At 59.8% G+C, this 57671-nt stretch carries 52 protein-coding genes (1 of these 52 running past the window's edge); 28 read left to right on the top strand and 24 right to left on the bottom strand.

Going from position 1 to position 57671, the window contains the following annotated elements; translation table 11 throughout:
* From BW686_RS22285 to ppx, 3 genes are all read left to right on the top strand, one after another.
* Positions 1–168, top strand: the final stretch of a protein-coding gene (locus tag BW686_RS22285) for an amino acid ABC transporter permease (protein WP_179149356.1). Its footprint begins 483 nt before the window's first position; the window shows 168 of its 651 coding nt (coding positions 484–651); the start codon falls outside the window, past its left edge; it ends in the stop codon at positions 166–168.
* Positions 155–889: an amino acid ABC transporter ATP-binding protein gene (locus tag BW686_RS22280; protein WP_084919621.1), complete on the top strand. Its 735-nt coding sequence runs from the start codon at positions 155–157 to the stop codon at positions 887–889. The genes BW686_RS22285 and BW686_RS22280 overlap by 14 nt, the downstream gene beginning before the upstream one ends.
* 410 nt (positions 890–1299) lie before the next feature.
* Complete coding sequence (gene ppx, locus BW686_RS22275; protein WP_084919620.1) at positions 1300–2802, top strand: exopolyphosphatase; 1503 nt, start codon at positions 1300–1302, stop codon at positions 2800–2802.
* Here ppx and ppk1 read toward each other — a convergent pair.
* Both ppk1 and hemB read right to left on the bottom strand, forming a co-directional pair.
* Positions 2789–4999 (bottom strand): polyphosphate kinase 1, encoded by a 2211-nt coding sequence (gene ppk1 / locus BW686_RS22270; RefSeq protein WP_084919619.1) that lies wholly within the window; start codon positions 4997–4999, stop codon positions 2789–2791. The genes ppx and ppk1 overlap by 14 nt on opposite strands.
* A gap of 16 nt (positions 5000–5015) precedes the next feature.
* Positions 5016–6026: a porphobilinogen synthase gene (gene hemB / locus BW686_RS22265; protein ID WP_084919618.1), complete on the bottom strand. Its 1011-nt coding sequence runs from the start codon at positions 6024–6026 to the stop codon at positions 5016–5018.
* A 231-nt stretch (positions 6027–6257) separates the two neighbouring features.
* On the opposite strand from hemB, the gene BW686_RS22260 reads away from it, so the two are divergent.
* The 5 genes from BW686_RS22260 to BW686_RS22240 all read left to right on the top strand — a co-directional run bounded on the left by BW686_RS22260 (position 6258) and on the right by BW686_RS22240 (position 11550).
* Positions 6258–6920, top strand: a complete 663-nt coding sequence (locus BW686_RS22260) for a DedA family protein (RefSeq protein ID WP_084919617.1) — start codon at positions 6258–6260, stop codon at positions 6918–6920.
* A 206-nt stretch (positions 6921–7126) separates the two neighbouring features.
* Complete coding sequence (gene elbB / locus BW686_RS22255; protein ID WP_084919616.1) at positions 7127–7795, top strand: isoprenoid biosynthesis glyoxalase ElbB; 669 nt, start codon at positions 7127–7129, stop codon at positions 7793–7795.
* Positions 7796–7908: 113 nt separating this feature from the next.
* Complete coding sequence (locus BW686_RS22250; protein ID WP_084919615.1) at positions 7909–8967, top strand: PA0069 family radical SAM protein; 1059 nt, start codon at positions 7909–7911, stop codon at positions 8965–8967.
* Positions 8968–9172: 205 nt separating this feature from the next.
* Positions 9173–9913, top strand: coding sequence for a carbonic anhydrase (locus BW686_RS22245; RefSeq protein WP_084919614.1), 741 nt, complete (start codon positions 9173–9175; stop codon positions 9911–9913).
* A gap of 104 nt (positions 9914–10017) precedes the next feature.
* Positions 10018–11550, top strand: a complete 1533-nt coding sequence (locus BW686_RS22240) for a SulP family inorganic anion transporter (RefSeq protein WP_084919613.1) — start codon at positions 10018–10020, stop codon at positions 11548–11550.
* Between the two features lie 106 nt (positions 11551–11656).
* Here the strand turns inward: BW686_RS22240 and BW686_RS22235 are convergent, their stop codons facing one another.
* Entirely contained in the window at positions 11657–12307 is a 651-nt protein-coding gene (locus BW686_RS22235) for a hypothetical protein (protein ID WP_084919612.1), read from the bottom strand.
* A gap of 297 nt (positions 12308–12604) precedes the next feature.
* Here BW686_RS22235 and BW686_RS22230 point away from each other — a divergent pair, with 297 nt between their 5' ends.
* Complete coding sequence (locus tag BW686_RS22230) at positions 12605–13117, top strand: cytochrome c oxidase assembly protein (protein ID WP_084919611.1); 513 nt, start codon at positions 12605–12607, stop codon at positions 13115–13117.
* 54 nt (positions 13118–13171) lie between these two features.
* Positions 13172–13804 carry an SCO family protein gene (locus BW686_RS22225; protein ID WP_084919610.1) on the top strand — a complete coding sequence of 211 codons (633 nt, stop codon included), beginning with the start codon at positions 13172–13174 and terminating at the stop codon, positions 13802–13804.
* A 24-nt stretch (positions 13805–13828) separates the two neighbouring features.
* Here the strand turns inward: BW686_RS22225 and BW686_RS22220 are convergent, their stop codons facing one another.
* From BW686_RS22220 to BW686_RS22205, 4 genes are all read right to left on the bottom strand, one after another.
* The gene (locus BW686_RS22220) at positions 13829–14626 is read right to left on the bottom strand and encodes a DMT family transporter (RefSeq protein ID WP_084919609.1); all 798 of its coding nucleotides are present in this window, start codon (positions 14624–14626) and stop codon (positions 13829–13831) included.
* 213 nt (positions 14627–14839) lie between these two features.
* On the bottom strand, positions 14840–15613 hold the full coding sequence (locus BW686_RS22215; protein ID WP_084919608.1) for a MetQ/NlpA family ABC transporter substrate-binding protein: 774 nt from the start codon (positions 15611–15613) through the stop codon (positions 14840–14842).
* Positions 15614–15665: 52 nt separating this feature from the next.
* Positions 15666–16340, bottom strand: coding sequence for a methionine ABC transporter permease (locus BW686_RS22210; RefSeq protein ID WP_084919607.1), 675 nt, complete (start codon positions 16338–16340; stop codon positions 15666–15668).
* Positions 16340–17347 (bottom strand): methionine ABC transporter ATP-binding protein, encoded by a 1008-nt coding sequence (locus BW686_RS22205; protein WP_084919606.1) that lies wholly within the window; start codon positions 17345–17347, stop codon positions 16340–16342. Before BW686_RS22205 ends, BW686_RS22210 begins: the two co-directional genes overlap by 1 nt.
* Before the next feature lie 316 nt (positions 17348–17663).
* On the opposite strand from BW686_RS22205, the gene katE reads away from it, so the two are divergent.
* Entirely contained in the window at positions 17664–19814 is a 2151-nt protein-coding gene (katE, locus tag BW686_RS22200) for a catalase HPII (RefSeq protein ID WP_084919605.1), read from the top strand.
* 240 nt (positions 19815–20054) lie between these two features.
* Here katE and BW686_RS22195 read toward each other — a convergent pair whose 3' ends face one another.
* The 4 genes from BW686_RS22195 to BW686_RS22180 are packed head-to-tail and all read right to left on the bottom strand — an operon-like array spanning position 20055 to position 22861.
* The gene (locus BW686_RS22195; protein WP_084919604.1) at positions 20055–20771 is read right to left on the bottom strand and encodes a PA5502 family lipoprotein; all 717 of its coding nucleotides are present in this window, start codon (positions 20769–20771) and stop codon (positions 20055–20057) included.
* 38 nt (positions 20772–20809) lie between these two features.
* Positions 20810–21598, bottom strand: coding sequence for a zinc ABC transporter permease subunit ZnuB (znuB, locus tag BW686_RS22190; RefSeq protein WP_084919603.1), 789 nt, complete (start codon positions 21596–21598; stop codon positions 20810–20812).
* Positions 21591–22379 (bottom strand): zinc ABC transporter ATP-binding protein ZnuC, encoded by a 789-nt coding sequence (gene znuC / locus BW686_RS22185; RefSeq protein ID WP_084919602.1) that lies wholly within the window; start codon positions 22377–22379, stop codon positions 21591–21593. Before znuC ends, znuB begins: the two co-directional genes overlap by 8 nt.
* On the bottom strand, positions 22379–22861 hold the full coding sequence (locus BW686_RS22180) for a Fur family transcriptional regulator (protein WP_005887988.1): 483 nt from the start codon (positions 22859–22861) through the stop codon (positions 22379–22381). The genes znuC and BW686_RS22180 overlap by 1 nt, the downstream gene beginning before the upstream one ends.
* 67 nt (positions 22862–22928) lie before the next feature.
* Here BW686_RS22180 and znuA point away from each other — a divergent pair, with 67 nt between their 5' ends.
* Positions 22929–23864 carry a zinc ABC transporter substrate-binding protein ZnuA gene (gene znuA, locus BW686_RS22175; protein WP_084919601.1) on the top strand — a complete coding sequence of 312 codons (936 nt, stop codon included), beginning with the start codon at positions 22929–22931 and terminating at the stop codon, positions 23862–23864.
* 89 nt (positions 23865–23953) lie between these two features.
* On the opposite strand, the gene BW686_RS22170 is transcribed toward znuA, so the two are convergent.
* Positions 23954–24904: a homoserine kinase gene (locus BW686_RS22170; protein WP_084919600.1), complete on the bottom strand. Its 951-nt coding sequence runs from the start codon at positions 24902–24904 to the stop codon at positions 23954–23956.
* Positions 24905–24953: 49 nt separating this feature from the next.
* Positions 24954–25241, bottom strand: a complete 288-nt coding sequence (locus tag BW686_RS22165) for a DUF2782 domain-containing protein (protein WP_024645121.1) — start codon at positions 25239–25241, stop codon at positions 24954–24956.
* Between the two features lie 74 nt (positions 25242–25315).
* On the opposite strand from BW686_RS22165, the gene polA reads away from it, so the two are divergent.
* The gene (gene polA, locus BW686_RS22160; protein ID WP_084919599.1) at positions 25316–28081 is read left to right on the top strand and encodes a DNA polymerase I; all 2766 of its coding nucleotides are present in this window, start codon (positions 25316–25318) and stop codon (positions 28079–28081) included.
* A gap of 242 nt (positions 28082–28323) precedes the next feature.
* Here polA and yihA read toward each other — a convergent pair whose 3' ends face one another.
* Positions 28324–28959, bottom strand: coding sequence for a ribosome biogenesis GTP-binding protein YihA/YsxC (gene yihA, locus BW686_RS22155; protein WP_005731658.1), 636 nt, complete (start codon positions 28957–28959; stop codon positions 28324–28326).
* 294 nt (positions 28960–29253) lie between these two features.
* Between yihA and BW686_RS22150 the strand changes: the two genes are divergently transcribed.
* The 4 genes from BW686_RS22150 to BW686_RS22135 all read left to right on the top strand — a co-directional run bounded on the left by BW686_RS22150 (position 29254) and on the right by BW686_RS22135 (position 33735).
* Positions 29254–29898, top strand: coding sequence for a thiol:disulfide interchange protein DsbA/DsbL (locus tag BW686_RS22150; protein ID WP_084919598.1), 645 nt, complete (start codon positions 29254–29256; stop codon positions 29896–29898).
* A 9-nt stretch (positions 29899–29907) separates the two neighbouring features.
* Positions 29908–30783: an endonuclease/exonuclease/phosphatase family protein gene (locus tag BW686_RS22145; protein WP_084919597.1), complete on the top strand. Its 876-nt coding sequence runs from the start codon at positions 29908–29910 to the stop codon at positions 30781–30783.
* Positions 30780–32861 carry a GGDEF domain-containing protein gene (locus tag BW686_RS22140; RefSeq protein ID WP_084919596.1) on the top strand — a complete coding sequence of 694 codons (2082 nt, stop codon included), beginning with the start codon at positions 30780–30782 and terminating at the stop codon, positions 32859–32861. Before BW686_RS22145 ends, BW686_RS22140 begins: the two co-directional genes overlap by 4 nt.
* Positions 32862–32955: 94 nt before the next feature.
* Positions 32956–33735, top strand: a complete 780-nt coding sequence (locus BW686_RS22135) for an N-acetylmuramoyl-L-alanine amidase (RefSeq protein ID WP_084919595.1) — start codon at positions 32956–32958, stop codon at positions 33733–33735.
* Positions 33736–33759: 24 nt separating this feature from the next.
* Here the strand turns inward: BW686_RS22135 and BW686_RS22130 are convergent, their stop codons facing one another.
* Together BW686_RS22130 and algB are read right to left on the bottom strand one after the other, a co-directional pair.
* A complete protein-coding gene (locus tag BW686_RS22130) occupies positions 33760–35547 on the bottom strand; it encodes a KinB sensor domain-containing domain (protein ID WP_084919594.1) in 1788 nt (595 codons plus the stop codon).
* 10 nt (positions 35548–35557) lie between these two features.
* Positions 35558–36904 carry a sigma-54-dependent response regulator transcription factor AlgB gene (gene algB, locus BW686_RS22125; protein WP_084919593.1) on the bottom strand — a complete coding sequence of 449 codons (1347 nt, stop codon included), beginning with the start codon at positions 36902–36904 and terminating at the stop codon, positions 35558–35560.
* Positions 36905–37101: 197 nt separating this feature from the next.
* Here algB and BW686_RS22120 point away from each other — a divergent pair, with 197 nt between their 5' ends.
* The 4 genes from BW686_RS22120 to BW686_RS22105 all read left to right on the top strand — a co-directional run bounded on the left by BW686_RS22120 (position 37102) and on the right by BW686_RS22105 (position 39153).
* Complete coding sequence (locus BW686_RS22120; protein WP_084919592.1) at positions 37102–37941, top strand: BON domain-containing protein; 840 nt, start codon at positions 37102–37104, stop codon at positions 37939–37941.
* Between the two features lie 228 nt (positions 37942–38169).
* Entirely contained in the window at positions 38170–38457 is a 288-nt protein-coding gene (locus BW686_RS22115) for a hypothetical protein (protein ID WP_084919591.1), read from the top strand.
* Positions 38458–38518: 61 nt separating this feature from the next.
* Complete coding sequence (locus tag BW686_RS22110; RefSeq protein ID WP_003380232.1) at positions 38519–38683, top strand: DUF1328 domain-containing protein; 165 nt, start codon at positions 38519–38521, stop codon at positions 38681–38683.
* Positions 38684–38685: 2 nt separating this feature from the next.
* The gene (locus tag BW686_RS22105; protein WP_084919590.1) at positions 38686–39153 is read left to right on the top strand and encodes an inhibitor of vertebrate lysozyme family protein; all 468 of its coding nucleotides are present in this window, start codon (positions 38686–38688) and stop codon (positions 39151–39153) included.
* 250 nt (positions 39154–39403) lie between these two features.
* Here the strand turns inward: BW686_RS22105 and BW686_RS22100 are convergent, their stop codons facing one another.
* Both BW686_RS22100 and ompR read right to left on the bottom strand, forming a co-directional pair.
* On the bottom strand, positions 39404–40714 hold the full coding sequence (locus tag BW686_RS22100; protein ID WP_003380228.1) for an ATP-binding protein: 1311 nt from the start codon (positions 40712–40714) through the stop codon (positions 39404–39406).
* A 164-nt stretch (positions 40715–40878) separates the two neighbouring features.
* The gene (ompR, locus tag BW686_RS22095) at positions 40879–41619 is read right to left on the bottom strand and encodes an osmolarity response regulator transcription factor OmpR (protein WP_005887962.1); all 741 of its coding nucleotides are present in this window, start codon (positions 41617–41619) and stop codon (positions 40879–40881) included.
* A 296-nt stretch (positions 41620–41915) separates the two neighbouring features.
* On the opposite strand from ompR, the gene BW686_RS22090 reads away from it, so the two are divergent.
* The 3 genes from BW686_RS22090 (at position 41916) to gshA (ending at position 46456) form a co-directional block, all read left to right on the top strand.
* Complete coding sequence (locus tag BW686_RS22090) at positions 41916–44237, top strand: Tex family protein (RefSeq protein ID WP_084919589.1); 2322 nt, start codon at positions 41916–41918, stop codon at positions 44235–44237.
* Complete coding sequence (locus BW686_RS22085) at positions 44237–44620, top strand: PaaI family thioesterase (protein ID WP_084919588.1); 384 nt, start codon at positions 44237–44239, stop codon at positions 44618–44620. The genes BW686_RS22090 and BW686_RS22085 overlap by 1 nt, the downstream gene beginning before the upstream one ends.
* Before the next feature lie 243 nt (positions 44621–44863).
* A complete protein-coding gene (gene gshA, locus BW686_RS22080; protein WP_084919587.1) occupies positions 44864–46456 on the top strand; it encodes a glutamate--cysteine ligase in 1593 nt (530 codons plus the stop codon).
* 142 nt (positions 46457–46598) lie between these two features.
* On the opposite strand, the gene argA is transcribed toward gshA, so the two are convergent.
* Together argA and argE are read right to left on the bottom strand one after the other, a co-directional pair.
* Complete coding sequence (gene argA, locus BW686_RS22075) at positions 46599–47897, bottom strand: amino-acid N-acetyltransferase (protein WP_084919586.1); 1299 nt, start codon at positions 47895–47897, stop codon at positions 46599–46601.
* A gap of 126 nt (positions 47898–48023) precedes the next feature.
* The gene (gene argE / locus BW686_RS22070) at positions 48024–49172 is read right to left on the bottom strand and encodes an acetylornithine deacetylase (protein ID WP_084919585.1); all 1149 of its coding nucleotides are present in this window, start codon (positions 49170–49172) and stop codon (positions 48024–48026) included.
* A gap of 162 nt (positions 49173–49334) precedes the next feature.
* Here argE and BW686_RS22065 point away from each other — a divergent pair, with 162 nt between their 5' ends.
* Positions 49335–50702 carry a CYTH domain-containing protein gene (locus BW686_RS22065; RefSeq protein ID WP_179149355.1) on the top strand — a complete coding sequence of 456 codons (1368 nt, stop codon included), beginning with the start codon at positions 49335–49337 and terminating at the stop codon, positions 50700–50702.
* Between the two features lie 222 nt (positions 50703–50924).
* On the opposite strand, the gene BW686_RS22060 is transcribed toward BW686_RS22065, so the two are convergent.
* Positions 50925–51395 (bottom strand): Lrp/AsnC family transcriptional regulator, encoded by a 471-nt coding sequence (locus BW686_RS22060; protein ID WP_084919583.1) that lies wholly within the window; start codon positions 51393–51395, stop codon positions 50925–50927.
* 125 nt (positions 51396–51520) lie between these two features.
* Between BW686_RS22060 and BW686_RS22055 the strand changes: the two genes are divergently transcribed.
* The 3 genes from BW686_RS22055 to BW686_RS22045 all read left to right on the top strand — a co-directional run bounded on the left by BW686_RS22055 (position 51521) and on the right by BW686_RS22045 (position 54235).
* On the top strand, positions 51521–51868 hold the full coding sequence (locus BW686_RS22055) for a hypothetical protein (protein WP_084919582.1): 348 nt from the start codon (positions 51521–51523) through the stop codon (positions 51866–51868).
* A gap of 110 nt (positions 51869–51978) precedes the next feature.
* The gene (locus tag BW686_RS22050; RefSeq protein WP_084919581.1) at positions 51979–53763 is read left to right on the top strand and encodes a GspE/PulE family protein; all 1785 of its coding nucleotides are present in this window, start codon (positions 51979–51981) and stop codon (positions 53761–53763) included.
* Between the two features lie 151 nt (positions 53764–53914).
* Positions 53915–54235 (top strand): DUF2388 domain-containing protein, encoded by a 321-nt coding sequence (locus BW686_RS22045; protein ID WP_084919580.1) that lies wholly within the window; start codon positions 53915–53917, stop codon positions 54233–54235.
* Between the two features lie 52 nt (positions 54236–54287).
* Here BW686_RS22045 and gcvH read toward each other — a convergent pair whose 3' ends face one another.
* The 3 genes from gcvH to BW686_RS22030 form a co-directional block, all read right to left on the bottom strand.
* Positions 54288–54674, bottom strand: coding sequence for a glycine cleavage system protein GcvH (gcvH, locus tag BW686_RS22040; RefSeq protein ID WP_084919579.1), 387 nt, complete (start codon positions 54672–54674; stop codon positions 54288–54290).
* 44 nt (positions 54675–54718) lie between these two features.
* The gene (gene gcvT, locus BW686_RS22035) at positions 54719–55801 is read right to left on the bottom strand and encodes a glycine cleavage system aminomethyltransferase GcvT (protein ID WP_084919578.1); all 1083 of its coding nucleotides are present in this window, start codon (positions 55799–55801) and stop codon (positions 54719–54721) included.
* A gap of 153 nt (positions 55802–55954) precedes the next feature.
* A complete protein-coding gene (locus BW686_RS22030) occupies positions 55955–57571 on the bottom strand; it encodes an ABC transporter permease (RefSeq protein ID WP_084919577.1) in 1617 nt (538 codons plus the stop codon).
* Positions 57572–57671 lie beyond the last annotated feature (100 nt).

Raw genomic sequence — 57671 nt, 5'->3', positions numbered from 1 at the left:
TCGATCATCGGTTTCACCGAACTGACCAAGACCGGCAGCATGCTGGCCAACGCCACGTTCGAACCATTCATGGTCTACGGCTTCGTTGCCCTGGGCTACTTCATCCTGTGCTACCCCTTGTCGCTGTGCGCGCGCCATCTGGAAAGGAGACTGCATGCCTCTGCTTAGAATTTCCGCCCTGCATAAATACTACGGCGATCATCACGTACTGAAGGGCATCGATCTGTCGGTCGAGGAAGGCCAGGTGGTGGCGATCATCGGCCGCAGCGGCTCGGGCAAAAGTACGTTGTTGCGCACGCTCAACGGGCTGGAATCGATCAACGACGGGGTGATCGAAGTCGATGGCGAATACCTGGATGCGGCACGCGCCGATCTGCGCACCCTGCGCCAGAAGGTCGGCATGGTGTTTCAACAGTTCAATCTGTTCCCGCACCTGAGCGTCGGCGAGAACGTGATGCTCGCGCCGCAGGTCGTGCAGAAGGTGCCAAAGGCAGAAGCCGCCAAACTGGCGAGAAAGATGCTGGAACGTGTTGGCCTGGGCGAGAAGTTCGATGCTTTCCCGGATCGCCTGTCCGGCGGCCAGCAGCAACGCGTGGCGATTGCCCGAGCGCTGGCGATGTCGCCCAAGGTGCTGTTGTGTGACGAAATCACCTCGGCGCTGGACCCGGAACTGGTCAGCGAAGTGCTCAGCGTGGTCCGCCAGTTGGCCGCCGACGGCATGACCCTGATCATGGTCACCCACGAAATGCGCTTCGCCCGTGAAGTGGGCGACAAGCTGGTGTTCATGCATCAGGGCAAGGTCCATGAAGTGGGCGACCCGAAAGACCTGTTCGCCCACCCGAAAACCCCGGAACTGGCGAACTTCATCGGCACCACAGAACACGCCTGACAAGACCGGACGCAGAGCGTCGCACGATAGGTGGGGTGGGGTCATCGTTCCTCCAGTGTGGGAACGCAGTGGTGGACGCCCCTGTGGGAGCGAACTTGTTCGCGAAAGGGCCGGTACATCCGCCGAAGATGCGTCGCCTGAAACACCGTCTTCGCGAACACGTTCGCTCCCACGGCCTTCGGCCAGAAGCCTGTAAGCTCAACTGTCCGGACTGTGTATAACGCCGAGCACTCCAACACGGGAACGCAAAGCATCGGCACGACAATGACATAACTATCACATTGATTAGATAGCCATCCGCCACGTCCCAAGCGTAATACCGGGTATTTCCGGTGCCTGGACAGCTTCGCGTTGGCGGCAGGCATGGATCGTGGCACGATGGTGCGGTTATCGAACTGGACTTTCTGACCATGCCGCATTCAACACCCAAGAATTTTTCACTGATCGCTGCCATCGACCTGGGCTCCAACAGTTTTCATATGGTTGTGGCAAAAGCCAATCAGGGCGAAATCCGCATTCTTGAGCGCCTGGGCGAAAAGGTGCAGTTGGCGGCCGGCATCGATGAAGAACGCCAGCTGACTGAAGAGTCCATGCAGCGCGGTCTCGACTGCCTGAAACGCTTTGCCCAGTTGATCAACGGCCTGCCGCTCGGCGCTGTGCGCATCGTGGGCACCAACGCCCTGCGCGAAGCCCGCAACCGCAACGACTTCATTCACCGCGCCGAAGAAATTCTCGGCCATCCGGTGGAAGTGATTTCCGGGCGCGAAGAAGCCCGACTCATTTATCTGGGCGTCTCGCATACGCTGGCAGACACCCCCGGCAAACGCCTGGTCGCCGACATCGGCGGTGGCAGTACCGAATTCATCATCGGCCAGCGCTTCGAGCCGCTGCTGCGCGAAAGCCTGCAGATGGGCTGCGTGAGTTTCACTCAACGCTACTTCCGCGACGGCAAGGTGACACCGGCCCGCTACGCTCAGGCCTACACCGCTGCGCGACTCGAAATCATGAGCATCGAACACGCGCTGCATCGCCTGAAATGGGACGAGGCCATCGGTTCGTCGGGCACCATTCGCGCCATTGGCGTGGCGCTCAAGGCCAACGGTTACGGCGCCGGTGAGGTCAATGCCGAAGGGCTGGCCTGGCTCAAGCGCAAGCTGTTCAAACTGGGCGACGTCGAGAAGATCGACTTCGACGGCATCAAACCCGACCGCCGCGCGATTTTCCCCGCAGGCCTGGCGATTCTCGAAGCCATCTTCGACGCGCTTGAGCTCAAGCGCATGGATCACTGCGAAGGTGCCCTGCGTGAAGGCGTGCTGTACGACCTGATGGGCCGTCACCATCACGAAGACGTGCGTGAGCGCACCCTCAGTTCATTGATGGAGCGTTACCACGTCGATCTGGAGCAGGCCGCCCGCGTCGAAGCCAAAGCGCTGCATGCGTTGGAGCAGGTTGCCGAAAGCTGGGAGTTGCAACACGAGAGCTACGCCGAGCTGCTGAGCTGGGCCGCCAAGGTGCATGAGATCGGGCTGGACATCGCCCACTATCATTATCACAAGCACGGCGCCTACCTCATCGAGCACTCCGACCTCGCCGGGTTCTCACGCGAAGACCAGCAAATGCTCGCCCTGCTGGTGCGCGGTCATCGCCGCAATATTCCCAAGGACAAGTTCGCCGAGTTCGGCGCTGAAGGCATCAAGCTGATCCGCCTGTGCGTGCTGCTGCGCTTTGCGATTCTGTTCCACCACATCCGCGGCACTCAAGAAATGCCGCGCGTGGTGTTACGTGCAGACGGGCCAAACCTGGATGCGGAATTCCCGGAAGGCTGGCTGGAAAACAACCAGCTGACTCAGGCCGACTTCGCGCTGGAAGCGGAGTGGCTGACCCGAGTCGGCATCGTCTTCAGCGTACGCTGAGAACCGGGTTGCTCAGGCGCTCCAGCAGGGTCGCCTGGGCGCTTCGAGGGTTCTGGTTGCCGGTTGGCGTACTGCGCACATAACGCCCGTCTGACTGCAACAGCCAACTGTGGGTGTTGTCGGTCAGGTAGCTTTCCAGCTCCTTCTTCACGCGCAGAATCAACTTCTTGCCTTCCACCGGGAAGCAGGTCTCAACGCGCTTGTCGAGGTTGCGCTCCATCCAGTCGGCGCTCGACAGGAACATCTGCTCGTCGCCGCCATTCAGGAAGTAGAACACCCGCGTGTGCTCCAGGAAGCGGCCGATGATCGAGCGCACATGAATGTTGTGCGAGACCCCGGCAATCCCCGGACGCAGGCAGCACATGCCGCGCACCACCAGATCGATACGCACCCCGGACTGACTGGCCTTGTACAGCGCGCGGATGATCTTCGGATCGGTCAGCGAGTTGAACTTGGCGATGATGTGCGCAGGCTTGCCGTCGAGCGCAAACTGCGTCTCGCGGGCGATCATGTCGAGCATGCCTTTCTTGAGCGTGAACGGCGCATGCAGCAGTTTTTTCATGCGCAGCGTCTTGCCCATGCCGATCAACTGGCTGAACAGTTTGCCGACGTCTTCGCACAGCGCATCGTCGGAAGTCAGCAAGCTGTAGTCGGTGTAAAGACGCGCGTTGCCGGCGTGATAGTTACCGGTGCCGAGGTGCGCGTAACGCACGATCTCGCCCGCTTCTCGCCGCAGAATGAGCATCATCTTGGCGTGGGTCTTGAAGCCGACCACGCCATAGATCACCACCGCACCGGCAGCCTGAAGACGGCTGGCCAGTTGCAGGTTGGACTCTTCGTCAAAACGCGCACGCAATTCGATCACTGCCGTGACTTCCTTGCCGTTACGCGCCGCATCGACCAGCGCATCGACAATTTCCGAATTGGCGCCGCTGCGGTAAAGCGTCTGGCGCACGGCCAGAACGTGCGGGTCTTTTGCCGCCTGACGCAGCAGATCGACCACCGGCGTGAACGATTCGAAAGGGTGCAGCAACAGGATGTCCTGCTTGCTGATCACGCTGAAAATGTTTTCGCTGTTTTGCAGCAGCTTGGGAATGGCCGGAGTGAACGGCGGGTATTGCAGTTCAGGGTGGCTGTCCAGACCGGTAATGCTGAACAGACGCGTCAGGTTGACCGGCCCGTTGACCTGATACAGCTCGGACTCGTTCAGGTTGAACTGCTTGAGCAGGTAATCCGACAAATGTTTCGGGCAGGTATCCGCCACTTCCAGACGCACCGCATCGCCGTAACGACGCGAGAACAGCTCGCCACGCAGGGCGCGCGCCAGGTCTTCCACGTCTTCCGAGTCCAGCGCCAGATCGGCGTTCCGGGTCAGGCGGAACTGGTAGCAACCCTTGACCTTCATGCCCTGGAACAGGTCATCGGCATGGGCGTGGATCATGGACGACAGAAACACGAAGTTATCGCCTGGGCCGCAGACCTCTTCCGGCACTTTGATCACGCGCGGCAACAAACGCGGTGCCGGGATGATTGCAAGGCCCGAGTCGCGACCGAAGGCATCGATCCCCTCAAGCTCTACGATGAAGTTCAGGCTCTTGTTGACCAGCAACGGAAAAGGGTGCGTCGGGTCCAGACCGATCGGGGTGATGATCGGCGCGATCTCGTCACGGAAGTAACGACGTACCCAGGCCTTGAGCTTGGCCGTCCAGTGGCGACGGCGAATAAAGCGGACCTGATGCTTTTCAAGCTCCGGCAACAGGATGTCATTGAGGATCGCGTATTGGCGATCGACATGGCCGTGGACCAGCTCGCTGAGCCTGGCCAGCGCCTGATGCGGCTGCAGACCGTCGGCGCCTGCCTGCTCGCGGGCGAACGTGATCTGTTTTTTCAAACCGGCCACACGAATTTCGAAGAACTCATCGAGGTTGCTGGAGAAGATCAGCAGAAACTTCAGCCGCTCCAGCAATGGGTAGGACTCATCGAGCGCCTGTTCCAGTACCCGGATATTGAACTGCAGTTGCGACAGTTCGCGGTGAATATACAGGCTGCTGTCGTCCAGGTTCGGAGCGACGATGGCAGGCACCAGAGCGGCGGGCGCTTCGATGGCCGGGATTACTTCGATATCAGGCTCAACCACGGGTGCTGCCTCCTGAACATCGACTTCAACAGCGGCTTCGATGAGTGCTTCGGTATTCATGAATGTTCCTGTGAGGCTATTGCCCCTTCAACAGTTGAGCGGCACGAACGGCAAAATAAGTAAGAATGCCGTCGGCACCTGCGCGTTTGAAGGCAGTGAGGGATTCGAGAATCACCCCTTCACTCAGCCAACCATTCTGGATTGCTGCCATGTGCATCGCGTATTCACCACTGACCTGATAGACAAAGGTCGGCACCTTGAACTCATCCTTGACCCTGTGAAGGATGTCCAGATAAGGCATGCCTGGCTTGACCATCACCATGTCGGCGCCTTCGGCAAGGTCGGCAGCCACTTCGTGCAGCGCCTCGTTGCTGTTGGCCGGGTCCATCTGATAGGACGCCTTGTTGGCCTTGCCCAGGTTCAATGAAGAACCCACCGCATCGCGAAACGGGCCGTAATAGGCACTGGCGTATTTGGCCGAGTAAGCCATGATGCGTACGTTGACGTGCCCCGCCAGCTCCAGAGACTCGCGAATGGCCTGAATCCGGCCGTCCATCATGTCCGAGGGTGCAATCACCTGAGCGCCTGCATCGGCGTGGGACAACGCCTGTTTAACCAGTGCATCGACGGTGATGTCGTTCTGCACGTAGCCTTCTTCGTCAAGAATGCCGTCCTGGCCGTGGGTGGTGAACGGGTCCAGCGCCACATCAGTGATGACGCCCAACTCAGGGAAGCGGTCACGCAGGGCGCGGGTGGCACGCTGGGCGATCCCGTCCGGGTTCCACGCTTCAGCACCCTCCAGGGATTTCTTTTCCGGCGGTGTTACGGGAAACAGCGCCAGCGCCGGGATGCCCAGTGCGACCCAGTGCTCGGCTTCCTTGAGCAGCAGATCGACGCTCAGGCGCTCGACGCCAGGCATAGAGGCAATGGATTCGCGACGGTTTTCACCGTCGAGCACAAATACGGGAAGGATCAGATCATCGACGGTTACAACGTTTTCACGCACCAGCCGACGAGAAAAGTCGTCGCGGCGATTACGGCGCAGACGAGTGAGAGGAAAAAGGCGGTTAGCGGGGGTCAGGCTCACGGCGAGACACCTGAGCCCGCGTACGCGGGCAAGCCAGAGAGTTATAAGCCGCCATTATGACCAATGTGTGACAGTCATGGTTCGACCTGCGACTGCACGTCGCGGTCACAGACTTAAAGGGGATGCAACCATTGTGGTTGTAAGAATCTTTAACGTCGAGACACATATCGACACTTTCATGATTCCCTTCGGCGCGTTAGGCTGCGCGTTCATTTCGCCAGCATCCAGACAATGCTCCAGAATTTCTTGAACGAATTCGGCTACTTTGCCCTGTTCCTCGGCACCTTTTTTGAAGGCGAGACCATTCTGGTTCTTGCCGGCTTTCTTGCGTTTCGCGGTTACATGGACCTCAACATTGTCATTCTCGTCGCCTTTTTCGGCAGCTACGCGGGTGATCAGTTGTGGTATTTCATGGGGCGCAGGCACGGTCGCAAGCTGCTGGCGCGCAAGCCTCGCTGGCAACTCATGGGCGACAAGGCCCTCAGGCTGGTGCGCAAGCACCCGGACATCTGGGTGCTGGGTTTCCGCTTCGTCTATGGTTTGAGAACCGTCATGCCGGTGGCCATCGGCCTGTCTGGCTACCCACCGGGCAGGTACCTGCTGCTCAACGGCATCGGCGCTGCGGTCTGGGCGGCAGCGCTGGGTTCGGCGGCTTACCACTTCGGCGCGATCCTTGAAGGCCTGCTGGGCAATATCAAGAAATACGAGCTTTGGGTGCTGGGCGCGCTCCTGCTGCTGGGGCTGGGCCTGTGGATCCGCCGTCGCATCAAGAACGCCCGCATTGCCCGCGAAGCGCGTGAAGAAAAAGGACGCTTCTGCGCCTCGGCAGCGGCTTCCGATCTGGATGAGCCTGTGCCCGTGCCGGTCGACCTGAAGAAAAGCACCGACGAATAACCGTCATTTCGCACCACTCCCGAGTGCGGCCCGACGGGCTCGCTCGGCGACCGGCACAGCCGCCTTCAAACGCTACTGACACGCCCCTCCTCTGCCCGCGCCACCACAGCCGGCATCGAATGACTGAACACCCGGTCCGAAAAGCGATCAATGGTAAGGCGAATTAAAAGAAGCCCCAGATTGCTTGCGCTCAAGGAGCCGAATCGATGCAGAAAAAAGTGGCTGTAATCTTGTCCGGTTGCGGTGTCTACGATGGCGCCGAAATTCATGAAAGCGTGCTGACCCTGCTTCGTCTGGACCAGCGGGGCGCGCAGGTTCAATGCTTCGCGCCAAACATCACGCAGCATCATGTGATCAATCACCTGACCGGCGAAGAAATGCCTGAATCGCGCAATGTGCTGATTGAATCGGCGCGCATTGCCCGTGGCGCGGTGAAGGACATACGCGAGGCAAATGCTGAAGACTTTGACGCCCTGATTATCCCCGGCGGCTTCGGCGCTGCGAAAAACCTGTCTGACCTCGCCCTTCAGGGCCATTCGTGTCAGGTGGAGGCCGGCCTGCTGGAACTGGCCGAGGCGTTCGCCGAAGCTGGCAAGCCGGTGGGGCTGATCTGCATCACACCGGCACTGGCGGCCAAGATCTACGGCCCGGGTGTCACTTGCACCATCGGCAACGACCCCGAAACGGCTGCGACGATTACCAGAATGGGCGGCAGCCACACAGAATGTGCTGTCGATGACATCGTCGAGGACGAGGCACGCAAGCTGGTCAGCACGCCGGCTTACATGGTTGCCAACAGCATCGGCGAGGCGGCATCGGGCATCAACAAGCTGGTTGACCGGGTGCTGGAGCTGACTCACGAGGGCGATATCTGATCGGTTCGTTCACACACCGCTCGTCAGGCGAGCGGTGTTTGACTGGCCTGCAATAGCGATGCACCGAGGCTTATGCTTTACTGTATGTATAAACAGTATTCGAGTAGCCTCAGATGCCCAGTCTTTTCCCGGTTCGTGGCCGCGGCACCGCCAGCAATCCTCACAATCGCTTTGCGCCCAGCCAGTCCGTGGCCGAGGATGACGGCTGGTATCAGGAAGTCCCGCTGACCCAAGGCACACAAGTCACCTGCGAAACCGCCAAAAGCATCATCACCCGCAACAGTTCGCCGGATATCCCTTTTGATCGCTCGATCAACCCGTACCGGGGCTGCGAGCACGGCTGCATCTATTGTTTCGCCAGACCCAGCCATGCGTATTGGGACATGTCGCCGGGGCTTGATTTCGAGACCAGACTGATCGCCAAGACCAACGCCGCGGCGCTGCTGGAGCAGCAGCTCTCCAAACCGGGCTACCGTTGCGCACCCATCACGCTGGGCGCCAACACCGATCCTTATCAGCCTATAGAACGCGAATACCGGATCACCCGCGCCACGCTTGAGGTACTGCTGCGCTATCGTCATCCCGTGAGCATCATTACCAAAGGCTCGCTGATCCTGCGGGATCTGGACCTTCTCGCAGAAATGGCGAAGTTGCGGCTGGTGTCGGTATTTATCAGCCTGACGACGCTGGACGATGAACTCAAATGCATCCTCGAACCCAGGGCCGCAGCGCCCAAGGCCCGATTGCGGGCCATTAGGGTGCTGCGTCAGGCGGGGGTGCCGGTCGGTGTGCTGTGCGCGCCAATGATCCCGATGATCAATGACAGCGAACTGGAGGCCCTGCTGAGCGAGGCGAAAGCCGCTGGTGCCTTAAGCGCCAGTTACGTGATGCTGCGCCTGCCGCTGGAGGTCGCCCCGTTGTTTGACGAGTGGCTGAAGACACACTACCCGCAACGCGCTGATCATGTGATGAGCCTCATACGTCAAAGCCGTGGCGGGGCACTTTATGACAGCGAGTTCGGCTCCCGGATGCGCGGTGAAGGGCCGTTTGCCGACTTGCTGGCGCAGCGTTATGCAATAGCTGTAAAACGCCTGGGCCTGAACCGGCGCGAAAGTTTTACACTGGATTGCGATGCGTTTTGCCCGCCCGGCGGGCAAATGTCACTGCTGTAACAACTTGGTACTATCGTGCAAACCCGCGATCCAGAGCCATCGCGTTCAGTTTCGCTTAAGCTTGGGCGATTAGTCTGTAACCCTGAGTGTCATCAGCGATAACGCTCAAGGGATTTTTTTCGTGATTCTTGTAACAGGAATCACATCCGGCTCTGGTCAAACAGGCATGAGAAATCCACATCAATCCGTCAGAGAGGATGAAGAGATGAGAGACACGGATAACCAGCATTCGGCTACGTCGTCCAGCACCGACAGTTCGTTGAGTAGCGCCGACGTAGCGCTGAAACAGATCGTCGATGGTTTTGTACATTTTCGTAACGAAGTCTTCCCCCAGCAGGAAGAACTGTTCAAAAAGCTGGCAACCGCACAGTCGCCACGGGCCATGTTCATCACTTGCGCCGACTCGCGCATCGTGCCCGAACTGATTACTCAAAGCTCCCCTGGCGACCTGTTCGTGACACGTAACGTGGGTAACGTCGTGCCGCCTTATGGCCAGATGAACGGTGGTGTTTCCACCGCGCTGGAATATGCAGTGGTTGCCCTGGGTGTGCAGCACATCATCGTCTGCGGACACTCCGACTGCGGCGCTATGCGGGCCGTTCTCAACCCGGACAGCCTGGACAAGATGCCAACGGTAAAAGCCTGGCTGCGTCATGCCGAAGTGGCCCGCACCGTGGTCGAGCAAAACTGCAACTGCAGCGGCGAGCTGGAAACCATGCAGGTCCTGACTCAGGAAAACGTGATTTCCCAGTTGCAACACTTGCGCACCCACCCTTCGGTTGCGGCGAAGATGGCCAGCGGTCAGCTGTTCATACACGGTTGGGTCTACAGCATCGAAACCAGCGAAATCCTGGCCTACGATGCCGAGCGTGACAGTTTCGTGCCCCTTGATGGTAAAGGTCCGGCACCCATGGCTTCCCCCAAAGCACGCTTTTCAGTCGACTGATTAACAGTCACGGCTGACGGCAAGCACCTCTTTTTTGCGGGTGGCGGCTGCGCATGATGCGCGCCGCCAGCCTTGCCTCGTCTGAAGAATCACGGAGCAGCGTCATGGGAATTACAGAATTGAAATCCGTCTTACCACGGGAGCTTTTAGCTTCCGTGGTCGTGTTTCTGGTCGCTCTGCCGCTGTGCATGGGGATCGCGATTGCCTCCGGCATGCCGCCAGCCAAAGGGCTGATCACCGGCATTATTGGCGGGCTGGTCGTTGGCTGGATAGCTGGCTCGCCGCTACAGGTCAGTGGCCCCGCGGCAGGTCTGGCGGTGCTGGTCTTTGAAGTCGTGCGTGAGCATGGCATGGCCATGCTCGGGCCGATCCTGCTGCTGGCCGGGCTGCTTCAGTTGCTGGCCGGACGTTTCAAACTTGGCTGCTGGTTCCGGGTAACTGCACCCGCAGTGGTCTACGGCATGCTGGCCGGTATCGGCGTGCTGATTGTGCTGTCACAGGCGCATGTGATGTTTGACAGCGGTCCCAAACCTTCCGGGCTGGACAACCTGATCGCGTTCCCCGCCACACTGGTCCAGGCCATTGGGCCAGGCACCGGCATGCAGGCCGGTATGCTCGGTCTGGGCACCATGCTGGTCATGTGGGGCTGGGAAAAATTGCGTCCTCAGTCGCTACGGTTCGTGCCCGGCGCCCTGCTAGGTGTCGGCCTTGCCACTGGCATCAGCCTGTTCCTGGCCTTGCAGGTCAAGCGCGTTGAAGTGCCTGACAACCTGGCCGACGCCATTGACTGGCTGCGCCCTGCGGACCTGATGAACCTGGCCGATCCGGCGATCCTGATTGCGGCAGTCGTGGTGGCGTTCATTGCCAGCGCTGAAACGCTGCTCTCCGCGTCGGCGGTCGACCGCATGCACAGCGGCGAGCGCTCCGACTTCGACAAGGAGCTCAGCGCTCAAGGCGTGGGCAACATGCTGTGCGGTCTGCTCGGCGCACTGCCGATGACAGGCGTCATCGTGCGCAGCTCGGCGAATGTTCAGGCCGGTGCCAAAACCCGTTTCTCGACGATCTTTCACGGCCTCTGGCTGCTTGCCTTCGTGCTGCTGCTGTCGAGCGTGCTGCAAAGCATCCCGGTCGCGAGCCTCGCTGGCGTGCTGGTCTACACCGGCCTGAAACTGGTCGACCTCAAAGCGTTTCGTGGTCTGGGCCGCTATGGCCGGATGCCGATGTTCACCTACGCGGCCACCGCAATGGCGATCATCTTCACGGACCTGTTGACCGGTGTGCTGGTCGGCTTCGGCATGACGCTGGTCAAGCTGGCGTTCAAGGCTTCGCGCCTGAAGATCAATGTGGTCGAGCTGGTAGAGAAGAAGGAGTACGAGCTGCGTCTGGTCGGTGCTGCGACCTTCCTCAAGGTGCCGGCGCTGACTCAGGCGCTGGGCACAATCCCGCAGGGCAGCACCGTGCATGTGCCGCTGGGCAATCTGTCGTATATCGACCACTCCTGCCTCGAACTGCTGGAAGAGTGGGGCCGTTCCAACGCTGCCCACGGAACCCGGTTGATCATCGAACCGCGTGGCCTGAAGCGTCGTCTGGAAGGGCGAATCTACACGACAACAGGTATCGGCTCAGCCGCAACCTGATCGTCGTTGCCGGAAAATGACAGGGGGCGGATGGGTCTTCGCGTAGCAGCGGAGCGATATTCGGCCCCTTCCATTGCTGGCGAAGACATTCTGGCGGGTGTCCGGATCAGATAACGGAGCGCTCCAGCTCCAGACCGATGCCCAATTGCCGTGACAGGCTTGGCCAGCGCTTCCACGCCGCGCCCGTGTCAGGACTGATCAGCCTCTCGCGATACGCTTCGACAGAGTCCAGCGCGAAGCTTTCATCATCCAGCAGTTGATCCACGGCGTGATGGACCGCTTCGTCCAGTTGGTTGGCAAATTGCTCGCCTATCAATTGATGCGCGATCACGCTGGCGACCGTTGTATTGGACGGTATCAGCGGCTGACCGAAATGCTTGATGTACAGGTCGTTCACTTCCTCGACCAGCCGATGTGCCAGATAAGCCTCATCCAGCAGTCCCTCCAGGCCTTCGTGCCCGGCCATGATGGCTGGTGGCGCAGCGAAGAATTGTTCGGCAATCTTCAGCACCGGCTTGATCTGCCCTTCAATTCCGGCTTCCACCGCAACCTCGTGAGCAGCGTCCAGCAGGTCGGGCACCAGATCGATGTAGGCCGTGACGAAACGCGTCAGCACGTCCTTTGCGTCAACATCGGGCAAGTGGATGGCAGGGTGAAGATGGGGCAGCTTTTGCTCCAGCTGTTGCAGTAAATGGCCTGTGTTGGCCTCATGTTGATGGGCTTGTTGTATCTGCTCGCGCAATGCGGCGGTGTTCATGGCGTTAGGCACTCCTGCGGGTCTTGAACCCCGTGGTTCGTTTATGGAAAGTCATACGTTAGCTTGATTAACTAAATGCCTAAGACGTTTTTGTCATAACCGATCTGCATTTATAGGCATCGGCTATATCAGCTGCTTTTTTGCTCATTTTTTGACCGTTTGGCCATAAACGGCATACGGTAACTGACCGTTATGCCGGCTGCAGCGGCTCCAGGCCCCATCTTTTGCACAAGCCGACTACTCTGATGTCGAGAACCCTCTTCTCGGCACGCCCGACTGACGTAAAAGTGAGCCGTCATGACTCAGCCTGTTTCGCGCGGACGCCTGTTTGTCCTTCAACTGCTGCTGGCGATCATGTTCGCGGGCGGATTTGCGCTGTCGCCGCTCTATGACGCACTGACCGGAACCCTGAACGGGCATGACAAGGCCGGCAATGCGGATCAGCAGCCGATTGATGACTCGCGCCAGGTCGAAGTGCAGTTCACCTCGACCAACGCGGCAGGCATGGTCTGGGCGTTCTATCCGCGTGCCAGACAGATGCATGTCCAACCGGGCGCAATCAATGAAATGATCTTTGTGGCGCAGAACTCGACGGACAAACCAATGAAGGCCCAGGCAGTACCGGGTATTTCACCCGGAAAAGCGGCGGTCTGGTTTCACAAGACCGAATGTTTCTGCTTCACCCAGCAGACATTGCAACCGGGTGAGCGCATCGAAATGCCGGTGCGCTTCATCGTTGATCGCGATTTACCGGCCGACGTGAAGCACCTGACCCTCGCGTATACGCTGTTCGATGTCTCTGCGCGCTAGGCTGTGCTCAGGATATAAGCCATTATTGCCGACCCACCTCATCACGCTGAAGCCATGACCCGAATTCAGAAAACCGCTTTCATCGTTGCCGCCATTGTGGCGCTTACTTTGGGGCTGATCGTCAGTCGCTTGCTGCCGGGTAACGGGACGCCAGACCAGGCGGCGCTCAATGATGCCGGCGTGATCCTCTTGCCAAAAAGCCGTGCGTTGCCCGCACTGAGCATGATTGATCAGAACGGCGCTGACGTCGCCGTTGATGGCTTTAAAGGTAAATGGACGCTGATGTTCTTCGGTTACACCTTCTGTCCAGACATCTGCCCTGTCACGCTGGCGCAGATAAAGCAGATTCGCAGCGAACTGCCCAAAGCAGCGGTAGAGCGGATGCGCGTGGTGCTGGTCAGCGTCGACCCCCATCGCGACACACCCCAACAGCTCAAACAATACCTCAGCTATTTCGACCCGCAGTACATCGGCCTGACCGCCCCGGTGGAAGACATACAGAAGCTGGCCAGCGCGGTCAGCATCCCGTTCATCCCCGCCGACACCAGCACGCCGAACTACTTCGTCGACCACAGCGGCAACCTGGCCCTGATCGGCCCGGACGGCAAACAACGAGGCTTCATCCGCGCCCCGTTGAACAGCCAGAAGCTGATCAGGCAATTACCGGGTTTGCTGGAGCGGGACTAAGCGCTCAGCGAAGCTGATCAGGGCCTACTCGCTCAACCGGGCGGGTGCCTTGCTGCCCAGGCGAATCAGCTCGTTAGAGAAACATAGCCCGACGATAATCAGCACCGCGCCGGCATACAGGCTTTCACGCGGCACTTCATTGAGCACGACAAACGCCAGTAAGGCGGCCAGCGCCAGCAACGCGGCAATGGCTTGTGGTGACAGTTCGCCGATCACAAAACCGTCTACCGCTGCCGGCATCAACAGGTAGAGGCTGCCGAAAAACAGAAGTTGCCGAGTAAAGTGCAGCCCTCCTGACACGCCCATGTATTTCATGGCGACAGAGAACGCTCCGTAACCGCAACCGGCTATTGAGGCGAGCGCCGCACCCTGCAGGGTAAAACCCTGCTGAAGATCGGCGCCGAAGATCACCGCAATCCCGGCAATGGCCAGGCCCGCCCCCACCACCGCATTCGCCGTAATGGCGTCTTTGAGAAAGATGCGCCCCAGAATAATCGCGGATATCGAAGCGCTGGCCATCAGTATCACCACCACCCCTGCCGCTGCGTAACTTCGGTAGGCGGAAGTTTCAAAGTGGAACAGGACAAAAATGCCGAGGAAGGCACAGATCGCCGCGTGTATCCATTTCGCCGTTGACGCCGGGCGCTTTAGAAAAAACAGCAAGGCCGAAAGGAGTATGCAGCCCAGAACAGTCTTGATGACAGCCACACTGCTGGCAGTGAAGCCATTACTCATGAGTATTTTGCTGAGTACGCCAATCGTTGCGTTCAGTGCCGCAGCGGAGAGTGCAAAGACGACGCCTTTGCTGAAAGTGGAATGCATTGATGACAATACCTGTCGTTGGCTGTTCGTTTGACGAAAAGCCGGTCCATGTTGACGGGGCAATGTTCGAGAATACGAATACCTGTCCGGCCCCGGTGTTATTGCAGCCTCATCCGGATCGCTCGACAGCGATCCGGTGAGTTTTTTCAGGTCTCGATACTGAGCAGCGTGCCGACGCCAGCATCGGCATGCGACTCAGGCAACGCGATCAAATCAGAACGCCGGAACCACAGCACCTTTGTATTTCTCGGCCAGAAAGTCTTTTACTGCCTGGCTGTGCAGGGCTGCGACCAGCTTTTTCATTGCGTCCGAATCCTTGTTGTCCGGGCGCGCAACCAGAATGTTCGCATAGGGCGAATCGCCACCTTCGATGGCCAGCGCGTCCTTGGCAGGATCAAGCTTGGCGCTCAGGGCGTAGTTGGTGTTGATCAGCGCCAGATCGACCTGCGTCAGCACGCGTGGCAGTGTGGCGGCTTCCAGCTCGCGGAATTTCAGGTCTTTCGGGTTGTTCACCACGTCCGAAGGCTTGGACAGGATGTTGGTCGGGTCTTTCAGCGTGATCAGCCCCTTCTTGGCCAGCAGCAGCAAGGCGCGGCCTTCGTTGGTGGCGTCGTTAGGGAGCGCGACATTGGCACCGTTTGGCAGCTCGTCCAGGCTTTTGAATTTGTCCGAGTAGGCGCCGAATGGCTCGATGTGAACCTTGGCCACGGCCACCAGATCGGTGCCTTTGCCTTTGTTGTACTCATCCAGATAGGGCTGATGCTGGAAGAAGTTCGCGTCCATACGATTCTGGGACACCTGCACGTTCGGCTGGATGTAATCGTTGAAGACCTTGATCTCCAGATCAACGCCCTCTTTGGCGAGGGTCGGTTTCACGAACTCCAGGATTTCTGCGTGCGGCACAGCCGAAGCTGCCACTGTCAGGGTTTCGTTGGCCTGCGCGGACAAGGCGGTAACAGCGGCAAATATGGCCAATAGTTTCTTCATGCAACAACTCCTTTGAGGCCCGCATGAGGCGGGCCGACGCCAACTGATTCGATCAACGGTGGGTGAAGTGCGCGACCAGTCTGTCGCCAACGGTCTGCAGAATCTGCACCAGCACCAGCAACAGTACGACCGTGACAAACATCACATCGTTCTGAAAACGCTGATAACCATAACGAATCGCCAGGTCACCCAGCCCGCCCGCGCCCACCGCACCCGCCATCGCGGTGAAGGACACCAGCGCAATGGCCGTCACGGTGATCGCTGCCAGGATGCCGGGCCGCGCTTCAGGCAGCAGCGCCTTGAGAATGATCTGCCGGGTGGTGGCGCCCATCGCTTGTGTGGCCTCGATGATGCCGCGATCCACTTCACGCAACGCGGTTTCCACCAGACGGGCGAAAAACGGCGTGGCGCCTGCAATCAGCGGTGGCAATGTGCCGAGAATCCCCAGCGATGTTCCGGTGATGATTTCAGTGAGCGGCATCATCACGATCAGCAGAATGATGAACGGCAGCGCGCGCAGCATGTTCACGATCAGGCCGACAGTGGCATACAGCTGCTTGTGTTCCAGCAACTGACGCGGCGATGTCAGAAACATCAGCACACCCAGCGGCAGCCCCAGAAGCACAGTGAAACCCAGCGAAACGCTGAGCATGATCATGGTATCGCCGGTGGCAACCCAGATTTCGTACCAGTCAACGTTGGAAAACAGGTTCAGAAAAGCGTCCATCAGCGCAGCACCTCCATATGGACATCAGCGGCAGTGAACCGCGCGAAGGCGGCCTCCATATCGCCACCGGTGATCGCCAGCGTCAGTTGCCCGTAAGGGGTGTCCTTGATGCGGTCGATACGACCGGCCAGGATGCTGTAGTCGACGCCGGTTTCCCGGGCCACGGTGCCGAGCAAAGGCGCGTAGGTCGCCTCGCCCTGAAACGTCAGACGCACGATACGGCCCTGAACGTGGGCAAAGTCGTCACGCTGTTCGTTTTCATCGATCTGGTCGTCTTCCTGCACAAAGCGCTTGGTGGTCGGGTGCTGCGGATGCAGAAACACGTCAGCCACCTTGCCCTGCTCGACGATCACACCCGCGTCCATGACCGCCACCTGATCGCAGACGCGTCGGATCACGTCCATTTCATGGGTGATGAGCACAATGGTCAGTTGCAACTCGCGATTGATTTCGGCCAGCAGTTGCAGGACCGACGCCGTGGTTTGCGGGTCGAGCGCGCTGGTGGCCTCGTCGCACAGCAGAATCTTGGGTTTGGTCGCCAGCGCGCGGGCAATCCCGACGCGCTGCTTCTGACCACCCGACAGTTGCGCAGGGTACTTTTTGGCGTGATCGGACAGCCCGACCCGCGCCAGCAACTCGGCCACGCGCTGGTCAATCTGCTGGCGCGGCATGTCGCCCGCCAGGGTCAGCGGCATCGCGACGTTGTCGGCGACGGTCTTGGACGCCAGCAGATTGAAGTGCTGGAAAATCATCCCGACCTGCTGGCGGAAGCGACGCAGGCCATTGGCGTCGAGCGCAGTGACATCTTCGTCATCCACCACGATCTGCCCGCCGCTGGGGGTTTCGAGCCGGTTGATCAGGCGCAGCAGCGTGCTTTTGCCGGCACCCGAGTGGCCGATGATGCCAAACACCTGACCGTCTTCGACGCGCAGGCTGGTGGTGTGCAGGGCCGGGATTTCCTTGCCTGCTACCCGATAGGTTTTGTGGACGTTATGAAACTCGATCACGGAGCGAACCTTGTGGGGGCGCGTTAAAAAATCAGCGCAGTGGGCCAGGGTCTGTTCCCACTTGCTTCGTTACCTCGGCCAGATTAGCCGGGCGCGCATTTTAGCCTGTCCGGCCCGCAGTGCTTAGCATTTATTTGCAGGCTGTCCTGCGTAACGGGCATAACACGACCGTTGGTGCGAAAGGCCTTCAATCGGAGTGAACGGCTGTTTTCCACGCCGGTCACTTTCTGGATACCGTGATTTCCCGCTTGCATCAGGGAAGTCGTATTCATCGAACCCAACTCAACGATTGGGTCGAAATAAGGAGTTGTTTCTGATGGCTAGCGAGAAAAACCCACCTGTAACCCCCACACCCAAAAGCGAAATGGCAGGCACCGACACACTGGATCGGGGCAACACCAATGCCAAGCTCGACAGCCTCGAGCAGTTTCGTTCGGATGCGACCAGCCAGGCGCTGCGCACCAACCACGGCGTCAAGATCGCCGATAACCAGAACACCCTGAAGGTCGGCAGCCGCGGCCCGTCGCTGCTGGAAGACTTCATCATGCGTGAAAAAATCACACACTTTGACCATGAGCGGATCCCGGAGCGCATTGTTCACGCCCGTGGCACCGCGGCACACGGTTATTTCCAGACTTACGAAGACCAGGGCGCGCTGAGTAAAGCAGGCTTCCTGCGTGATCCGGGCAAGAAAACCCCGGTGTTCGTGCGCTTTTCGACCGTTCAAGGCCCGCGCGGCTCGGGCGACACCGTGCGTGACGTGCGTGGTTTTGCGGTCAAGTTCTACACCGACGAAGGCAACTTCGACCTGGTCGGCAACAACATGCCGATCTTCTTCATTCAGGATGCGATCAAGTTTCCTGACTTCGTGCATGCGGTAAAACCCGAGCCACACAACGAGATCCCTACTGGTGGCTCGGCTCACGACACCTTCTGGGACTTCGTATCGCTGGTGCCGGAATCTGCGCACATGGTGCTGTGGACCATGTCTGACCGTGCGATTCCGAAAAGCCTGCGCACCATGCAGGGTTTTGGTATCCACACCTTCCGCATGATCAATACCGAAGGCAAATCCACGTTCGTCAAATTCCACTGGAAGCCCAAGTTCGGTGTGTGCTCGCTGGTCTGGGACGAAGCACAGAAGCTGGCTGGTAAGGACACCGATTTCCACCGCCGCGACCTGTGGGAATCCATCGAGATGGGTGACTACCCGGAATGGGAACTGGGCGTGCAGATCGTCGCCGAGGAAGATGAGCACAAATTCGACTTCGACCTGCTGGATCCGACCAAGATCATCCCGGAAGAACTGGTACCCGTAACGCCGCTGGGCAAAATGGTACTGAACCGCAACCCGGACAATTACTTCGCCGAAACCGAGCAGGTCGCTTTCTGCCCAGGCCATATCGTGCCGGGTATCGACTTCTCCAACGATCCGCTGCTGCAAGGTCGCCTGTTCTCCTACACCGACACGCAGATCAGCCGCCTCGGCGGCCCGAACTTCCACGAAATCCCGATCAACCGCCCTATCGCCCCGAACCATAACGGCCAGCGCGACGCACAGCATCGCACCACCATCGACAAGGGTCGTGCGTCGTACGAGCCGAACTCGATTGATGGCGGCTGGCCGAAAGAAACCCCTGCGGCTGCCGTGGATGGCGGCTTCGAGACGTACCCTGAGCGCGTTGAAGCGCACAAGGTTCGTGAGCGCAGCGAATCGTTCGGCGATCACTTCTCGCAGGCCACCCTGTTCTTCCAGAGCATGAGCCATCACGAGAAAGAGCACATCATCGCGGCGTACAGCTTCGAGTTGGGCAAGGTCGAGCGCGAGTACATTCGTGCCCGTCAGGTCAATGAGATTCTGGCCAACATCGACCTGGAACTGGCCAGCCGGGTAGCGGCCAATCTGGGCCTGCCCGCACCGACTGCCGGAACTGTCCCTGCGCGCTCGACATCGGTAAAAGAGTCGCCGGCGCTGAGTCAGGTCAACCTGCTGTCTGGCGACATCGTTTCGCGCAAAGTCGCCATTCTTGTGGCCAATGGCGTTGACGGCAAAGCTGTCGACGCCATGAAAGCCGCGCTGACGGCCAAGGGCGCACACGCCAAGGTACTCGGCCCGACATCCGCACCGGTCAAGACGGCCGATGGCAAAAGCCTGCCGGTGGATGCCTCAGCTGAAGGCCTGCCTTCGGTGGCGTTCGATGCGGTATTCGTGCCGGGCGGCGCAGACTCGGTGAAAGCGTTGAGCACCGACGGCGTGGCGCTGCACTTCATCCTGGAAGCCTACAAGCACCTCAAGGCCATCTCCGTTGCCGGGGAAGCCAAAGACCTGCTGAGTTTGCTGCGCCTGGAAGAAGACGCGGGGCTGTTGGTGGTGTCCGATAGCAAATCGTTCGAAACGTTCTTCGATGCAATGGCACAACACCGCGTCTGGGACCGTGAAGTGAAAGCCAAGGCTGTTCCGGCTTGATCTAGACGCCAGTCTCGTTCCTACGCTCCCGCGCTCATCGTGATGCATAATCTCGATGAGCGTGCGAAATGGGGGCTTCTGCCCGGAGGGCGTGGGAGCGGACTTGTCCGCGAAAGCTCTATTCCAGGCGCTACATCATCAGCGGATGTAATGGCCCTTTCGAGAACAAGTTCGCTCCCACGGCCTTCTGCCAGAGTCAAGCAGTTCTGGACGCTCTGCGTCCGCTTATGAAACAACAGTTCAGGACTTCGCGGGCGTCAAAACGATGTGCGCTTTTTCATTGCGCTCGATTTCTCGACGCAGCTGCAATTCGAAATCCGGATTGGCCTTGACCACCCGCTTGGTCAGCAATGTGGCCAGCCACGGGTAATCTTCGGTGCGTGGCACCACCAGCAGCACATCACAATTGAACGCGACGGTGTCCGCTGCGATGTCGTCCAGTTGATGGCGCAGTGCGCGCATATCGCCGATTTTCAGATCGATCGTGGTGCTTTCTGCGGACGGATCGACCAGTTTGGCCACCCTTCTGGCTTCAGCCTCTTTCAAGTCCGCTTCGGCTTTTTCCAGCTCTGCCTTGCGTGCATGGGCGATGGCGCCGTTGACGCCACTGGTCAACGCGGGTGCTTTGGGCATCAACGCCCGGGCACGGCTCAACGCACTGGCGGCTGCGTTCATGTCGCCTTTTTGCAGACTGATCTGGCTACGGCTTAAATAGGCCTCAGCCAGACGGCGCTGAGAAGGCTCCAGACGGATGTCAGCAGAATTGGCCGCCTGCAACGCCGCGAGTTGATCCTCGGCCGTTGCCAGCTCGTTGCTGGCGATGTTCTGTTCAAGCTGCGCAAAGGCGTCAGGCGGAACGTCGGAAGCAGGCGTCCCGGCATCAGGCGCACTCTGGCAGGCACCCAACAGGATGGAAAATGCGACCAGCAGCAGATAGCGTGGGGCGAGCGGCTTCATTCCTGCGATTCTCTAGTTTGCGCAAAAAACGAGCAAGTCTACACCGCTCGCCTGGGTAGAACAAAGCTGAGCAAGAACAACGCCGCAGCGGATACCACTATAGACGGTCCTGCCGGGGTGTCCTTGAACCATGATAATGATAGCCCGGCACAGACCGCAATCACGCCCAGCAGGCTTGCGCCCACAGCCATCTGTTCCGGCGAGCGGGCGTGACGTTGTGCCGCAGCTGCCGGAATGATCAGCAACGAGGTAATCAGCAAAACACCGACAATTTTCATCGCCACCGCAATCACGACCGCGATCAGCAGCATCAGCGCCATGCGCAGCGCAGCGACAGGCAGGCCCTCGACTCGCGCCAGCTCCTCGTGAACGGTCATGGCCAGCAATGGCCGCCACAGCGCAACGATCAGCACCAGCACCAGCGTGCTGCCACCCAGAATCCAGGCCAGATCAGCCGGGCTGATCGCCAGCAGATCACCGAACAGGTAAGCCATCAGGTCGATCCGCACTTCGTGCATGAAACTGAGCACCACCAACCCGAGCGACAGCGTGCTCGGCGCGAGAATCCCCAGCAGCGTGTCCGACGCCAGTGGCTGGCGCTGTTGCAGCGTGACCAGCAGCACCGCCAGCAACAGGCAGCCAACGGTCACCGCAATGGTCGGGCTGATGTCCAGCAAAAAGCCGAGCGCCACGCCGAGCAATGCGGCATGGGACAGTGTGTCGCCGAAATAGGCCATGCGCCGCCAGACTACAAAGGACCCGAGCGGACCGGCAACCAGAGCGAGTGCAACGCCTGCGAGCAAGGCATACAGTAGAAAATCAGCCATGCTTGCAGCTGTCTCCATGAACGTGAGTGTGGGGCGCCGCCGGGGCATCGGTCACGACGGCACCATGCAGATCATGGGCGTGGTCGTGATGGTGGTGGTAGATCGCCAGGCTCTGCGCATTCTTGCCGAACAGCTCGACGAACGCCGGATCATGGCTGACCTGCTCGGGATGACCGGAACAGCAGACGTGGCGATTCAGGCACACCACCTGATCGGTGGTGCTCATCACCAGGTGCAGATCGTGGGACACCATCAATACACCGCACCGATGACGGTCACGCAATCGGGTGATCAGGCTGTACAGCTCGGCCTGCCCGGCGACGTCGACGCCCTGCACGGGCTCGTCGAGCACCAGCAGCTCAGGCTCGCGCAACAAGGCACGGGCCAACAGAACACGCTGCATTTCACCGCCGGAAATGCCCTGCAAAGGGCTGTCGATGACTTTTTCGGCACCGACCTCTTCCAGCGCCGACTGTGCAGCCGCACGACTCACGCCGGGCACCAGTTGCAGAAAGCGCAGCACCGACAACGGCAGGGTCTGATCCACATGCAGCTTTTGCGGCATGTAACCGACGCGCAGCCTGGGCTTGCGCCAGACCGTGCCGGAGTCGGGCTTGAGCAAACCCAGCACGGCACGCACCAGCGTAGTCTTGCCTGCGCCATTGGGGCCGATCAGCGTGACGATCTCGCCGGGGCGAACGCTGAGCTGGATATTGTCCAGCACGCTTTGCCCGGACAGAGTGACCGCGACTTGCTCCAGACGTATCAATGCATCCGTCATCAGGCGGCCTTGCAGCCGGAACACACACCGACGATCTCGACCGTCTGGCCTTCGACCGCAAAACCGACGCCGGCAGCAGCATCGACTACCGCATTACTGATTGCAGGGTGCTGCAACTCGATGGCGGCGTGGCACACGCGACAGATCAGAAACTGCCCCTGATGCGCGTGGGTCGGGTGGTTACAGCCGGTGAAGGCGTTGAGCGAGGCGATACGATGGACCAAGCCGTTTTCCAGCAGGAAATCCAGCGCGCGGTACACCGTGGGCGGCGCGGCGCGGCGACCGTCTTCCTCGCTGAGGACTGCCAGGATGTCGTAGGCACCCAGCGGTTTGTGGCTTTGCCACACCAGCTCCAGCACGCGACGGCGCAATGTCGTCAGGCGCAGCCCCTGTTTTATGCACAAAGCGTCCGCTTCGGCGAGGGCCGAATGCACGCAGTGGGAATGATCATGGGGGCGACTGGCCAGGGGAGTATTGGGCATGAGCAGCGACGATATTGGCTAGAGACGTTATTATGTTACCCGTTCCTGGCTTATATGAGTGATTCGAGTGCGCCGTCTTTTCAATCTTGTTGCTGTTTTGTGGGTCAGTCTGCTGATCGTTGCCCCTGCTCACGCCGAGGTCAGAGTGCTGACCAGTATCAAGCCATTGCAGCTGATTGCGGCGGCTGTACAGGACGGCGTCGGCAAGCCGGAAGTGCTTCTGCCACCCGGCGCATCACCTCACAATTACGCGCTGCGCCCATCCGACGTACGGCGCGTGAAGGAGGTCGACCTGCTCTACTGGATCGGCCCGGACATGGAAACCTTCCTGCCGCGCGTCATTCAGGGCCGCACATTGCCTTCGGTGGCCGTGCAATCGCTGCCGGGCATGCACCTGCGCCACTTTGGCGAAGACAATGCCTCCCATGACGACCACGCTCATGACCACGACACCGACGAGCATGATCACGATCATCGGCCCGGCAGCCTGGACTCGCACCTCTGGCTGTCGACGGTCAACGCCCGGGTGATTGCAGCCAAAATGGCTGCAGACCTGAGCGCCGCCGACCCGGCCAATGCCGCACGCTACGCCAGTAATGCAGGGGCGTTCAGCAAGCGTCTGGATGCGCTGGACGCGCGCATCAAAGACCGTGTCAGTGCCGTCACGGGCAAGCCTTATTTCGTGTTCCACGAGGCGTTCGATTATTTCGAAGAGGCTTACGGGCTCAAACATGCCGGCGTCTTCGCCATCGCCGCCGAGATCCAGCCCGGCGCGCAGCATGTAGCTGCCATGCGCGAGCGTCTGAAAGCCGCGGGCAAGACCTGCGTATTCAGCGAACCACCGCTGCGCCCTCGTCTGGCCGAAACGCTAAGCGCCGGGCTGCCGGTCAAACTGGCAGAACTCGACGGGCTGGGCGGCTACACCCAGGCCACTGCGCAGGGTTACGAGCAGGTGCTGCAGAAACTGGCGGATGATCTGGCGGGCTGCCTGAGCAGTCTTTGAGTGCTCAGGCACTTCAGGCACTGCTCGCTCACGCTTGACTGTCGTGCCGACGCGGAGCATTGGCACGACAGTCAAAAGCGGAGCATCCGTCAGAGTGCAAACGGCAACGCGACAGTGGGCGCCTGGCGCTCGGCCAGACGCTGCTCGAACTCCACGGGGTCGTGAATCAGCACGTCCTGGCCAGCAAAGGTCTCGGCGGCGATCAGGCGTGACAGCCAGAAACGCACGCAGGCTATGCGCAGCATGGTGTTCCAGAGCTTTGACTCCGCAGCCGTAAACGGTCGCAGGCCTGCGTAAGCGCCCAACAAGGCGCGGGCGCGGACGGCGTCGAGCTGGCCGTCCTCGCGTGAGCACCAGTCGTTGAGTGCGATTGCCAGGTCGTAGAGCATCGGACCGGAACAGGCGTTGTAAAAATCGATCAGCCCGGTCAGGTGTGTCCCTTCGAACAACACGTTGTCGCGAAACAGGTCGGCATGCAGGTTGGCGCGGGGCAGCGCCATGATCTGCGGTGTGAGGTCTTCGATCTCCTGAAGGCTGGCCTCAAGCAACGTCCGCTGAGCCTCACCCAGGTGCGACAGAAAATTCCGACCTTCACTGAGCATCCAGTCCAGACCCCGATCGGTCTTGCGCTCAAGGATCTGTTCGCGGGTCGCCAGATGCAGATTGGCCAACAGCTCGCCGATCTGCACGCAATGCTGGGTGTTCGGCTCGCTGATGTGCTTGCCGGGCAGGCGCGGCTGCAAAAGCGCAGGCTTGCTCGCCAGTTCCCGCAGGGCTTGGCCGTCGGTGGTGCGCAAGGCGTAAGGCACCGGCAAATCGGCTTCGTGTAGCACGTCGAGCAGTTCGATGAAGAACGGCATCTCCTGAACCGGGCCGCGCTCGACCAGGGTCAGGACAAACTCGCCCTGCTCCAGGCTGATGAAGTAATTGGTGTTTTCACTACCGGCAGCAATGCCCTGATAGTCAAGCAGACGGCCGAGCCCGTAAGGGGCAAGAAATGTTTCCAGCTCGGGCCGAGCCAGTGGGGTAAAAACAGACATATCGGGACTGCCAACAGTTAAGTGAATGTAGGGTGCTGCCGGATAACAGCTACCAGCTGAATATTTCCCACTGCGGGATCAGCATATCCGGTTGGTCCGAACGAATGAAGTTTGGGCTTGTACCATCGGCGCGCACCAGGAAATAGGGTTTGCCGTGCTTCGGGGTGATCTTCACCGCGTACAGGAAGCCGTTCTGGCGGTATTCCTGAATGGTTCTGTCGCCATCAGTGCGAATGGTAACGTCCGGCGCTGCCGAAGGTGAGTCCTCCGCCGCCACGGCAAGCAAAGGGCAAAGTGCCAACAGGCCGGTCAATAACAGTCGATTTACCTTGCGCATGATAACCTTGTCCCTTTGTCGTCAATGGTTCGCGCATTCTAGCGCCGACCCCGCCGAAAAGGTTGATTCTGCTCATGACCCAAGCGCCGCTTGTCCTGGTGGACGGTTCGTCTTACCTCTACCGCGCCTTCCACGCACTGCCTCCCCTGACCACGTCCAAAGGGTTGCCGACCGGCGCCGTCAAAGGCGTGCTGAACATGCTCAAAAGCCTGCGCCGCCAGTACCCGGACAGCCCGCTGGCCGTGGTCTTCGACGCCAAGGGCGGGACGTTTCGGGACGCGCTGTACACCGATTACAAGGCCAACCGGCCCAGCATGCCGGACGACCTGCGCGTGCAGGTCGATCTGTTGCACGCCTGCGTAAAGGGCATGGGCTACCCGTTTTTGTGCGTTGAAGGCGTCGAAGCGGACGACGTGATCGGCACCTTGGCGCGCAGCAGCGCGGCGGCGGATCGCCCGGTGGTCATCTCCACCGGCGACAAGGACATGGCGCAACTGGTCGACGGCCACATCACCCTGGTCAACACCATGACCGGCAGCGTGCTGGACGTCGCAGGCGTGAAAGAAAAATTCGGCGTCGGCCCTGAGCACATCATCGATTACCTCGCGCTGATGGGCGACAAGGTCGATAACATTCCCGGCGTGCCCGGCGTCGGTGAAAAAACCGCCGTCGGCCTGCTGGTCGGCGTTGGTGGCGGGATCAAGGAGCTTTACGACAACCTTGAAAAGGTCGCAACCCTGCCGATCCGGGGGGCCAAGACCCTCGCCGCCAAACTCGAAGAACACCGTGAGATGGCCTTTCTGTCCTACGAGCTGGCGACCATCAAGATCGACGTGCCGCTGGACATCGAGCTGGACCAGCTGCATTGCGGCGAGCCTGATCGCGACACGCTGATGGAGCTGTACGCCGAGCTGGAATTCAAGAGCTGGATCGAAGACTTGCAGCGCGACGCCAAACGCGCCGGGCAGGAACTGCCGGTCGAAGAGCCGACCGTGGCGGCCAAAGAAGCCGCGTACGAAGTGATTCTTGAACAGGACCGGTTCGACGCCTGGCTGAAAAAACTTCAAGCCGCGCCGCTGTTTGCTTTCGTCACTCAGAGCAACGGCAACGACGCTCAGCGTGCGCAACTGGTCGGTCTGTCTTTTGCCATCCAGACCCACGAAGCGGCTTATATCCCGTTGACCCATTCGTACATGGGCGTTCCGCAGCAACTGGATCGTGACACCGTCCTCAAGACCCTCAAACCACTGCTGGAAGACCCGAGCAAGACCAAGGTCGGTCAGCATGCCAAGTTCGCCATCAATCTGCTCGCCAACTGCGCAATCGACGGCGATCAGGCTCAAGGCATCGATTTGCAGGGCGTCCGGTTCGACACCATTCTGGAATCCTACGTGCTGGACTCCACCGCGACCCGCCATGACCGCGACAGCCTGGTGGCCAAGTACCTGACGCACACGCCGATCAACTTCCAGGACATCGCCGGCAAAGGTGCCAAGCAACTGACCTTCGACCAGATTGCCATCGAGCAGGCAGGCAACTACGCCGCTGAAGAAGCCGACCTGACCCTGCGCCTGCATGAGGTCTTCGAGGCGCGTCTGGCGGCAATACCGACGTTGCAGCCCGTCCTCAACGAGATCGAAATGCCGCTTGTCCCCGTATTGGCGGGCATTGAACGCCAGGGCGCGCTGGTCGATGCCAACCTGCTGGGCATCCAGAGCGTCGAGCTGGGCGACAAGATGACCGCGCTGGAGCGCGAAGCCTTCGCGATTGCCGGTGAAGAATTCAACCTGGGCTCGCCCAAGCAGCTCGGCGTGATTCTTTACGAAAAACTCGGCATGCCGATTCTGAGCAAGACGGCAACGGGCCAGCCCTCCACTGCCGAGGCAGTGCTCGCCGAACTGGCGGAACAGGACTTCCCGCTGCCCAAGGTGCTGATGCAATACCGCTCGATGAGCAAGCTCAAAAGCACTTACACCGACCGCCTGCCCGAGCAGATCAACCCGCGCACCGGCCGTATTCACACGTCTTATCATCAGGCCGTGGCCGTGACCGGGCGCTTGTCCTCCAGTGATCCGAACCTGCAGAACATTCCCATCCGCACCGCCGAAGGGCGCCGGATTCGTCAGGCGTTCGTGGCGCCAAAGGGTTACAAACTGCTGGCCGCTGACTATTCACAGATCGAACTGCGGATCATGGCGCACCTTGCCAGGGACGAAGGCTTGCTGCATGCGTTCCGCAACGACCTGGACGTTCACCGGGCAACGGCGGCGGAAGTCTTCGGCGTGGAGCTGGACGGCGTGACCAACGACATGCGCCGTAGCGCCAAGGCGATCAACTTCGGCCTGATCTACGGCATGAGCGCGTTTGGCCTGGCCAAGCAGATCGGCGTGGACCGCAAACAGTCACAGGCCTACGTAGACCGCTATTTCGCCCGCTACCCCGGCGTGCTGGACTACATGGAGCGCACCCGCGCCCAGGCCGCCGAGCAGGGCTTTGTCGAAACCATCTTCGGTCGTCGCCTGTACTTGCCGGACATCAACGCCAAGAACCCGTCCCTGCGCAAAGGCGCCGAGCGCATGGCGATCAACGCACCGATGCAGGGCACGGCGGCAGACATCATCAAGAAAGCAATGGTGGCGGTGAATGGCTGGCTGGAAGAATCCGGCCTGGACGCGCGGGTCATCCTGCAGGTCCACGACGAACTGGTGCTGGAAGTGCGCGAAGACCTGGTCGATCAGATCAGCGAACAGATCCGTCCGCACATGAGCGGCGCGGCAGAACTGGCAGTGCCACTGCTCGTGGAAGTGGGCGTCGGCAACAACTGGGACGAGGCACATTGAGCCAAAAAGGGCGAACTCGTAGGGGAGTTCGTCAAACCTTGTAGGAAATGTGAACTTTTCTTCATTGCTGGAACTTAACCATTTGGACAGGAGTCAGAGGTTTCGATTGATTGAAAAATCCATCGTGCTCCTAGTTGTGTTAAGTGTTGGCATATATCCAGATCCCACCCTAAGGTCTGGACCTTGAGCCCCGGAACTTCCCCCTCCCCATGCGAAGTCCGGGGTCTTTTTTTGCCTGCGATTTACTCCGCAGGCGCCTTGTCTTCCAGCTCCATCCAGTCGGCCAGCACGGTGTAGGCCTCTTCCAGCCCCATGCGCTTGGGGGCCGAGAACAACTGAATGCTCACGGCATCGCCCCAACCCTTGCGAATCTCGGCCTGAACCTTGAGCAGCGTATTCTTGGCTGCGCCATAGGTCAGCTTGTCGGCCTTGGTCAGCAGAATGTGCATGGGCATGTTGCTGGCGATGGCCCAGTCCAGCATCAGCAGGTCGAAGTCGGTCATTGGATGACGGATGTCCATCATCAGGATCAGACCTTTCAGGCTTTCGCGGCTGCCCAGATAAGCTTCCAGGTGGCGCTGCCAGTGCAGCTTGAGCGGGATGGGCACTTTGGCGTAGCCGTAACCCGGCAGGTCGACCAGACGCCGGTCTTCGTCCAGACCAAAGAAGTTCAGCAGCTGCGTACGTCCCGGGGTCTTGGAGGTACGCGCCAGGCTGGCGTGGGTCAGGGTGTTCAGCGCGCTCGACTTGCCCGCGTTGGAGCGACCGGCAAAGGCGACTTCAAAACCCTCGTCATCGGGGCATTGATCGACCTTGGCGGCGCTGAGCATGAACGTGGCCTGTTGGCACAGACCGAGAATGGGGTTTTTGAGCTGCATGTGATTTCCGGTGAAGGCCTTGACTGCATGGGGGTGCGCCAAGAGGTGTCGGTTTCGTTTAAGTGCGTGGGCATATAATGACACACCTGCCACCCGGCCCATACTCGCACCCTGACGGGGCGCTCTGAATGGCGGCTGGAACATTCAGACATGACCTGCTTCACTCCTTATGCAAAAAGGCCTTCCAAGGCCGCCCATTTTTACAACCTCAGCGTTACACTAACGAACTCAGGCTTTCACGCCCGGTCGAAACACCGTCGCTTGAAGGCGATTCATTCTGCTCAGGAGTAAAGCATGCGTAATCTGATCATCAGCGCCGCGCTGGTTGCCGCCAGTCTGTTCGGTATGTCCGCCCAGGCCGCCGAGCCTATCGAGGCCGGCAAACAGTATGTCGAGCTGAAAAGCGCTGTGCCCGTGGCAGAGCCGGGCAAGATCGAAGTCACCGAACTGTTCTGGTATGGCTGCCCGCATTGCTACGCATTCGAGCCGACCATTAACCCGTGGGTTGAAAAACTTCCGTCCGACGTTCACTTCGTTCGTATTCCAGCCATGTTCGGCGGCCCTTGGGATGCCCACGGCCAACTGTTCATCACGCTGGACATGATGGGCGTCGAGCACAAGGTTCACGCAGCCGTATTCGAAGCGATCCAGAAAGGCGGCAAGCGCCTGACCGACAAGAACGACATGGCCGACTTCCTCGCCACTCAGGGCGTCAACAAGGAAGAGTTCCTCAAGACGTTCGATTCGTTTGCGGTGAAAGGCAAGATCGCGCAGTACAAGGAACTGGCCAAGAAGTACGAAGTGACAGGCGTTCCGACCATGATCGTCAACGGCAAATACCGCTTTGACCTGGGTTCTGCCGGCGGTCCTGAAAAGACCCTGGAAGTGGCCGACCAACTGATTGCCAAAGAGCGAGCGGCTGCCACAGCCGCCAAGTAAGCGCCCGTCATGCGCCGCTGGGGCAAAGGTAGCCCGCGTATCGTTGGCCTGCATGATCCGCAGGTCAACGAACATCACCTGACGCAAAGCGGTCTGCCGGAAGACGGCAGGCTGCGTTTGCTCAGCTTCAATATCCAGGTCGGTATCAGCACCCAACGCTATCACCACTACCTGACCCGTAGCTGGCAGCACCTGCTGCCGCACGGCGGACGGGCAGTCAACCTGCAGAAGATCGGCAACCTGATCAACGATTTCGATCTGGTCGCCTTGCAGGAAGTCGATGGCGGCAGCATGCGCTCCGGCTTCGTCAATCAGGTCGAGCACCTCGCTCAACTGGGTGGCTTTCCGTACTGGTATCAACAGCTCAATCGCAACCTCGGTCGCCTCGCCCAGCACAGCAACGGCGTGTTGAGCCGCTTGCGCCCGACCAAGATCGAAGATCATCCGCTGCCGGGTCCGGCCGGGCGCGGCGCCATTCTGGTCCGTTTCGGCGAAGGCGAGGATGCGCTGGTGGTGGTCATGATGCACCTGGCCCTCGGGACGCGCACGCGAACCCGGCAACTGGCCTACATTCGCGAGCTGATCGGTGGTTATCGTCATCAAGTGTTGATGGGCGACATGAACACCCACGCCAACGATCTGCTGGAACATTCGCCACTGCGGGACCTGGGCTTACTGGCACCACAGATCGAAGCCACTTTTCCCAGTTGGCGGCCGCAACGCTGCCTTGATCATATTCTGCTCAGCCCGACACTGACGCTTGAGCGTGTGCAGGTGCTGGCGCAACCCATTTCCGATCACCTGCCGGTTGCTGTCGAGATTCGCCTGCCTGCTTCATTATGTGGGGACTCGCTGCCTGTGCCTTCTGGTGGAAACCTTGCATGAGCGACGACGCGGAGCGTTGGAAAGAGAAGTACCTCAAAGGGATTGAGCAACAGGACAAGCTCGAAAAGCGCTGGGATGCGAGGCTCGACTTGCTGCGCCGCGGTCTGGTGCGCAGCAGTCTGGCGGCAGAAGGTTCGGACCGGGCCGTCGATGAATGCATGAAGGAAATGCGCGAAATCGTCCGCACCGACGACATGGACGCCGGCCTCGCGGCCCTGATCCCGCGCCTTGAAAAAGCCGTGCTGGACTCCGAACATCGTCGTGAAGTACGTGTCGGGCAGATCAGCTCAGCGTTGACTGCGCTGGTCGCTCAACTGCAAGCACTGCCTTTGACGCGAGAAACGCGCAAGCCACTCAAGCGTTTCGCCAAAGACCTTGAAGAACGGGCATCGCAGGCACGCGAACTGCCCTTGCTGCTCAGCGAGTTGAGCAGCCTGCAGGGACAGGCCCTGACCCAACTTGAAAAAAGCGAAGAAGGCCCCCGCCAGGGCTTGCTGCAGCGTTTGTTCGGTGTGCGGGAAGGGCACAGCAGTGAACACCCTCCTGAAGCGGCTCAGGCTGAGACCGTTCAAACCGATGCACCGCCCGCCGTGCAGGAACACCCCGACAAGGCGCCTGAAGCACCCGAACCCGTGACCGGCTCAGTCGCCTCACCCGCGCCAACTGCACCGACACAGACACCGACAGAGGTCGCGGCCCCGGTCATCGAGCACGCCCCAGTGGCGGAGCCTGTCAGCGAAGTCGGCACTCCGGCGCCTGCGGCAACGGTCGAATCCGCGCCCTCCCCGGCCGCCGAACCCGTTGCTCCGCCAGCCCCCGACGTCGCTCCCGAACCGATTGCTGAAAACGCTTATGCCTATGTCGAACCTGTCGACTTCACAGACAGGCTCGCGCCCATCCCCAGCGTGCCTTATCAACAGCGACCCGCGCCGATCATCGTGCCGGTCGACGAACAGGCCGAAAGCACCGCACCAGACGCAGAGGCCACTGAAGGCGAAGACGGCTACTCGCTGCCCTCTTCTCCCGAACCCAGCTACAGCTCGGTGGCTTCTCACATCGAAGAAACCCTGCTGGGCCTGCTCAATGATCTGACCTTGTCGGAACATTTTCGGCCGCAAGTCGAGGACATGCAGTTACGCCTGAAACACGGGCTCAACTGGTACGAACTGCTGCCGATCCTGGATGATCTGGCGGTGCTGATGCTGGCGATCAACAACGGCGGCCAACAGGAATTCGGCATCTACCTCAAGCAGCTCAACGAGCGACTCGAGTCATTCCAGAGCCACTTGCAAGCCGCCAGTGAAGACCATGCCGAGGTGCAGTCCACGGCCCGCGACCTGAACGACCAATTGCGCGAGCAGGTCGGCGGTCTGCAAACCAGCGTTCAGGATGCTTCCGATCTGCCGAGCCTCAAGCAGGTGCTGGATAACCGCCTGGAAGGCCTGCTCAGCACGATGGATCACTACCAACGAAAACGCGACGACCGTGAACGGGAAGTCGCCTCGCGGCTGCAAGGCCTCTCGGCTCGCGTGGCGAGCATGGAGCAGGAAGCGCTGGGGTTCAGAACCCACCTGGAGGAACAACGCCAGAAAGCCTTGATCGACCCGCTCACCGGGCTGGCCAATCGCGCTGCATGGGGCGAGCGTCTCGAACTTGAAATGAGTCAGTGGCAACAGGCGAAAAACAGCCTGCTGGTGGGCATACTCGACCTGGACCATTTCAAACGGATCAACGATGGATACGGCCATCTGGCTGGCGACAAGGTGTTGAAGATCGTTGCCAGCGTGCTTAAAAAACGCATGCGGCCCAATGATTTCCTGGCCCGGTTCGGCGGTGAAGAGTTCGTCATGCTTCTACCGGCCACACCGCTTGGCGCAGGACTGACGTTGCTGGATGAACTGCGAGCGGCAGTCGAAGAGTGCCCGTTCCACTTCAAGGGCGAACGCGTCACGATCACCGTTTCCATCGGGCTCACCGCGCTACGCCAGGGCGAACGAAGCGATACCGCGATAAAACGCGCCGATCAGGCGCTGTATAAAGCCAAGGAAAATGGCCGCAACAGGGTTGAACAAGGCTGACTGAAACATTTTGACTGAACGAATGTTTCGACGTTGAAGCATTTTGCCCGCGTTTTGTTATGATGTTTCATTTCCCGCCGACGCTGCCAATCCCATGAAGCTGTATTTCTCTGCCTTTCTGCTGCTCATTCTCACAGCCTGCTCCAGCGGTCCCAAGCTGGACACCAGCCACCCATCGGTGAACTTCGACAACCGGGTTCAGTATGTCGTCATGCACTACACCTCGGCATCGATGGAGCGATCCCTGCAATTGCTGACCCACGGCGAGGTCAGCAGCCATTACCTGATCGGTGATGACAAGCAGGCCACAATCTACAAACTGGTGGATGAAAACGCCCGCGCCTGGCATGCCGGCGAAAGCGAATGGGAGGGGCGTACGTGGCTCAACTCCAGCTCGATCGGCATTGAAATCGTCAACCCCGGCTTCAAGGACACGCCGACCGGTCGCCTGTGGTATCCGTACACCGAGGCCCAGATCCAGTCGATCACGGTACTGCTCAAAGACGTCGTCAAGCGCAACAGGATCGACCCCAAGCATGTCATCGGCCACAGCGATATAGCACCGCTGCGCAAGCAAGACCCGGGGCCGTTATTCCCGTGGAAACGCCTGGCCGCTGAAGGCCTTGGCATCTGGCCAGACGAACGACTGGTCGCCCAGCGTCAGGCGCTGCTGGCAGTCAACCTGCCGAGCATCAGCTGGTTTCAGCAACAACTTGCCCGACTGGGCTACACCACCCCGCAGACCGGAGAACTCGACACAGAGACCCGTCAGGTGCTGGCTGCTTTCCAGATGCACTACCGCCCTGCCCGCTTCGACGGCGAGCCGGACGCACAAAGCGCGGCTATCTTGCAGGTGCTCAATCACTCGAATTGACGGGCAAACGAGGGGGTTAACCCCTCAAAGCGGCAGCGCCATGTAAAACTGCGTGCCCTGCCCAGGCCTTGAATAAACGCCCATGCGTCCGCCGTGGAGCTGGACGATTTCCTTGCACAGCGCCAGCCCAAGGCCAGCGCCGCCTTTTTTACGGCCGACCTGGACAAAAGGCTCGAAGATTCGTCCCTGCTGCCCATAGGCGATGCCCTCGCCGTTGTCTTCGACACTGATGATCGCGCGTTCACCGTGACGCCTGGCCTGCAAACGAATGAGGCCTTTGGGCGGTGTGTGGCGCAGGGCGTTGTCCAGCAGGTTGTCCAGCACACGTTCCAGCTGGGACTGGTCAGCGTGCAGGCGCGGCAGCGGTTCCTGAATGTCCAGCATCAGCACGATGTCCTGCTCAAGGGCCTGCTCTTCGAACCGGGCCTTGGCTTCTTCCAGCAATGTTTCGATGGAACACGGCGCCAGCTTGAGTTTCTGCAAACCATTCTGATAACGGGAGAAATTCAGCAGGTCATTGATCAGTTGCATCAACCGCTGCATTTCCTCGGTGACCGTGTTGAGCAAATCGGCTTCGCGGGATTCAGGCGCGAAATGCAGCCGCTCCTGTAACAGGCCGAACGCCATGTGCATCCCGGTGACCGGCGTGCGCAGTTCATGCGAAGCCCTTAGTACAAACTCGCTGCGAACCCTTTCGAACGCCCGCTGCTCGGTGACATCGTGCAGGACCATCACAGCGCCCAGGATATGGCCTTTGGTGTGACTCACCGGCGTCATGCTGTAGGTCAGCAATCGCGATTCGCCGTCTATTTCGATGACCAGATCTTCCGGCGCACGCTCCAGCGTCCCGCCGCGCAGGACCAGATGCAATTGCTCATCCAGCTCCGGACGGCTCAATGCAACCCCGAGGCTCTGCCCGAGGCGACTCTCGTCCCACCCGAGCTGAAGCTGGGCCACGGGATTCAAATGCTCAAGATGCCCTTGGCGATCAATCATCAGCAGGCCATCGTCAATGCTGTCGAGCACCGCCTGCAGGCGCTGCTGACCCGCCAGCAGCTCATCGACGTTGGTCGCCTGATGCTGACGCAGGGCCTCAGCCATGATGCCGAAGCGCCGGGTCAGCAGGTTCATTTCAGCGGCCGAAGAAATAGGCAGGGTGACTTCGTAGTCGCCTTCGCCAATACGATCAGCCGCTTTGGCCAACGCTTCGATCGGCGCACCGAAACGCCGTGCAATACCGTGGGCGGTCACAAAACCGATGCACAGCACTGCCAGCCCGACCAGCCCCAACAGGCCCGCGATCCACAAAGCGCGATCCCGGGAATTGATCTCGGCATTGCTGATGTTTTCAAGCGCCTTGCGATGCACATTCAGCAACCCGTTGCGCAACGTATCGAAACTGTCGCTCAGTTGCGGGTTTCCACGAATACCGCGCGGGTCATCGCCGAAGCGGTTCCAGAACTCGATGAACCGTTGGTAATCGCGTTTGGTTGTCTCGAAGCCATTACGCACGTTCTGCTGCGTATCCTGCACCGAACCTTGCTCCAGCAACTCCTCGAACTGAACCTGAGCGTTATGCAGCTCAAGCGTGTTGCGCTGGGAACCGGTCATCATTACCAGCTGATCGCCCAGGTTCTGACGCAGCTTCAAGCCCAGATCGAGAATGGCGAAGTTGTGCTGAATCAATGATTCCTGAGTCCGGGCCATCTGCATGACACTGACGAGCCCCAGCAGCAACCCGAGCAGCGCGACCGTGATCAAGGCCGAAATACTCAGAAAAAGGCGTGTGCGCAGCTTCATGGCCAGTTTCATCGGAGGTCATTCATAGGTTGTACTGTTTGCGTTTGCGGTAAAGCGTCGATGCGTCGATACCCAGTGTCTTGGCCGCCTGATCAAGGGTTTCGCTGGTTGCCAGCACGGCGCCGATGTGTGCTTTTTCCAGTTCGTCCAGGCTCAGCGCTGCGCCCACTCGCGGCGCGTTATTCGTCGGCTGCTCGGCCATGCCCAGGTGGCTGACCTCCACACGCTCCTGCGGACAGATGATGCTGGCACGCTCGATCACGTTACGCAGCTCGCGGATGTTGCCAGGCCAGCGGTAGTTGAGCAGGGCGGCACGTGCCTCGTCACTGAAGCCTCGCGCCGGACGAGCGTATTCCTTGACGAAACGCGCCAGAAAGCGGTCTGCCAAGGTCAGGATGTCTTCGCTGCGTTCCCGCAAGGCGGGCAGATGCAGGGTGATCACGTTCAGCCGGTACAGCAGGTCCTCACGGAAACGCCCGCTGCGCACCATGTCCTCAAGATTGAGGTTGGTGGCAGCCAGAATACGCACGTCCGCACGACGGGTAACAGGGTCACCGACGCGCTCGTATTCCTTGTCCTGAATGAAACGCAGCAACTTGGGCTGCAACGTCAACGGAAAATCGCCGATCTCGTCGAGAAACAGCGTGCCGCCATCCGCCTGATTGACGCGACCCAGCGTGCTTTCGCTGGCGCCGGTGAAAGCGCCACGGCTATGGCCGAACAGTTCGCTTTCCATCAACTCAGCGGTGAGTGACGGGCAGTTAATCGTGACGCAAGACTTCTTGGCGCGCTTGCTCCAGCCGTGTATCGCACGGGCCAGCTCGCCTTTACCGGTGCCCGACTCACCCAGAATCAGGATATTCGCGTCGGTGACCGCGACCTGGCGAGCTGTCTCCAGAATGGCCATCATCGAAGGACTGTGGGAGTCCAGGCCGTCTTTTGGCTTGCGAACCTCACCTTCCAGCGCTTCGAGCCGTGCAGACAACTGTCGCACCTCAAGCTGCTTGGCAGTCGCGAGGCGCAATTGATCGGGGCTGCACGGTTTTACCAGATAGTCGGCTGCGCCGGCCTGGATGGCATCAACAGCAGTATCGACGGCCGAGTGCGCGGTCACGATCACCACGCGCATCCACGGCGCCTGAATGCGCATCTGGGCCAGCACATCAAGGCCGTTGTCTTCGCCCAGACGCAAATCGAGAAAACACAGGTCAAACACCTGGCGCTGCATAAGTGTGTCAGCCTGCGCTGCGCTGTTGGCAGTGGCGACACTGTAACCTTCGTCTTCCAGGCAGTACCGGAAGGTGCGGAGGATGGCGGACTCATCGTCCACAAGCAGAATACGGCCCTGATTCTCAGTGGCTGCTTCCATTTTTCCTACGCTCCTTAATGAATTGTCTCAGTTAGTCTCGGAATCATCGGGCAAGTTGCATGGTCAATTCTGATTGATTCTGCGGCATGCATGTTAGCTGTCTGATCGTCTAATGGCGAACAGGGTGATTAATCCGCATTTATGTCGTTAAAACCGTCTATCCGGAGACGAAATTCACTTCAAAAGGAAAGCCCCCTATGTTTTCGCTGAAAAAGATTGCCTTGATTACCGCCTCCGTCGCGTTGCTCGGCAGCGGCCCGGCTTTCGCCCAGCCCGATCTGCCGACCCAGCTCACCGAGGCGCGTCAGGAAGGTTCGATCTGGACAGCCTTCGCGCTGAACAAGCATTTGAGCCCATTCAAGATCGAAGTGAATGTCGATCAAGGCACCGCCATTCTCAAAGGCAAAGTGGAAGACGAGGTAGATCGCGAACTGGCCGAACGCATTGCGCTGGACACAAAAGGTATTGAAAAAGTCGACAACCAGCTGGAAATCGACCCCTCCGTCGCCAGCGAGCCGGGCACCCGAACCAGCATGGCACAGCGCTTCGAAGATGCGACGCTGGTCGCCACGGTCAAGTCCAAGCTGCTGTGGAGCAGTGTCACCGAGGCACTGAACATCGATGTAGACAGCAAGGACGGCGTCGTGACACTCAAAGGTCGTGCGCAAAGCCCTGAGGCCAAAGAGCTGGCAGGCAGCCTGGCGACCAATACCGACGGCGTGGTCAGCGTCAACAACCTGATCAGCCTGAGCGCCGCCGATTCCATTGCCGCCAAGGCCCAGCCGCAGTCACTGACGCCCACCGAGGAAATGAGCGACGCGTGGATCACCAGCAAAGTGAAAGCAAGCCTGATCTACAGCCGCAATCTGGACGGGATGAACATCAAAGTGGACACCAAGGCGGGAGTCGTCAGCCTCAACGGTGTGGTCGCCAACTTCGCCGAAAAGGAGCTGGCGGTCGAAATTGCACGAAACATTCGTGGCGTCAAAGGCGTCAACGGCGATGCGCTGAAGGTCATGACGCGCAGCGCTGGCTGAGCCGGCGATCATTTGGCCCGGATCTGTTCGTGCAGAACGCACGATTACAAAGGTGTAATCGTGCAGCTTGCTTGTAGGAGCGCTCCGCGAGACTTTATAACCCACTGATTTTATTGAATTTAATAGCGTATAAAAAGTTGGCATGCAGTCTGCAATATCCCTTTCAACTAGGTCGTGACACACAGACCCATCAGATTGATTGCCCACTCAGGTCAGGGGAATTTGCGAATGAACAGCCAGCGTCTTGCACAATTTCGTATGTCTCCCCTGCACATCCAGCAAGGTCTTTTCCTGCTGCTTGCCCTGTTTGTCACTCTGATCGCCATTCAGCAGTTCCAGCGTTGGAGTCAAGCCAACGAGGCAACTCAAATCAAACAGCCATTCATTCACAGTAACAACATCTCCTACCGCGAAGTCAGTGCTTCTGCGAATCGGGATATGTCGTCGAGCGTTCGTCCTGTGGACGGTCTGGTCTCGGTAAATGAAGTTGCGCCGCAGCAAAAATGGGTCTTTTGATCCGATTTGAAAAAAACGCAGCACCCCTATTATTAAAACGGTATCAAAAAGGAGTATCACTATGTTGAGTTGGGCTATCACGTTTCTGATCATCGCCATTATCGCTGCAGTCCTGGGCTTTGGCGGTATCGCGGGCACGGCTACTGGTATCGCCAAGATCCTGTTCGTCGTCTTCCTGGTGATGTTCGTTGTGTCGTTCTTCTTCGGTCGTCGCGGTCGAGGCTAAGGATGCAAACGTCATTTCGCACGCTGGCCGCCGCCCTGTTGTTGGGCGGTAGTGCCATGGCACTGGCTGCCAACGATGGGCAGTCGAGGGTTAACGAGCTTTTGAGCTCTGCCCCTGAGTACCGCACCACCTGGGCGAAGGTCGTCAAGAAGGAAGAGCGGCTGCCAGACTGGGTGATTAACCTGTCAGGCACCTCCGTGCAGCAAATGACGGCAGTTACCGAGGACGGTGACAAGTATCTGGCGGGGCCGCTCTGCGAAACTGCTGATACGTGCAAGAGCAAGCGCCTGATCGTGGCTGTCAGCTTCGACAAGGAAGATGCTTACGCCATGCTGGTTGAAGTGCCTGCAGGCCTGCCCGCAGACAAATCGCCAACCCGTCACGCGACTTACCGCTATTTGGGTGAGCCTGACAAAGGCATGAAGAGTCTGTTGCAAGAGCAATTGCGCAACGACCCGAACTGGTATTGATTCAGCAAGGAAGGCGGCGGCTCCAATAGCCGCTGCCTTTCTGATGTGCGGCCTGAGGAAGGTGCGCGCATGACCAAGGGGCCGGGATGCGTTGATCGAGAGGATCGGCGTGACCTAGGGGTACAGGGAGTACCTCCGCAACGGGCCGGGTCAGGCAAGCTGCCGTGCAAGTCAATGAGGTTGCCTCGTTCTGTCGAGTGCCCCCTATGTCGCTGCACGGCGCTTTATATCCCCTTCGGTTATTCCCGTACTAAATCGCATCCCTCGGCAACATCAGCCCCAGCGGCAGGCGCACCCTCGCCTCCAGCCCGCCACCCGAACGATTCCTCAGCTCGACATTGCCGCCGTGCATGGCCGCAATACGCTTGACGATGGCCAACCCGAGACCGGTGCCCTTGCCACTCCGGGCGCGATCACCGCGTATGAACGGATTGAAAATGGTGTCCAGCTCGGAAGGATCGATACCCGCGCCTCTGTCCAGCACGCTCAGCACGACATAAGGCGCGTTCCTGTCGCCTGAAACGTACGCCGCGACTTCGATACCGTTGCCCGCATGATGACGGGCGTTTCCGATCAGGTTGGTCAACAGGCGTTTCATCGACACCCGGCGTAGCGGGAAGGGCGGAATCGGTTCCAGGCACAGACGAATGCTGTCCTCATCGTTGTTGAAAGGCGCGACGACATCGCGCACCAGATCGCCCAGATCGACTTCTTCGATCTCCTCGTCACGACCATCACGGATGAACGCGAGGAATTGATCGAGAATCGCATCCATGTCCTCGATGTCACGCACCATGCCTTCAGAGAACTCGTTGTCGTTCATCAATTCCAGCGACAGACGCAAACGAGTCAGCGGCGTGCGCAAATCATGGGACACGCCTGCCAGCATCAGCTCGCGCTCCTGTCCGGCCTGCTCGACGTCTTCGGCCATCTGGTTGAAGGCCCGGTACACTTCGGTCATCTCGCTGGGCGTGTCGCTGACCGGCAAGCGCACGCTACGGCCCTGCCCCAGTTGCCGGGCAGCAAACACCAGCCGCTTGAGTGGCTGGTTCAACTGGCGAACAAAGATCCACGCCGACGCGGTGGACAGTAACCCGATGGCCAGGAACCAGCCCAGCACGCTCCAGATTTTCTGACCGCGCAACGGGTGCGGATAAAGCGGCACTTTCAGCCAGCCGTCCCCCAGACTTGGCGCGCGCACCCACAGCGCGGGCGGCGCGTGTACACGCAGACGCACTTCGGTGTCGGCACCCAGCTCGGCCTGCATCTGCCGCTGGTAGATCTCGCTGTACGGCCAGTGCTGCTCACCTTCCGGCACACCCCCGCCAACGACACGAATCAGGCCCGCGGCCTCGGCAATCGCTTCGCGATCATTTTCATCGGCAGCCCAATAAGCGCGCAGGGTCAGCGCGACGCCGTGGCTGTATTGCCTGTCGACCAGCACGTCCTCGTTCATCAGCAGGTAAACCAGCGTCAGCGCCTTGGAAAACAGCACGACGATGAGCACCAGCCAGAGCGTGCGGGAGAAAAAGCTTTGCGGGAACCAGAGCGGAGTCTTCATAACTGCAGCCATACACTTTGCAAGGCGAGCGAGGCTCGCAGGTTTGCCGAACGCGGGCGAGACCCGATGGACGAACGCAGAAAAACCAGTACGTCGATAACCCCCTGAAAGGTTATCGACGTAACTGGCAGGAATGACGGTTTTCTATGCCGACAGCCAGGCTGTCAGCGATTGCCGGCACCATCTGGAACGAATACATAGCCGACGCCCCAGACGGTCTGGATGTAACGAGGCTTGGACGGATCCGGCTCGATCAGACGACGCAGACGGGAAATCTGTACGTCGATGGATCGCTCCAGCGCATCCCACTCCCGGCCTCGGGCCAGATTCATCAGCTTGTCACGGGTCAACGGCTCGCGGGCATGCATTACCAGCGCCTTGAGGACCGCGAACTCGCCGGTGGTGAGCATGTGTACTTCTTCGCCACGTTTCAGCTCGCGGGTCGCCAGCGACAGCACATAATCGCCAAAACTGACTGACTCGTCTTCACTGCCGGGCGCGCCCGGTACAGGAGCGGCCTGACGACGCAACACAGCCTTGACGCGCGCCATCAGCTCGTCCGGGTTGAACGGCTTGGCCAGGTAATCGTCAGCGCCCAGTTCGAGGCCCTTGATACGGCTCAGCTCATCGCCCTTGGCGGTCAGCATGATAATCGGCACCTGATTGTTCGCGGCACGCAGCCGGCGACACGCGGAAAGACCGTCTTCCCCAGGCAGCATCAAATCCAGCACCACAAGGTTGAAAACCTCACGGGCCAGCAATCGGTCCATTTGCTCCACGTTTGCCACAGCGCGGGCACGATAGCCCTTGCTGGTAAAAAAACGTTCCAGGAGACTGCTCAACCCCGGATCGTCATCGACAATCAGGATTTTTTCGCCTTCAGCATTTTGTGCGGTGCTGCTCATCGGATGCTCCTCTGATCTCGGGGCGCATTATGGCGTAGCTGCGGTGATGCGCACCGTGTGCATTGTTAGCAGATTTTACTGGGGGCGACACTTGCACATGCCTTTTCGCCAAAAAAACAGCGCGTTTGTCGGTCAATCCCCTAATCCGGCTTCGACGGGTATAATGCGCCGCCTCCAAAGTCAGGCAACGCCGGGCTTATAGCGGTTCGCCAGCACCGAACAAAATGCGGGCGAACGACAATCGGCAAGACAATTCGTACGAGCCCCGTTTTTTGCTCACAACTCCAGGTGGTCTTATGGACAGCATCAACAGCCGCATCGCCGAAGAACTCGGTGTACGCCCACAACAGGTCGCAGCGGCCGTAGCACTACTGGATGAAGGCTCGACCGTGCCCTTCATTTCCCGCTACCGCAAGGAAGTGACCGGCAGCCTCGATGACACTCAACTGCGCCATCTGGAAGAGCGCCTGCGCTACCTGCGTGAACTGGACGACCGGCGCGTCAGCATTCTTGCCAGCATCGAAGAGCAAGGCAAGCTGACCCCGGAGCTGGCCCGCGACATCAAGCTGGCCGACACCAAGACCCGCCTTGAAGATTTGTACCTGCCTTATAAGCAGAAACGCCGCACCAAGGGCCAGATCGCCCTTGAAGCGGGCCTCGGCGAGCTGGCCGACGGCCTGTTCAACGACCCGAGCCTGAACCCGGAGTCCGAGGCTGCGCGCTTTGTCGACGCCGAAAAAGGCGTGGCCGATGTCAAAGCTGCGCTGGAAGGCGCCAAGTACATCCTGATGGAGCGCTTTGCCGAAGACGCTTCGCTGCTGGACAAACTGCGCAGCTTCCTCAAGCAGGAAGCGGTCATCAGCGCACGCGTCGTGCCGGGCAAGGAAGAGGAAGGCGCCAAGTTCCGCGACTACTTCGAACACGACGAACCGCTCAAGAGCATGCCGTCGCATCGAGCGCTGGCTATTTTCCGTGGTCGCAATGAAGGCTTTCTCAGCAGCGCGTTGAAAGTCGGTGAAGAACTGCCGGGCGCCATGCACCCGTGCGAACTGATGATCGGCGAGCGCTTCGGTATCCAGAACCAGAACCGCGCTGCCGACAAGTGGCTGGCCGAGGTGGTGCGCTGGACCTGGAAGGTCAAGCTGTACAGCCATCTGGAGACTGACCTGCTGGGTGAGCTGCGCGAAGGCGCGGAAACCGAGGCCATCAACGTGTTCGCCCACAACCTGCACGACCTGCTGCTCGCCGCCCCGGCCGGCCAGCGCGCGACACTGGGCCTCGACCCGGGCCTGCGCACCGGCTGCAAGGTCGCCGTGGTGGACGCCACCGGCAAACTGCTCGACTACGCGACCGTTTACCCGCATGTACCGAAGAATCAATGGGACCAGACCATCGCCGTGCTGGCGGCGCTGTGCGCCAAGCACTCGGTCGACCTGATTGCCATCGGCAACGGCACCGCCAGCCGCGAAACCGACAAGCTGGCCGCCGATCTGATCAAAAAATACCCAGGCCTGAAAATGACCAAGGTCATGGTTTCCGAAGCCGGCGCATCGGTCTACTCCGCCTCCGAACTGGCCGCCAAGGAATTCCCGGACCTCGATGTGTCGATCCGTGGCGCGGTCTCCATCGCCCGTCGCTTGCAGGATCCGCTCGCCGAACTGGTGAAGATCGACCCGAAATCCATTGGTGTCGGTCAGTACCAGCACGACGTTTCACAGCTCAAGCTGGCCCGAGGCCTGGACGCGGTGGTCGAAGACTGTGTAAACGCCGTGGGCGTGGACGTAAACACCGCGTCGGTGGCCTTGCTGGCACGCATTTCCGGCCTCAACTTCACGCTGGCCCAGAACATCGTGGCGCATCGCGATGAAAACGGCGCGTTCAAGACCCGCGCGGCGCTGAAGAAAGTCAGCCGTCTGGGCGAGAAGACCTTCGAGCAGGCCGCCGGCTTCCTGCGCGTCATGACCGGTGACAACCCGCTGGATTCTTCCGCCGTTCACCCGGAAGCCTACCCGCTGGTGCAGCGTATTGCGGCTGAAACCGACCGTGATATTCGCTCGCTGATCGGCGACGCCAGCTTTCTCAAGCGTCTGGACCCGAAGAAATTCACCGACGAGACCTTTGGTCTGCCGACCGTGACCGACATTCTGCAAGAACTCGAAAAACCGGGCCGTGACCCGCGTCCTGAGTTCAAGACCGCCGAATTCCAGGACGGCGTCGAAGACCTCAAGGACCTGCAACCGGGCATGATCCTCGAAGGTGTTGTGACCAACGTCACCAACTTCGGTGCCTTCGTCGATATCGGCGTGCATCAGGACGGTCTGGTGCATATTTCGGCGCTGTCCGAAAAATTCATCAAAGACCCGCGTGAAGCGGTCAAGGCCGGCGATGTGGTCAAAGTGAAGGTCATGGAAGTCGATATCCCGCGCAAACGCGTCGGCCTGTCGATGCGCATGAGCGACACACCCGGCGAGAAGGTCGACGGTGCCCGCGGCGCACGCCCTGGCTCGGCGCCACGTCAGCAGAACAGCGCCCCGCGCAAGGAAACCTCGGCACCGGCACCGGCCAACAACGCGATGGCGTCGCTGTTCGCCAACGCCAAGCAGTTGAAGAAGCGCTGATGGACATTCCTGAAGACCTGACCCAAAGCGCCTACTTCAAGATGCTCGGCTGCGAGTTGCGGCGTCTTGACGAAGGCGTGGCCGAAGTCGCGCTGCCGCTGGAGGCGCATTTGCGCAACCGCGGCAATGTGATGCACGGCGGGGCAATCTTCAGCCTGGTCGATATCGCCATGGGGCTGGCCTGCTCCAGCGCCCACGGCTTCGACCAGCGCAGCGTGACCATCGAGTGCAAGATCAACTACGTGCGCGGCGTGTCCGAGGGCGAAGTCTTGTGCATCGCCAAGGTGCTGCATGCCGGGCGCAGGACGCTGGTGGTCGAGGCCGAAGTTGTCCAGGGCGACAAGCTCGTCGCAAAGGCTCAGGGCACGTTTGCGGTGATCTAGACTGGCTCGAAGGCTGTTGAAAGCAATCAATGCCAACGGAACCTAGCCGTATCGACATCATTTGGGTTAATTTCGGCACCATTAGCGTGGTGCCGAGTCCATTTGGGTGGTACGACGAAGTGCAATGATTGTGAACAGGCGTCAACGACCCGACCAGGCGACCACGCCAGCTCCTTTCCTCACCCTTGTAGACCGTCAAGTCCACCCCCATATCGGGGCGACCGATGCGTGAAGGATTACACCTTGAGCGAACTTTTAAACCGCCGTCTTGCCTTGCTCGGCGAGCGCAACAACCTCTCTTTGCTGGAGCAATGCCTGCACGGTATCGAGCGTGAATGCCTGCGCGTTACGACAACGGCAGAACTGGCGCGCACGCCCCACCCTCAAGCTCTGGGTGCAGCACTGACCAACGGCCAGGTCACGACCGATTATTCCGAGTCACTGCTGGAGTTCATTACCCCGGCGCTGAAAAACCCGGCCGATACGCTCGACAGCCTCGACAAGATCCATCGATTCGCCTACAGCAAGCTGAACAACGAGCTGCTCTGGAGCCCGTCGATGCCGTGCCCCTTGCCTGACGAAGCGCATATTCCAATCGCGTATTACGGCACGTCGAACATCGGCAAGCTGAAATACGTCTACCGCAAGGGCCTGGCGCTGCGTTATGGCAAGACCATGCAATGCATTGCCGGCATTCACTACAATTTCTCGCTGCCGGAAGACGCCTGGGCGTTGCTCAAGCAGACCGAAGAAGACGTTGCCGGCGATGCACGCGACTACCAGTCGCATGCCTACATTGCGCTGATCCGTAATTTCCGCCGCTACAGCTGGCTGCTGATGTACCTGTTCGGTGCTTCACCTGCGCTGGATGCCGGTTTCCTGCGCGGACGCGAGCACCAGCTGGAACACTTCGACGCCGACACGTTGTACCTGCCTTACGCCACCAGCCTGCGCATGAGCGATCTGGGTTACCAGAGCGACGCGCAGGCCGACCTGACGCCGTGCTACAACGATCTGGTCAGCTACACCGACAGCCTGCGCAAAGCCGTTGCGACGCCGTACAAACCTTACGTCGATGTCGGCACCCACGATCAGAACGGCGAGTGGATTCAGCTCAACACCAATGTGTTGCAGATCGAGAACGAGTACTACTCCAACATCCGTCCGAAGCGGGTGACCTATAGCGGCGAGCGCCCGATCCAGGCGCTGGTGGCCCGTGGCGTGCAATACGTCGAAGTGCGCTGCCTGGACATCAACCCGTTTCTGCCCACCGGCATCAGCCTGGAACAGTCACGCTTTATCGACGCGTTCGTGCTGTATTGCGCCCTTGAGGAAAGCCCGCAACTGGCCAGCCATGAGTGCTCCAATGCCAGTTCGAACTTCTTTTCGGTGGTCAAGGAAGGTCGCCGTCCGGACCTGAACCTGATGCGCAACAACAGCCCTGTCGCACTCAAGGCCTGGGCCACCGAGTTGCTGGAGAAAATCACGCCGATTGCCCGCCTGCTGGATCAAGCCCAAGGGATTGATGAGCACGTCAAATCGATTGCCGTGCAACAGGCCAAGATCGACGATACCGCCCTGACACCGTCAGCTCAGGTACTGGCGAGCATGAAAGCGCATAACGAAGGCTTTACGGCTTTCTCACTGCGCCAAAGCCAGGTCCACGCCGAATACTTCCGCACCCATCCGCTGAGCGCTGAAGACCAGGCACATTTCGAAGCACAGGCAAAAGCCTCTCTTGAAGAACAGGCCGAGCTGGAAGCGACAGAAGAAGTGGTGGATTTCGACACGTTCGTCGGGTCGTATCAGGCGAGCATCTTGTCGATCAGCAATTGAGCCGCGCAATTACTGTGGGAGTGAGCTTGCTCACGAAAGGGACGGTTCAAACGCCCCTTTCTTGGGGCTTGTACCAGCCTCTTCGTGAGCAAGCTCACTCCCACAAAATATAGCCAAGAGTGCTCTGCGTCCGCCCCCAGGCTTAAATCGCCTTTTCGAAAATCTTCGAATTACGCTGGTAGTTGTACAGCGACGCGCGGGCGCTGGGCAGGCGGTCGACGCTGCTGGGCTCGAAGCCGCGCTCGCGGAACCAGTGCGCGGTACGGGTGGTCAGCACGAACAGGGTTTTGATGCCCAACGCCCGGGCACGGTTTTCGATACGCTCCAGCAACTCGTCACCGCGTCCGCCGTGCCGGTATTCCGGGTTGACGGCCAGACACGCCAGCTCGCCTGACTCCGAGTCGGCAATCGGGTACAGCGCCGCACAGGCAATGATCAGCCCTTCCCGCTCGACCACACTGAACTGAGTGATCTCGCGCTCCAGCACTTCCCGAGAGCGCCGCACCAGGATGCCCTGCTCTTCCAGCGGCGTGATCAGGTCCATCAACCCGCCGACGTCCTCGATGGCCGCTTCGCGAACCAGTTCGAACTGCTCCTGCGCAACCAGCGTGCCGCCACCGTCGCGTGTAAACAGCTCGGTCAGCAGCGCGCCGTTCTCGGCGTAGCTGACGATATGGCTACGAGCCACGCCACCACGACAGGCTTCGGCTGCTGCATCGAGCAATTCGGCCTGATAGTTGCCGCCCAGCCGCTGCAAATGCGCGGGCACTTGCTGTGGGCGCAGTTCTCGTACCAACCGGCCCTGTTCATCCAGCAAACCGGTTTCTGCGCCGAACAGCAGCAGCTTGTCGGCGGCCAGATCGATGGCAGCCCGCGTGGCGACGTCTTCGCAGGCCAGATTGAAAATCTCGCCGGTCGGTGAATAACCCAACGGCGACAGCAGCACGATATGGCGCTCGTCCAGCAAGCGATTGATGCCCTTGCGATCAACCCGACGCACTTCGCCGGTGTGCTGGTAATCGACCCCTTCCAGCACGCCGATAGGCCGTGCAGTCACCACGTTGCCGCTGGTCACCCGCAGCCGCGAACCTTGCATGGGCGAGGCTGCCATGTCCATCGACAGGCGCGCTTCAATCGAAATGCGCAACTGGCCAACGGCATCGATCACGCACTCCAGCGTCTCGGTATCGGTGATACGCAGGTCGCGATGGTAGCGCGGTGTAATGCCGCGCTGGGCCAGACGGCTTTCGATCTGTGGGCGCGAGCCATGCACCAGCACCAGCCGCACACCCAGACTGTGCAACAGCACCAGGTCGTGGACGATGTTACCGAAGTTAGGGTGCGCAACGCCGTCGCCGGGGAGCATGACGACAAAAGTACAATCGCGGTGGGCATTGATGTAGGGAGACGCATGGCGAAGCCAGTTGACGTATTCGGGCATGACAACAAGAGCCTGTAGAAAAAATGGACGAAGAGAAAAAGCACGCACAACGGTGTGGTGGTTATCGTCGGAACAGGCTTGGCAACACGCGCAATCTCCTTGTATTCAACCTGTGTAAAACCTGACTCACTGAGGCGTCAGGCAATAATGTTCAATCAGTTGGCTTAACAGACGCACTGTAGGGTCCAGACGTGACATTTCGAGGTATTCCCCCGGCTGATGCGCACAAGCGATATCGCCTGGGCCCAGCACCAGCGTCTCGCAACCGAGGCGCTGAAGATAAGGCGCTTCGGTGCCGAATGCTACTGCCGCCGCCGTATGACCCGTCAGTCGTTCAGCAACACGCACCAGCTCGGCATCGGCCACCTGCTCGAACGGCGCACACTCGGGGAACAGTGGAGCGTAGTCGATCTGCACCTGATGCAACTCGGCCAGCGGCTGCAGTTTCTGCCGGATGGCCGAGCGCAATACGTCAGGGTCCATGCCCGGCAGCGGACGCAGGTCGAATTCCAGCGAGCACTGACCACAGATCCGGTTCGGGTTGTCGCCGCCATGAATGCAGCCCAGGTTCAAGGTCGGTTGCGGCACCGTGAACTGCGGATTGCGGTATTGCGACTGCCATTGCGTGCGCAGGCCTTTGAGTTCGCTGATCGCGTCGTGCATGGCTTCCAGCGCGCTGTGCCCCAGACTCGGGTCAGACGAATGGCCGCTGCGCCCGAGAATATGGATGCGCTCCATCATCACGCCTTTGTGCATGCGGATCGGCTTGAGCCCGGTCGGCTCGCCGATCACTGCCGCACGCCCCAACGGACGTCCGGCGTCTGCCAGCGCCCGCGCGCCAGCCATCGAGCTTTCTTCGTCGCAAGTGGCGAGGATCAGCAATGGCTGTTTGAACGGCTGATCCAGCAGCCCACGCACCGCCTCGATCACCAGCGCGAAGAACCCCTTCATGTCACAACTGCCCAGCCCGACCCAGCGGCCATCGACTTCGGTCAGCTTCAGCGGATCGGTTTTCCACAAGGCCTCGTCAAACGGCACTGTGTCGCTGTGGCCTGCCAGCACCAGACCGCCAGGGCCGGTGCCAAAGGTTGCCAGCAAGTTGAACTTGCCGGGTGACACCTGCTGGATATCACAGGCAAAACCCAAGTCCCCGAGCCACCCGGCCAGCAGATCAATGACGGGACGGTTGGTCTGGTCCAGGGAAGGCTGAGTGCAGCTTACCGACGGCGCAGCGATCAAGGCGGCGAACTGGTCTTTCATGGACGGCAACGGCATGGACGCTTCCTGTAATCAAGACGAAACACGGCCCATCATAGGGCCATAGCAACCCAGGAATAAACCGTTTCGGGCCATGTCCTGTACACTGGCGCCATCAGCAGCCGTTCCGTCATGGGCTGCGCTCCCGTTATTCGTATCAGCGTTTGGATTCCCCCGGCCATGCAAAAAGAAACAGAAATCAAACTCCGCGTCAGCCGCGAGACCCTCGCTGCATTGCGCGAACACCCGTTGCTCAAGAAGCGCAACAAGAGTGGCTGGGAACGCCTGGAACTGTCGAACCAGTATTTCGACACCCCTGAGCGCGAGCTGGCCCAAGCTAAGGTGGCCCTGCGCATCCGCCGTGACGGCGATCAGATCATCCAGACCCTGAAGACGCGCGGGCAAAGCATTGCCGGCCTGTCCGAACGCAATGAATACAACTGGGACCTGGCCAAAGCCAAACTGGACCTGAAAAAGCTCGAAGGCGATTGCTGGCCCGAGTCATTGGCCGAGCTGGACAAGAAAACCATCAAGCCATTGTTCACCACCGACTTCGTGCGTGAAAAAGCCGAAATCGCCTGGGGTCGCGGTAAGACCAAAGTCGTGATCGAGGCCGCGCTGGACCTGGGCCAAGTGATTGCCGGCAAGCAGAAAGAAGAAATCTGCGAGCTGGAGCTTGAGCTGCGCGAAGGTGACCCTGCCGCCCTGCTGGAGCTGGCCGCCGAACTGGCGGCTACCCTGCCGCTGATGCCGTGCGACATCAGCAAGGCCGAGCGCGGTTATCGCCTGCTCGACGCCAGCAGTTACTCGCTGAGCCTGCCAGCCCCGACGCTGGACGCAGAAACCCCGCTGGATGACGCTTACTCGGCGCTGGCCTGGCACCTGCTGGGCAGCAGTCAGCGTCTGGCCGAGCAATACCGGTTCAATGGTCACTGGCGTCTGCTGCAGGACTGGGTCGAGATGCTCGCCGAACTGCGCGCCCTGACCAGCAGCCTCGGCCAGGCTGCGCCACGCACCTCGACGGCCCAGTTGCGCGCTTCGCTGGATGCGCTGCTCGAAGACTGGCGCCCGCTGGTTCAGGCCGGTCAGGACGATGCCGATGTACGTGGCGCGGCGCACGAGCAGTTCCTCGAAGAATTGCAGGACACGCGCTGGGGCGAGTTCTCGTTGAACACCTCACGCTGGCTGCTGACCCGCAGCTGGACCGCCGAACGCAATACACGCGGCAACCGACAGGGCGCAGCCCTGCTGAGCAGCTGGCTGCCGCGCCTGCTGGGCGAAGAAGCGACGTCACTGCAACTGAGCCGTTACCAGCAGCAGCCGGAAGACCTGGCCGAGCAACTGCCACGTATCGAACGCCTGCAGGCCTGGTTGCACTGGGCACGCAGCGCGCTGGACCTGCCGGAACTGGACCGCCTGTACGGCGAAATGCGCAAGCTGGAAGAACTGGCGCATCTGGACATCAGCGACGAAGTCCTCGATGCCCGCGTGCAGCAAGCCATCACCGTGTTCCAGAGCCGCGCGTGGAAGACCTTGTTGCGTTTGTAAGGCTGGATCAGAAACCGTAGAAGTGGACCAAGTGACGCTTCGTCGGTCTACGATCTCCCGGACTATGTAGGAGCGGACTCATCCGCGAAGGCGACGGTTCAGACACAGAAAATGCATCGGATGTACTGGCCCATTCGCGAGCAAGCTCGCTCCCACTAAGTATGATTATCGTGCCGGCGCTCTGCGTCGGTACGCTGTTCTCCAGCCCGGGCATCAGCCCCGCTAGCGCAACAACGGCAGGCTGGTGGTGGATTTGATTTCTGACAGGGCCACTGTCGAGTTCACTTCCTGAATACCGGGCACCAGCGACAGCTTTTCGAAGAAGAATCGCTCATACGCCTCGATGTCCGGTGTCACGATGCGCAGCAGGAAGTCCACCGACCCCATCAGCACGTAGCACTCCAATACCTCTGAAAAACCACGAATCGCGTCGGTGAACTCGGTGAAGTTGGAGCGGCCGTGAGCGTTGAGTTTGACCTCGGCGAAAATCTGCGTGTTCAGGCCGATTTTCTTGCGGTCCAGCAACGCGACCTGCCGACGGATTACCCCTTCGTCCTTGAGCCGCTGGATGCGCCGCCAGCAGGGCGATTGCGACAGACCGACCTGCTCGGCGATCTGCGCACTGGACAGCGAAGCGTCGTCCTGAAGCAGCGCCAGAATCTTGCGGTCGTACACATCCAGATCGATTTGCATAATTAATTTCCGGCAGTGGATTTCTACGCATTAACAAGTCGCCACAAGACTAATCCAGTTGATGATGGACCAGAAATTTCTTTTTTCTCATGCAAAGATTTCCACCATCGTTCTGGAGAATCAGCATGCCCAACCTTGAAGCCGTTGCCGCCCTTTCGCACCGCCCCGATCACTGGTCAGCCAGCGCGGCTTCATGCTGCGCGCGCTACCAGATTGTTGCCGAAGCCGAGCCGGCGTTGCTCTGCCAAGTGCTGAACCTGTTTGCGATGCAGTACCTGATTCCCGAACGCCTCAGCGTTGTTCAGCAGGAAAGGACGCTGGTCATCGACCTCCACGTCGCCAAACTGAGTGGGCATCGGGCCCAGGTCATTGGTGAAAAAATGCGCAACCTGATCGACGTCTGCTCGGTGAAGGTCGAACAAGTCGATGCCCTCGATACGCCGCAGACTCACGTCGCCCTGGCCACCGGCTGAATCAATTTAGTCGCTCCGGTAATTCCCGGTCGCATAGAACGAGTAACGCTGTCACGCTTGGCGTCTACTCTTGTTCATCGTCCAATGACGAATTGCCTCAAGGAGCACGCATGGCAGCCCTGGCCCCCTCTTCACAGGATCGCTGGCTCGATCTGAACGATGTGTTGCGTGACCTGGTCGCTGAAGGCTTTCTTGGCCAGGACGACTCGGAGACGGCGCTCATCCAGCGCCGCAGTGCGGTGAACATTCAGTTGCACCCGCTCGAATTTATCGCGTCGCTGCAGTTCGACGACTTGAAGCGGCCCGGCAAAAAGCTGGACGTGGAAACCCTGACCGCCTGGCTGGCAAAAACCTGCGGCCAGCCCTACATGCGCATCGACCCGCTGAAGATCAATGTCGCAGCGGTCACGCCGTTGATGTCCTATGCGTTTGCCCAGCGTCACAAGATTCTTGCCGTGGCGGTTGACCGGGAAACGGTGACCATCGCCAGTGCCCAGCCGTATGTTCGCTCGTGGGAGGCCGACCTTTCCCATGTGCTCAAGCTTCAGGTGAAGCGTGTGGTCGCCAACCCGACAGACATCCAGCGCATGGCGATGGAGTTTTTCAGGCTGGCAAAATCGGTCAGCGGCGCCAACGCTTCCGAACAGAAAATGAGCAACATGGGCAACTTCGAACAGTTGCTCAAGCTCGGCGCCAGCGATCAGGAGCCGGACGCCAACGACGCACACATCGTCAATATCGTCGACTGGCTGTTCCAGTACGCGTTCCAGCAACGTGCCAGCGACATTCACATCGAACCGCGTCGCGAGCAGGGCACGGTGCGTTTTCGCATTGATGGCGTGTTGCACAACGTCTATCAGTTTCCGGCACAGGTCATCATGGCGATTGTCAGCCGCCTGAAAAGCCTGGGGCGGATGAACGTCGCCGAGAAACGCAAACCGCAGGACGGACGGGTCAAGACCACCACGCCTGAAAACCGCGAAGTGGAGCTGCGGCTATCAACACTGCCGACAGCATTCGGCGAGAAGATGGTGATGCGGATTTTCGATCCGGAAGTGCTGCTCAAGGACTTCGACCAGTTGGGATTTTCCAGCGATGACCTGCGTCGCTGGCAGGAAATGACCCGCCAGCCCAACGGTATCATTCTGGTCACCGGCCCGACCGGTTCGGGCAAGACCACCACGCTGTACACCACCCTCAAGAAGCTGGCGACGTCGGAGGTCAACCTCTGCACCATCGAAGACCCTATCGAGATGGTCGAGCCGGCCTTCAACCAGATGCAAGTGCAGCACAACATCGAGCTGAGCTTCGCCTCCGGGGTACGTGCGTTGATGCGACAAGACCCGGATATCATCATGATCGGCGAAATTCGCGACCTGGAGACAGCAGAAATGGCTATCCAGGCTGCGCTGACCGGGCACCTGGTGCTATCGACGCTGCACACCAACGATGCGCCCAGCGCGATCAGCCGCATGCTGGAGCTGGGCGTGCCGCATTACCTGCTCAAGGCGACGATCCTCGGCGTCATGGCCCAGCGCCTGGTGCGGACGCTGTGCCCGCACTGCAAGGCGCCGATCAACCTGAACGAAACCGACTGGCAAACCCTCACCCGCCCCTGGCAAGCGCCTGTACCGGCCGGCGCGCATCAGGCCGTCGGCTGCGTGGAGTGTCGCGATACCGGCTATCGGGGCCGGGCCGGGGTCTACGAGATCATGGTTATGTCGGACAACATCAAGGCATTGATCTCCGCAGACCTGGACCTGACCGCCATGCGCCGACAGGCGTTCAAGGAGGGCATGCGCAGCTTGCGCCTGTCCGGTGCTCAGAAAGTCTCGGCAGGGCTGACTACACTGGAAGAAGTGCTGCGGGTTACCCCACAGAGCGAACAACGCTGAGCCGGGTTCAACGCCCGGTTTTCAGCCGCCGTGCAGGTACGTTTCGTCAGCTAGCCCCGCTAAAGTGAACTAGGTGGTACACGTTGATTGAACTAGTTTGAGGCTTTGCCTATCCAACCCCTCAGAATAACCACAGTTGGAGTACCATATCATGCGTCTCAAGTTTGCTGTCGCCACCGTAGCCTTGCTTTCCATCCCTATGGGTTCAGCGATGGCTGACACCTTTTGGCGTAATGTGCTGTCCTCGGGTGCCACCACCGGCTCGACTTACCTCACTTTCAAAGATCACAAGCTGATCGTCGCCGCTCAGGACGATGCCGGCAGTTATGTCGCCAGCAACGGCAACATCCGTGGTCCTTTCCTGGAAGCAGCCATTCAGCAGGTGCGTATCGATAATCCGGGCCTGAAAGCCACCGACATGGAATTGGCCAACGCGATCCTGGACAAGAACCTGGTCGCTGAAAACCAATAAGCGTCACGCATAAAAAATGCCGCTCGATGAGCGGCATTTTTTTGCCCGGCGATTACTCGCCGATGGCGCTTTTATAGCCTGCCGTGTCCAGCAATTTAGCCAAATCAGCTTCAGCGTCCGCTGGCTTCAGCTTGAAGATCCAGGCGCTGTACGGTTCGCTGTTGAGCGACTCGGGCGAATCGCCCAAAGCGTCGTTGACTTCAATGACTTCGCCTGCAACCGGCGAGTAGATGTCCGAAGCCGCCTTGACCGACTCGACAACACCCGCAGCGTCACCGGCAGCGAACTCTTTGCCGATTTCCGGCAGCTCGACGAACACCACATCGCCCAGCGCTTCCTGTGCATGATCCGAGATACCGACGGTCACGGTGCCGTCAGCCTCCAGACGCGCCCATTCATGGCTTTCAGCGAAACGCAGCTCGGCGGGAATATTGCTCATTTAGTCATCCTCACAATCGGGTCAGCGGAAAACCCGCCACAGGGTTAAATCAACGTTTTGCCATGCCGCACAAAAGCGGGCTGCACCACCCGCACCGGATACCACTTGCCGCGGATTTCCACCTCGGCCCGGTCGGCGGTTGCCATCGGAACGCGCGCCAGGGCAATGGATTTGCTCAGCGTAGGAGAGAAACTACCACTGGTGATCTTACCATCGCCAATTTCTGCAACGCGTACTACCTGCTGAGCCCGCAAAACACCACGCTCTTCAAGGACCAGGCCGACAAGTTTGAAGGCAATGCCGTTGGCGCGCTCACGTTCCAGCGCCTTGCGACCGATGAAATCACGCTCGGCGGGCTCCCAGGCGATACTCCAAGCCATGTTCGAGGCCAGCGGTGAGACGTGCTCATCAATGTCCTGACCATACAGGTTCATGCCCGCCTCAAGACGCAGTGTATCGCGCGCGCCCAGCCCGATCGGGGAAATACCGGCACCGATCAGTTCATTGAAAAAACGATGGGCTTCGTCGGCAGGCAGCATGATTTCCAGGCCGTCCTCGCCGGTGTAACCGGTGCGCGCGATGAACCAGTCGCCCTCATCAATGCCTTCGAACGGCTTGAGCTGGCGAATGAGTTGAGCACGCGAGCTGGAAACCAGATCGGCGATGCGGTTTCTGGCCTGTGGCCCCTGAATGGCCAGCATTGCCATCCCGCTGCGCGGGACCGGTTGCACATCGAAGTCGCCCAGTTGCGACTGCATCCAGGTAAGGTCCTTCTCGCCGGTCGCGGCGTTGACGACCAACCGATAACCTTCGGGTGTCAGGTAGACAATCATGTCGTCGATGACCCCGGCGCTTTCATCCAGCATGGCGCTGTACAAGGCGCGGCCGGGGCTTCGGAGCCTGTCTACATCGTTGGCCAGCAGGTGGCGCAGCCAGCTTTTGGCCTCTGGGCCGACCACATCGATCACGTTCATGTGAGAGACATCGAAGACCCCACAGTCGCGACGCACCTGATGGTGTTCCTCGACCTGCGATCCATAATGCAATGGCATGTCCCAGCCGCCAAAATCGACCATTTTCGCCCCGAGGGCGAGGTGCAGGTCGAACAGGGGGGTACGCTGTCCCATGGGTTTCTCCTTCCGGGCGTGGCGAAGGTGCGGGCAGAGAGCATCGGCAAGCCCCCCATAAACCGAAGTTTGCAGCACCTTACAGCTGACCGAATAATCTGACAGACCGCACCAATTGCGGCGCATTGTAGCCGCTAGGTGAGGGACCCGCACCTAACCAATCTGACGGGCAGAGCGCCGAATCAACACAATGACGGGTAATAATCCTACAAGCACAAGCGACAAAGCTGGCAATGCTGCTCGCGCCCACTCGCCCTCACTGGTCATTTCGAAGATGCGCACGGCCAGCGTGTCCCAGCCAAACGGGCGCATCAGCAGGGTCGCGGGCATTTCCTTGAGCACATCGACAAACACCAGAAGCGCTGCACTAAGGGCGCCAGGCACCAGAAGCGGCAGGTACACGTTGAGAAACAACTTTGGCCCGCTGACACCCAGACTGCGGGCCGCTTCGGGCAGTGAAGGCCGAATACGCGACAGGCTGTGCTCCAGCGGGCCGAACGCCACGGCAATGAACCGCACCAGATACGCCAGCAACAGCGCCGACAGGCTACCCAGCAACAGCGGCTTGCCCGCCCCTCCCAGCCAGCCCGAAAGCGGCACCACCCATTCGCGGTCCAGATAACTGAACGCCAGCATGATGGACACCGCCAGCACCGAGCCTGGCAGCGCGTAGCCAAGGTTGGCGAGGCTGACGCCCGAGCGGATGACGGGCGTAGGCGCCATCCGTCGGGCAAAGGCCAGAATCAACGCAACACTGACCGTGATCAACGCTGCCAGACCGCCCAGATAGAGGGTATGCAGGATGAGGCCGGCGTAACGCTCGTCCAGATCGAAACGGCCACGCTGCCAGACCCAGATAATCAATTGCAGCACGGGCACGACAAAAGCGCAGGTAAACACCAACCCACACCAGAAACTGGCGGCCCATGCCTTGATGCCGCGCAGCGTATAGAGCGCAGCAGCGCGAGGCCGCTCGTTGGTCGGGCGGCTCGCGCCTCTGGCCCGGCGCTCGCCGTACAGCAGGATCAACACGGCCAGAAGCAACAGACTCGCCAGCTGCGCGGCGCTGGACAGGCTGAAGAAGCCATACCAGGTCTTGTAGATGGCGGTGGTGAAGGTGTCGAAATTGAACACCGAGACCGCGCCGAAATCCGCCAGGGTTTCCATAAGCGCCAGGGCCACTCCCGCACCAATCGCCGGGCGCGCCATTGGCAACGCCACGCGCCAGAAGGCCTGCAGCGGCGAGTGACCCAACACCCGCGCGGCTTCCATCAATCCTTTGCCCTGCGCCAGAAACGCAGTCCGGGCCAGCAGGTAGACGTAGGGATAGAAGACCAGCACCAGCACGATGATCACGCCACCGGTAGAGCGCACCCGCGGCAGACGCAGGCCGGCGCCGAACCATTCGCGCATCAGGCTCTGCACCGGCCCGGAAAAATCCAGCAGCCCGACGAAGACAAACGCCAGTACGTAAGCGGGGATTGCGAACGGCAGCATCAACGCCCAGTCGAGCCAGCGCCTGCCGGGGAACTCACACAGGCTGGTCAGCCAGGCCAGGCTCACGCCCAGCAGCGTCACGCCGACACCGACGCCCAGCAGCAAAATCAGCGTGTTGCTGAGCAGCCGCGACATCTGGGTCTCGAGCAGGTGTGACCAGATCTGCGTATCGAGAGTCCCCCACGACAACAGCAAAACACTCAGCGGCAGCACCACCAGCGCAGCGATGCCGAAAACCAGTGGGTACCAGCGGCGTTGGACAGGATGGGCCAAGGGGTTCTCGACATAAGGATTGATAGGTGAGCATGGGGCTTTGCCCGCAAGATCCCTGTGGGAGTGAGCTTGCTCACGAACAGATGATCCAGACACCCCA

Origin of the sequence: Pseudomonas syringae, from assembly GCF_002157375.1 — a bacterium.
GTDB lineage: Bacteria > Pseudomonadota > Gammaproteobacteria > Pseudomonadales > Pseudomonadaceae > Aquipseudomonas > Aquipseudomonas syringae_T.
This window is presented reverse-complemented; position numbering and strand designations above follow the sequence as displayed.

Coding starts and splice junctions, on each gene's coding strand:
- BW686_RS22280 (WP_084919621.1), top strand. CDS start 155: ATGCCTCTGCTTAGAATTTCCGCCCTGCATAAATACTACGGCGATCAT.
- ppx (WP_084919620.1), top strand. CDS start 1,300: ATGCCGCATTCAACACCCAAGAATTTTTCACTGATCGCTGCCATCGAC.
- ppk1 (WP_084919619.1), bottom strand. CDS start 4,999: ATGAATACCGAAGCACTCATCGAAGCCGCTGTTGAAGTCGATGTTCAG.
- BW686_RS22260 (WP_084919617.1), top strand. CDS start 6,258: ATGCTCCAGAATTTCTTGAACGAATTCGGCTACTTTGCCCTGTTCCTC.
- elbB (WP_084919616.1), top strand. CDS start 7,127: ATGCAGAAAAAAGTGGCTGTAATCTTGTCCGGTTGCGGTGTCTACGAT.
- BW686_RS22250 (WP_084919615.1), top strand. CDS start 7,909: ATGCCCAGTCTTTTCCCGGTTCGTGGCCGCGGCACCGCCAGCAATCCT.
- BW686_RS22245 (WP_084919614.1), top strand. CDS start 9,173: ATGAGAGACACGGATAACCAGCATTCGGCTACGTCGTCCAGCACCGAC.
- BW686_RS22240 (WP_084919613.1), top strand. CDS start 10,018: ATGGGAATTACAGAATTGAAATCCGTCTTACCACGGGAGCTTTTAGCT.
- BW686_RS22235 (WP_084919612.1), bottom strand. CDS start 12,307: ATGAACACCGCCGCATTGCGCGAGCAGATACAACAAGCCCATCAACAT.
- BW686_RS22230 (WP_084919611.1), top strand. CDS start 12,605: ATGACTCAGCCTGTTTCGCGCGGACGCCTGTTTGTCCTTCAACTGCTG.
- BW686_RS22225 (WP_084919610.1), top strand. CDS start 13,172: ATGACCCGAATTCAGAAAACCGCTTTCATCGTTGCCGCCATTGTGGCG.
- BW686_RS22220 (WP_084919609.1), bottom strand. CDS start 14,626: ATGCATTCCACTTTCAGCAAAGGCGTCGTCTTTGCACTCTCCGCTGCG.
- BW686_RS22215 (WP_084919608.1), bottom strand. CDS start 15,613: ATGAAGAAACTATTGGCCATATTTGCCGCTGTTACCGCCTTGTCCGCG.
- BW686_RS22210 (WP_084919607.1), bottom strand. CDS start 16,340: ATGGACGCTTTTCTGAACCTGTTTTCCAACGTTGACTGGTACGAAATC.
- katE (WP_084919605.1), top strand. CDS start 17,664: ATGGCTAGCGAGAAAAACCCACCTGTAACCCCCACACCCAAAAGCGAA.
- BW686_RS22195 (WP_084919604.1), bottom strand. CDS start 20,771: ATGAAGCCGCTCGCCCCACGCTATCTGCTGCTGGTCGCATTTTCCATC.
- znuB (WP_084919603.1), bottom strand. CDS start 21,598: ATGGCTGATTTTCTACTGTATGCCTTGCTCGCAGGCGTTGCACTCGCT.
- znuC (WP_084919602.1), bottom strand. CDS start 22,379: ATGACGGATGCATTGATACGTCTGGAGCAAGTCGCGGTCACTCTGTCC.
- BW686_RS22180 (WP_005887988.1), bottom strand. CDS start 22,861: ATGCCCAATACTCCCCTGGCCAGTCGCCCCCATGATCATTCCCACTGC.
- BW686_RS22170 (WP_084919600.1), bottom strand. CDS start 24,904: ATGTCTGTTTTTACCCCACTGGCTCGGCCCGAGCTGGAAACATTTCTT.
- BW686_RS22165 (WP_024645121.1), bottom strand. CDS start 25,241: ATGCGCAAGGTAAATCGACTGTTATTGACCGGCCTGTTGGCACTTTGC.
- polA (WP_084919599.1), top strand. CDS start 25,316: ATGACCCAAGCGCCGCTTGTCCTGGTGGACGGTTCGTCTTACCTCTAC.
- yihA (WP_005731658.1), bottom strand. CDS start 28,959: ATGCAGCTCAAAAACCCCATTCTCGGTCTGTGCCAACAGGCCACGTTC.
- BW686_RS22150 (WP_084919598.1), top strand. CDS start 29,254: ATGCGTAATCTGATCATCAGCGCCGCGCTGGTTGCCGCCAGTCTGTTC.
- BW686_RS22145 (WP_084919597.1), top strand. CDS start 29,908: ATGCGCCGCTGGGGCAAAGGTAGCCCGCGTATCGTTGGCCTGCATGAT.
- BW686_RS22140 (WP_084919596.1), top strand. CDS start 30,780: ATGAGCGACGACGCGGAGCGTTGGAAAGAGAAGTACCTCAAAGGGATT.
- BW686_RS22135 (WP_084919595.1), top strand. CDS start 32,956: ATGAAGCTGTATTTCTCTGCCTTTCTGCTGCTCATTCTCACAGCCTGC.
- BW686_RS22130 (WP_084919594.1), bottom strand. CDS start 35,547: ATGAAACTGGCCATGAAGCTGCGCACACGCCTTTTTCTGAGTATTTCG.
- algB (WP_084919593.1), bottom strand. CDS start 36,904: ATGGAAGCAGCCACTGAGAATCAGGGCCGTATTCTGCTTGTGGACGAT.
- BW686_RS22120 (WP_084919592.1), top strand. CDS start 37,102: ATGTTTTCGCTGAAAAAGATTGCCTTGATTACCGCCTCCGTCGCGTTG.
- BW686_RS22115 (WP_084919591.1), top strand. CDS start 38,170: ATGAACAGCCAGCGTCTTGCACAATTTCGTATGTCTCCCCTGCACATC.
- BW686_RS22110 (WP_003380232.1), top strand. CDS start 38,519: ATGTTGAGTTGGGCTATCACGTTTCTGATCATCGCCATTATCGCTGCA.
- BW686_RS22105 (WP_084919590.1), top strand. CDS start 38,686: ATGCAAACGTCATTTCGCACGCTGGCCGCCGCCCTGTTGTTGGGCGGT.
- BW686_RS22100 (WP_003380228.1), bottom strand. CDS start 40,714: ATGAAGACTCCGCTCTGGTTCCCGCAAAGCTTTTTCTCCCGCACGCTC.
- ompR (WP_005887962.1), bottom strand. CDS start 41,619: ATGAGCAGCACCGCACAAAATGCTGAAGGCGAAAAAATCCTGATTGTC.
- BW686_RS22090 (WP_084919589.1), top strand. CDS start 41,916: ATGGACAGCATCAACAGCCGCATCGCCGAAGAACTCGGTGTACGCCCA.
- BW686_RS22085 (WP_084919588.1), top strand. CDS start 44,237: ATGGACATTCCTGAAGACCTGACCCAAAGCGCCTACTTCAAGATGCTC.
- argA (WP_084919586.1), bottom strand. CDS start 47,897: ATGCCCGAATACGTCAACTGGCTTCGCCATGCGTCTCCCTACATCAAT.
- argE (WP_084919585.1), bottom strand. CDS start 49,172: ATGCCGTTGCCGTCCATGAAAGACCAGTTCGCCGCCTTGATCGCTGCG.
- BW686_RS22065 (WP_179149355.1), top strand. CDS start 49,335: ATGCAAAAAGAAACAGAAATCAAACTCCGCGTCAGCCGCGAGACCCTC.
- BW686_RS22060 (WP_084919583.1), bottom strand. CDS start 51,395: ATGCAAATCGATCTGGATGTGTACGACCGCAAGATTCTGGCGCTGCTT.
- BW686_RS22055 (WP_084919582.1), top strand. CDS start 51,521: ATGCCCAACCTTGAAGCCGTTGCCGCCCTTTCGCACCGCCCCGATCAC.
- BW686_RS22050 (WP_084919581.1), top strand. CDS start 51,979: ATGGCAGCCCTGGCCCCCTCTTCACAGGATCGCTGGCTCGATCTGAAC.
- BW686_RS22045 (WP_084919580.1), top strand. CDS start 53,915: ATGCGTCTCAAGTTTGCTGTCGCCACCGTAGCCTTGCTTTCCATCCCT.
- gcvH (WP_084919579.1), bottom strand. CDS start 54,674: ATGAGCAATATTCCCGCCGAGCTGCGTTTCGCTGAAAGCCATGAATGG.
- gcvT (WP_084919578.1), bottom strand. CDS start 55,801: ATGGGACAGCGTACCCCCCTGTTCGACCTGCACCTCGCCCTCGGGGCG.